A 57,237-nucleotide genomic window follows, 5' to 3' on the forward strand; every position below is an offset into this window, starting at 1 on the left:
ACGACCTTCGGGTTATGAGCCCGACGAGCTACCAAGCTGCTCCACCCCGCGTCCGTAGTCACCATTCAAAGCATGATGAGAGCTTATTAATTTGGAGCGACACACGAGGTTCGAACTCGTGACCTCAACCTTGGCAAGATTGCGCTCTACCAACTGAGCTAGTGTCGCATTGAACGTCTTTCGTCGTTCAGGGCTGCGAATTATAAGAGCATTTTTTTGTGATGCAAGTCCTTATCAATAAAAAAATGATCTTTTTTCCCGTTTGATGAAAAAGCACACAATTTTTCGATATTCTTCTCTCTATCGCAGCCCAAAGTCCTTGTTTTTAACAAGTATTCAACGATCAAATAGTGAAAATAGTTTCACGGTAGTACTTAAGTTCGGCAATCGACTCACGAATGTCATCCAAAGCTAGGTGTGTACCTTGTTTAGAAAAACCATCTAGAACTTCCGGTTTCCAGCGACGAGTCAGTTCTTTAATCGTACTCACATCGACGTAGCGATAGTGGAAGTATTCCTCAAGCTCAGGCATATGCTTGTAGAGGAAACGGCGATCCTGGCCAATACTGTTACCACAAATAGGCGACTTACCTTTCGGCACCCATTTCTCCAAAAACGTGATCGTCTCACGAATGGCGCTCTCTTCATCGTGTTCACTCGCTTGAACGCGTGCCACCAGCCCGCTTGCGGTATGAGTATTTGTGCACCAATCGTCCATTTTCGCGAGTTCGGTTTCTGGTTGATGGATGGCAATAACCGGTCCTTCAGCCAAGATATTCAATTCGCTATCGGTCACAATGCTCGCGATCTCGATGATTTTGTGTGTCTCAGGATCCAGTCCAGTCATCTCTAGATCGACCCAGATCAAATTGTCATCGCTGAAAGACATAACGCCCTCGTCTATTTGTTTTCTGTTAAAAGAGGTACTATACCGAAATTAAATTCAGTAACCAAAATGGTTTGATGCGATTCGCATCAATGAAATATCGTGGCGAAAAAGAAAAAACTGACCAAAGGTCAAGTGCGTCGTGTACGCAGCAACCAAAAGAAGAAACTGGCAAAAGAAGAAACCATCCAATGGGATGAGACCATGCTTGGCGGTGTTAAGCAGGGGCTAGTGATCACTCGATTCGGCCAGCATGCAGATATCGAGGACTTGGAAACCAAAGAAATCCACCGCTGTAACCTGCGCCGTGGTATTGAATCCTTGGTGTCTGGCGACCGCGTAAAATGGCGAATTGGTCTAGAGTCAATGCATGGCATATCCGGTGTTGTTGAAGTGGTAGAGCCCAGAACATCGATGCTAACGCGCCCTGATTATTACGACGGCCTAAAGCCTGTTGCCGCTAACGTGGATCAAATGGTGATTGTCTCTGCAGTTGTACCAGAGCTTTCGCTGAATATTATCGATCGCTACCTGATCGCCTCAGAAACACTGCAAATTGCGCCATTAGTCGTACTTAACAAGATCGACCTAATACCAGAAGAGGAGCGCGAAGCCTTCTATCAGCTACTCGATGTGTACAAAAACATCGGTTACAAGGTGCTTTTAGTCAGTAAAGAGTCGGGCGAAGGCATTGCAGAGCTAGAGTCCTACCTTAAAGATAAGATCAATATCTTCGTTGGACAGTCTGGCGTGGGTAAATCCAGCTTAGTGAACGCATTGATGCCAGAACTTGACGTAGAGGAAGGTGCTGTTTCTGAAAACTCAGGTTTGGGTCAACATACCACGACCGCTGCAAGACTGTATCACTTCCCATCGGGTGGCGATCTGATTGACTCGCCGGGAGTGCGTGAATTCGGCCTTTGGCACTTAGAGCCAAGCGAAGTCACGGAAGCGTTTGTTGAGTTCAAGCCCTACCTTGGCGGCTGTAAGTTCCGTGATTGCAAGCACTTAGACGACCCAGGCTGCATTCTGCGTGAAGCCGTGGAAGAAGGAAAAATTGATCAGGTTCGATTTGATAACTACCACCGCATTATCGAAAGCATGGGCGAAGGCAAAGCCAACCGTCAATACTCACGCAGCAAAAAAGCCGACCTGTAATTCTTAGAGCGTTTTGTCACTCTGAGAGAGTCGGACGGATTTAACAGTCTGTCCGTCTGCTTGTCACAATTTGCTGACATTTGAAGCGATTTCCATTAGTATCTCGCGCCCTGAAGTAATATCAATCAATTAACGTTGGAATTTTAGACAATGGATAAGATTAAAGTTGGACTGCAATACTGGATACCTCAACATGGCCTAACACGCCTAGTAGGTAAACTGGCATCAGCAAAAGCAGGCGGTCTGACAACAGCGATCATTCGTTGGTTTATCAAGCAATATAACGTCAACATGGACGAAGCGCTGCACAGCGACCCAAAACACTTCAAAACGTTTAACGAGTTTTTCGTTCGTGAGTTAAAGCCGGGTATGCGCCCTATCGCCGAGGGCGAGTCTGTTATCGCTCACCCAGCGGATGCGTGCGTCAGCCAATTTGGCCCTATCACTGACGGTAAGCTTATCCAAGCGAAAAACCATGACTACACCGCTCAAGAACTGCTAGGTGGCAGCCCAGAGCTTGCGGCCGAGTTTGCTGAAGGTGAATTTGCGACTTTGTACCTATCACCACGTGACTACCATCGTGTTCACATGCCATGTGATGGTACACTGCGCCAGATGATTTACGTACCGGGTGACCTATTCTCGGTAAACCCACTGACGGCTGAGAATGTTCCAAACCTATTCGCTCGTAACGAGCGTGTGGTTTGTATCTTCGATACCGAGTTTGGTCCGATGGCACAAGTGCTTGTAGGTGCAACCATTGTTGGTGCTATTGAGCTAGTATGGGCAGGTACCGTGACGCCACCGCGTGGTAACACTGTATACACTTGGGATTACCCTGCAGAAGGCGATAAGGCCATCATCCTTAAGAAGGGTGAAGAGATGGGTCGCTTTAAGCTAGGCTCAACGGTTATCAACCTGTTTGCTAAAGACAGCATTCGTTTTGATGACAGCATGGAAAACAATGCGTCAACGGTAATGGGTACGCCTTTCGCGCATGCCCTAGGCCTTGAAACTGAAGCTTCTGAGACTGAAACCGACTCGAATAGCTAATCAACTTAGCAAGCTTAATTATTGAGAACGGCGCAACGGCGCCGTTTTTTATTGCCTGTAGCACATCCACCAGCAGCATCACGTCATGATTACCGCCTCAATTCTTGACGCAAAACAAAACACGTTCCAAATCTTCCCTCGACTTTTCAAAACTTTAACGCCTGTCCAAGACCGAACGGCGTTTATATTTTAACCTATGCGGCAGTCTCACTTTTAACCCAGGTGCCGCCCCATGCCAAAAATGAATAGCGGGACACTAATCAGGCTGCTTATCTGCTTTTTAGTGCCCTTTGGCGTCTTGATGATGCCGATTGATTGGATACCCATCGACGATCTCACGCTGATCCAGCACCGTTTGTTGGCCATTTTCCTGCTCGCTGCCTTACTTTGGGTGCTGGAACCCGTACCAGTGTTTGCTACGTCGATATTGATTATTGCCCTTGAGCTGGTGATGATTTCAGACAAAGGGTTGCATCTGTTCCGTACGCCACCAGCAGGCCATGATATCGGTGAACTATTGGTGTATACCGACATCTTCAGCGCCTTTTCCTCGCCTATCATCATTCTATTTATGGGCGGGTTTGCATTGGCAATTGCCGCTTCTAAGTATGAGCTTGATAACAACTTAGCTCGAGTCCTGCTACGCCCTTTTGGCAACCAACCTCGCTTTATCATGCTTGGCCTGATGTTGATTACAGCTGTGTTCTCGATGTTTATGTCCAATACCGCCACCACAGTAATGATGCTGGCGCTGCTTGGCCCCATTGTGGCATCAGCACCAAAGGGAGACTTAGGTATTAAAGCCTTAGTGCTATGTATTCCTATCGCTGCCAATACGGGTGGTATCGCGACTCCTATTGGTACCCCACCCAATGCGATTGCTCTGCAATACCTAACCGGTGAGAACAGCATCGACTTTCTACAGTGGATGATGATGGGCCTACCGTTTGTGATTATTCAGCTCACCATCGCTTGGTTTCTGCTGCAAAAGCTCTTCCCTTCTTCAGAAGACAAAATGGTGCTCAAGCTTGAAGGGAAATTCCAGCGTAACTGGCGCGCTATGGTAGTGTATGCCACCTTCGCAGCAACTATCTTGTTATGGATGACCACCAAACTGCACGGCATGAACACCTATGTGGTCTCAATCATCCCACTGGCGGTGTTCACTCTAACCGGCATCATGGGTAAAGAAGAGCTCAAACTGATCAACTGGGATGTGTTGTGGCTGGTTGCCGGTGGTATTGCCATTGGTATCGGTCTTGATAAAACTGGGCTCGCTGAAGCACTGGCTCATGCCATTGACTACGAGTCTTTGTCTCCGGTCGCAGTCGTCATTACTCTGTCGATTGTCTGTTGGTTGATGGCCAACTTTATGTCCAATACCGCAACCGCTAACCTGCTCATGCCCATTGCCGCCGCTATTGGTGCCTCGATGGAGAGTTTGGCCGCCATAGGTGGCTTACAAGGCCTATTGGTTGTCGTCGCGTTCTCAGCCTCTCTCGGTATGATTCTGCCCGTCTCTACCCCGCCCAATTCATTGGCCTACTCTACTGGGCTTATTGAGAGCAAAGACATGGCAAAAACCGGTCTTATCATCGGTATTATTGGCCTAATAATCGTCTACGCGGCGATGCTGATCTTTACCTAGCCCCCGAAGTGGAATCCTCTTGCCAAGGTGAGAGGATTTCAATTGCACTTTCCAAGACCTCATAGTAAAACCTAGTTAAATCATCGAATAATCAATGGTGCTCGCATCGCAGCACTGAGCAAGGACTAGGGATAGCAATGGGATTTGAATGGCTGGCACTGATCGCTGCCTTTTTGTGGGCGGTTTCAAGCATTATCTCGGTGAAGCCAGCCAAACATTTGGGCTCATTTTCTTATAGTCGATGGCGAATGGGCTGCACCGCCTTAATGCTTTCATCAATGGCGGCCATCACGGGCGGCTGGGCAAGCGTTGAGTCCGTGCATATCACGCCAATGATGCTCTCGGGTTTAATCGGCATCTTTATCGGGGATACCGCACTGTTCGCATGCTTAAATCGAATGGGGCCAAGACAGGCAGGACTGCTATTCTCTTGTCACGCGGTATTCTCTGCCGTACTAGGCTATTTTCTTTTCTCAGAGACCATGTCACCCATCGAACTTCTAGGGTCTGCATTGGTTTTCTCTGGCGTTGCTACCGCCATTTTCTTTGGCCGTAGAGGCTCAAACAACAGTAAAACGAGTGAACTTGAAACCATCAAAGGTAATGTTTGGTTTGGGGTTAGTTTGGGGATCACCGCTGCACTGTGCCAGGCACTAGGCGGCATTATTGCTAAGCCAGTGATGCAAACCAGTATCGACCCTGTCGCGGCCTCTGCAATTCGTATGATCACCGCATTTGTTGCTCATAGCCTGTTCTTATTTACCGGCGCTAGACACGCGAAGAGCTTGAACCCGATTAACTGGTCCATTTTTTGTATTACCGCGCTCAATGGCTTTCTCGCCATGGCCGTCGGTATGACGTTGATTCTGTTTGCGCTGCAGACAGGCAATGTGGGCATGGTTGCGCTACTCTCATCAACCACGCCGATTATGGTATTGCCACTACTATGGATTTACACCAAGCAAAGACCCAATAAGTACGCCTGGCTTGGTGCCGCGTTGGCTGTCATCGGCACCAGTATTTTGGTGAGTTAGGCTCTAGGGAAAGTGAAAGCGACAACCTCATCGATATGAGTTGCGCCCAGCGCGAGCATAATGAGTCTGTCGATGCCCAACGCTACTCCAGCGCAAGCGGGCAAACCCGCTCTTAACGCCTCGATCAAATGATGATCAATCGGCTGAGGTGCAAGGCCCATCTGCAACCGCTTTTGATTGTCCTCTTCAAAGCGTGCTAATTGCTCTTCCGGGTTGTCCAGTTCATGAAACCCGTTCGCTAACTCAATGCCTTTGAAATAGACTTCAAAGCGATCAGCAACACGCTCATCTTCTGGATTCACTTTAGCAAGCGCGGCTTGTGAGGCTGGAAAATCGTAAACAAAGGCAGGCGCGTCTTTCCCAATTTGAGTCTCAACGCCCATGCTAAACAGCAACTGTAGTAGCGTATCGCGATCTTGCTCTTTATCAGCAATATCACTCAAACCTAGCGGTGCTGCAGCTTCTCGTAGCGAAGACATCTCTGCACTCAAAGGGCAAATGCCGAGGTGCGTGATAAACGCCTGCTGATAAGTCATACGTTCAGCATGACCGCAACCAAGTACCATCATCAGTAACTCGTCCATCTCATCCATCAACTGATGGTGATCAAACCCAACGCGATACCACTCAAGCATGGTGAACTCTGGGTTGTGATGGCGACCGCTCTCTTCATTACGAAATGCTTTGTTTATCTGATAGATAGACCCACTACCAGCCGCTAACAGTCGCTTCATATGAAATTCGGGACTGGTCATAAAATAAAGCTGGCGACCATCGGCATACCCAGGGCCGACAAATTCCGTCTTAAAGGTATGCAAATGCACATCGGTCACCGTGGCATGACTCATCGCCGGTGTGTCGACTTCCATTACCTCTCTTGTCATAAAGAAGCTGCGAATTGACTGAATCAGCTCGGCGCGCTTTTTGAGTAACGCCATAGATGCTGTGGGCTGCCACTGGTTGGTAATCATTATCAAACTCATTAGTTAATGTTATTAATTATTGTAAGTGCGGACTCAAAAGTTCTCAATCACAAGTGATATTAATCACACATCATAGAAATACTATGCCTCGTCATGCATTACCGGAGCAAAAACCTAACTCAGTCAATTTTTTTGCCACGCTGCTTATCTAAACTGATTGCCTTAATAAAAAAAGCTTTCAAGCCTTTAACTATAACTCGCGAGCAAAACTCGCTCTCACACACTGGAGGATAACTGTGAAAACAATTACCACAGATATCGCAGTCATCGGCGCAGGCGGCGCTGGTCTTCGTACTGCCATTGCAGCAGCAGAAGCTAACCCAGAAATGGAAGTAGCTCTGATCTCTAAAGTCTACCCTATGCGTTCACATACCGTGGCAGCTGAAGGTGGTTCTGCGGCTGTAATTAAGGATGAAGATAGCCTAGATAACCACTTCAACGATACCGTTGGCGGTGGTGACTGGCTTTGTGAACAGGATGTTGTTGAATATTTCGTTGAAAATGCCACACGTGAAATGATCCAGATGGAACAATGGGGTTGTCCATGGAGCCGTAAAGAAAACGGTGAAGTGAACGTCCGTCGTTTCGGTGGTATGAAGGTAGAACGCACATGGTTTGCGGCGGATAAAACCGGCTTCCATATGCTACATACTCTGTTCCAAACGTCGATGAAGTACGATCAAATCAAACGATTTGATGAGTACTTTGTGGTTGACCTACTTGTGGTTGAAGGCGAGGTTCAGGGCCTGATTGCTATTCATATGTCTGAAGGTGAGCTTGTCACTATCAAGGCAAAATCAGTTGTCTTAGCCACTGGCGGTGCGGGCCGTGTTTATCACTGTAATACTAACGGCGGCATCGTGACTGGCGACGGCATGGCGATGGCATATCGTCACGGCGTTCCACTGCGTGATATGGAGTTTGTTCAGTACCACCCAACAGGTCTGCCTGGTACCGGGATTCTAATGACCGAAGGTTGTCGTGGTGAAGGCGGTATCATCGTCAACAAGAACGGCTACCGTTACCTACAAGACTATGGCATGGGCCCTGAAACACCGGTTGGTGAGCCGAAAAACAAATACATGGAACTCGGTCCTCGTGACAAAGTTTCTCAAGCATTCTGGCATGAGCAGCAAAAAGGCAACACCATCAAGCACCCACTGGGCGATGTGGTTCACCTTGATCTTCGCCACCTTGGTGAAGAGTACCTGCAAGAACGTCTTCCATTTATCTGTGAGCTCGCAAAAGCGTACGTCAACGTTGACCCTGCAAAAGAGCCAATCCCAATTCGTCCAACCGTGCACTACACCATGGGTGGTATTGAAACCAACGGTACTTGTGAAACTCGTATCCAAGGTCTATTCGCTGTGGGTGAGTGTGCGTCGGTCGGCCTCCACGGTGCGAACCGTCTAGGTTCTAACTCGCTCGCTGAGTTTGTCGTCTTCGGCCGTGTTGCCGGTGAGCAAGCGGTTGAGCGCGCTAAAGCGTTCAAGGGCTGGGATGACAGCGCTATTGAAGAGCAAGTGAAGGCAGTAGAAGCACGCATTGCCGCACTAATGAATCAAGAGGGCGATGAAAACTGGGCAGAAATCCGCACTGAAATGGGTCACACCATGGAAGCGGGCTGTGGTATCTACCGCCAAGAAGATCTGATGCAAGCGACGCTTGAGAAGATTGCCGAGCTGAAACAGCGCTATAAGAAAATTAGTATCAAAGACAAAGGTAAAGTGTTCAACACTGACCTGCTGTACGCCATTGAAGTGGGTTACGGCCTAGAAGTCGCTGAAGCTATGGTTCACTCTGCAATCTTGCGTAAAGAGTCTCGTGGTGCACACCAACGTCTAGATGATGGTTGTACTGAGCGTGATGATGAGAACTACCTAAAACACTCGCTAGCCTTCTTTAACGAAGACAATGCACCAAGTATTGACTATAGCAACGTTACCATCACTAAGTCGCAGCCTAAGGCACGTCTATACGGTGAAGCGGCTGAAAAAGCGGCAGCAGAAGAAGCGGCGAAGCAAGCCAACAAAGATCAAAATGCGGAGGAGCAAGCATAATGTCAGCAAACCGTATTCAGAAAGTGGAAATCCTGCGCTACGACCCAGAGAAAGACGTAGAACCGTATTTCCAAACCTTTGAAGTACCGTTCGATGAGACCATGTCTGTACTCGATGCGATTGGTTACATCAAAGACCACCTAGACAAAGACCTATCTTATCGTTGGTCTTGCCGCATGGCGATTTGTGGCTCTTGCGGCATCATGGTCAACGGCGTGCCAAAATTGGCATGTAAGAGCTTCCTCCGTGATCACCAAAATGGTCTAAAGATTGAGCCACTTGCGAACTTCCCAATCGAGAAAGACTTGATTGTAGACATGACGCCGTTTATCGAGCGCCTAGAAGCCATCAAGCCATACATCATTGGTAACGATCGCAAGCCAGAAGATGGCACCAACATCCAAACACCTGAGCAAATGGCGAAGTACAAGCAGTTTGCTGGTTGTATCAACTGTGGTCTTTGCTACGCGGCATGTCCTCAGTTCGGTCTTAACCCTGAATTCATCGGTCCTGCTGCACTGACACTGGCGCATCGTTATAACCTCGACAGCCGTGATAATGGTGCGGCTGAACGTATGAAGATGATCAACGGCGAGAACGGTGCTTGGGGTTGTACGTTTGTAGGCTACTGCTCTGAAGTGTGTCCGAAGAACGTTGACCCAGCAGCAGCGGTAAACCAAGGCAAAGTGGCGTCTTCACAAGACTTCGTTATTGCCATGCTAAAACCACAGGAGGCATAAGATGAGCAACAGAAAACCTTATGTTCGTGAAATGAAGCGAACTTGGTGGAAAGATCACCCATTTTACCGCTTCTACATGCTGCGTGAAGCAACGGTACTGCCTCTGATCCTATTCACACTCTTCCTGACATTTGGTCTAGGTTCGCTAGTGAAAGGTCCAGAAGCTTGGCAAGGCTGGCTGGACTTTATGGCTAACCCAATTGTTATCGCGATCAACATCGTAGCGCTTGCGGGAAGCCTATTCCACGCTCAAACCTTCTTCAGCATGATGCCACAAGTTATGCCAATCAAACTGAAAGGCAAGCCAGTCGAGAAGAAGACCATTGTCCTAGCACAGTGGGCGGCGGTTGCAGCTATTTCACTAGTTGTTCTCATCATTGTATAAGGAGTGAATCGTGATTAATCAAAACCCAAAACGCTCTGACGAACCCGTATGGTGGGGACTGTTTGGTGCCGGTGGAACATGGTTTGCCATGATCACCCCTGTCACTGTACTTGTGCTGGGCATCCTAGTGCCAATGGGCATTATCAGCCCAGAGGCGATGAGCTATGAGCGAGTGGCAGAATTCGCGACTAGCATCATCGGCGCGCTATTTATTATCGCTACCCTAGCACTGCCAATGTGGCATGCAATGCACCGCCTACACCACGGCATGCATGACCTCAAATTCCATGCAGGTGTGGTTGGTAAGATTGTTTGCTACTTCTTCGCAGCGCTAATCAGTGCACTGTCGGTTATCTTCATTTTTATGATCTAATCGCTTTTAGTGACACGAAGACTAAAAAGGTCGCCATTTGGCGACCTTTCAAATTCTTCACTTTAAGCTGATTACTTAACGCGACCTACGTATTCCGCAGTACGAGTATCAACTTTGATCACTTCACCAATCTGGATAAATAGCGGTACACGTACCACAGCGCCAGTTGTTAGTGTTGCAGGCTTACCACCAGTACCTTGTGTATCACCTTTCAGACCTGGATCCGTTTCTGTTACTTCTAGCTCAACAAAGTTAGGCGGAGTTACAGTAATTGGGTTACCATTCCAAAGAGTAATCATACAAGTGTTGTTTTCTACCAACCATTTCGCGTTATCGCCAACCGCTTTAACGTCTGCAGCGATCTGTTCGAATGTTTCGCTGTTCATAAAGTGGTAGAATTCACCATCTGTGTATAGGTAATCTAGGTCGATATCCATCACGTCAGCAACTTCAACAGTTTCGCCAGACTTGAAGGTTTTCTCTAGAACTTTACCAGACAGTAGCTTACGAATTTTAACGCGGTTGAACGCTTGACCTTTACCTGGCTTCACGTATTCATTTTCTAGAATTACGCAAGGCTCGTTGTCCAGCATTAGTTTAAGACCGCCTTTAAATTCATTGGTGCTAACAGTAGCCATTGTATCCTCTTAGTGTTCTTCGAGTTAAATTTAATGTCGCCTATCATAACCCGAAATCTTGTTTCTGTTGAGCAAAACTGGCTCAAACAGCTATCGAATGCGATCTCAGACCCTTACAAACTGCTTGAGCAGTTAGAAATTGAGGCGACCCCCTGGGAAAACGGACTTAAGGCAAGACGTTTGTTTCCCATGCGTGTTCCTCAAAGCTTTGTCGATCGTATGGAAAAAGGCAACCCGTACGATCCTTTGCTAAGACAGGTGCTACCTCTTAGCCAAGAATTTGAAGTCCACGATGGCTACTCCGAAGATCCACTCGAAGAGCAAGATAACGCGGTACCTGGCCTACTACACAAATACCACAATCGTGCTTTGATGATTGTAAAAGGTGGCTGTGCAGTGAACTGTCGCTACTGCTTTCGCCGCCATTTTCCGTACGACGAGAACAAAGGTAGCAAAGGCAACTGGCAATTGGCGCTCGACTACATCGCTGACAAACCGGAAATTGATGAGCTCATCTTATCTGGCGGCGATCCATTGATGGCCAAAGATAGTGAACTTAGTTGGCTAATTGAACGTGCTGAACAGATCCCACATCTTAAAACGCTTCGAATTCATTCTCGCCTTCCGGTCGTGATACCGGCGCGAATTACGGAGCAGCTTTGCCTCTTGCTAGCAAACACTCGTCTCAATACTGTGCTGGTCACTCATATCAACCATGCCAACGAGATAGATAATGAGCTCAAGCTAGCGATGACGCGTATTAAAGCTAGCGGTACGACACTTCTCAATCAAGGCGTACTGCTCAAAGGAGTCAACGATAGCGTGGAGGCTCAGTTCGAGCTTAGCCACGCGCTGTTTGGCGCAGGAATTCTGCCGTATTACCTGCATGTACTCGATAAAGTGCAAGGTGCAGCGCATTTCTACATCAGTGATGAACAAGCGAAAGCAATCATCCAAGGTCTGATTGCTCGTGTCTCAGGGTACCTTGTGCCTAAGCTCACGCGAGAAGAAGGCGGCAAGGCGAGCAAAACGCCACTTGATTTGCATCTCGAGTAATTTTTTCCGTCTCGACAAAATGATTTTGTTCGATCAGGCGGTCTTTTAGTCAGATACTGCGCTTTTTAGGAGGCAATGTGGAACTGACACAACTACTCGATATGGGACCATTCTCATGGCAAGCTTTGGGAGCCTGTGTTCTCAACGGTGCCCTGGTAGGTCTTGAACGACAAACTCGTGGTAAGCCAGTAGGCATTCGCACCGCTATCTTAATCGTCTCTGGTACTTACCTGTTTATGTCCATGGCAGTATCGCTCTCCCCTAACACGCTAGATCAAGCGCGTGTACTCGGTCAAATCATTACTGGAGTGGGCTTTTTGGGCGCAGGGGTGATGATGACTCAAGATGGTAAAATCCATGGGGTAACGTCTGCAGCGGTGATCTGGGTGTTGGCCGGTCTCGGCATGATGATAGGGCTGGGACATCACAAAGAATCAGTGATCCTAACGGTGTTGGCGCTAACGGTACTACTTGGCGTCGATAAGATTGAAAGCAGTTTTAAGAGCTTACGACGTGGCGTTCACCAAACTATGCAGAATCGCAACCGAATGAGAAAGTAAAAAGCCCTGCTTGTGCAGGGCTTTATCGATTTTTAGCACTCTAAACTAGAGTCAAAATTACTTCGCAAAGTTGATGATTGGGAAGCACTTAAGGAAGCCGTTGTCTGCACAGTTGATCAGACCAATCTGTACACCATCGATAGTGTTAGTCTTGTTGAAAAGACCAAACTGGAAGTTAGACTTGTTTGAGAAGCTCGCAATACCAATGTCTGCCATTGTGTAGCCTTCAGAGTAGTTCACCGCACTCCAGTTGAGACCTTTCACATCGTTAGTCACGTTCACTGCCGCAAGGTTCACACCCGTCGTTTTACCTGTGTTCCAGTTGAAGATACCTAGAGAAGCACCTTTCATTTCTTGAGTCACTTTAGAAGCACCAAAGAACAGACCGAAGTTCACACCCGTTGTACGCTGAGTTTCAGACATCCCTAGTAGAGAGAAATCCACACCTTTCACTTCGTTCACTTGACCGTGAAGAACCGCTAGACGTACGCCACCTACTGCATTTGCATCAGGTGCGTTGAAACCGTTTAGTGATGAGAACATCACTGGAGTGCTTTCAGCAAGCGCCAATGGTGATGCCATTGCTGCTGCCACTGCTAGTACTGCTACTGCTTTTTTCATAATAGTCTCCACTGACTTTTTTTGTTATCAACTGATAATTGTAGGTGATGCTAGTGACGCTGACCATATGTTTTATCAGGATTTTGTCATATCCTGCAACACTCTCACGAAGTATTGGTTAATTATGAAGCAAGCACAAAAAAGCCGAAGGTTTCCCTTCGGCTTTGTCAGAATCCACTGATGGATTACATCATACCAGGCATGCCACCCATACCGCCCATATCAGGCATTGCAGGCGCGTCTTTCTGAGGTGCGTCGGTCACCATCGCTTCTGTTGTGATCATCAAACCTGCAACCGATGCTGCGAACTGAAGTGCAGAGCGAGTTACTTTAGTTGGATCTAGAATACCCATAGCGATCATGTCGCCGTACTCACCTGTTGCTGCGTTGTAGCCGTAGCTGCCTTCGCCCGCTTTCACGTTGTTAGCAACGACAGACTCTTCGTCACCTGCGTTTGCAGTGATTTGACGAATTGGTGCTTCCATTGCGCGAAGTGCAACGCGGATACCCACATTTTGCTCTTCGTTCGAACCTTCAAGACCCGCCACTTTCGACGCTGCGCGGATTAGTGCAACACCACCGCCCGCTACTACGCCTTCTTCAACCGCTGCGCGAGTTGCGTGTAGTGCATCTTCAACGCGGTCTTTCTTCTCTTTCATTTCAACTTCAGTTGCTGCGCCAACTTTGATTACCGCAACACCGCCAGCTAGCTTAGCTACGCGCTCTTGAAGTTTCTCTTTATCGTAATCAGACGTCGCGTCTTCGATTTGTTGACGAATTTGAGCAACACGGCCTTGAATCATCGCTTCTTCACCCACGCCATCGATGATAGTCGTGTTTTCTTTAGTGATAGAAACGCGCTTCGCTTGACCTAGGTCTTCTAGCGTTACTTTTTCAAGGTCTAGGCCCACTTCTTCAGAGATCACAGTACCCGCAGTTAGGACAGCGATATCTTGAAGCATAGACTTACGACGGTCACCGAAACCAGGCGCTTTAACAGCAGCCACTTTCACGATGCCGCGCATGTTGTTCACAACTAGCGTTGCTAGTGCTTCACCTTCTACGTCTTCTGCAATGATAAGCAGTGGACGAGACGCTTTAGCAACCGCTTCTAGAGTAGGAAGTAGCTCACGGATGTTCGATACTTTCTTGTCGATAAGTAGGATGAATGGGCTTTCTAGATCAACAGAACCCGCTTCTTGGTTGTTGATGAAGTAAGGCGATAGGTAACCGCGGTCAAACTGCATACCTTCAACCACGTCTAACTCGTCTTGTAGAGCCTGACCTTCTTCAACCGTGATAACACCGTCACGGCCTACTTTTTCCATCGCTTCAGCAATGATGTTACCTACGCTCTCATCAGAGTTTGCAGAGATAGTACCAACCTGAGCGATAGCTTTAGTGTCTTCACAAGGAACAGACAGCGCTTTTAGCTCTTCAACTGCAGCGATAACAGCTTTGTCGATGCCGCGCTTAAGATCCATTGGGTTCATGCCAGCAGCAACCGCTTTTAGGCCTTCGTTTACGATAGCTTGCGCTAGAACTGTTGCTGTTGTTGTACCGTCACCAGCAGCATCATTCGCTTGAGATGCTACTTCTTTAACCATTTGTGCGCCCATGTTTTGGAACTTGTCTTCAAGTTCGATTTCGCGCGCCACAGATACACCATCTTTAGTGATAGTTGGTGCACCGAAAGATTTGTCTAGAACTACGTTACGGCCTTTAGGACCTAGTGTTACTTTTACTGCATCCGCTAGAACATTTACACCTTCTAGCATTTTAACTCGTGCGTCGTTACCAAACTTAACGTCTTTAGCAGCCATTGTTATTTCCTTATCTAAATTCAGTGGATAGCTTGTTTAGAGTAAAAAATTACTCAACGTCTACTTAATTATTCAACGATAGCCATGATGTCGTTTTCAGACATGATCAGAACTTCTTTACCGTCGATCTTTTCTGTCTTAGTGCCGTAGCCTTCAGCAAAGATCACCGTATCACCTACTTTCACGTCTAGCGGCTGTACAGTGCCGTTTTCTAGGATGCGGCCTTTGCCCACAGCCAAAACTGTACCACGTGTTGATTTTTCTGCCGCAGAACCAGTTAAAACGATGCCACCAGCAGATTTAGATTCAACTTCTTGGCGCTCAACGATAACTCGGTCGTGTAGAGGACGGATATTCATCGGTCGATTCTCCTGATTATTTTCCATTTAGCTTATTAGGTTGCCTTCAAGGCCTTGTGTTGAATATGTTGGGGGCATTTCTGGCGATCCCAAGGGGAAGATGCCAAAAAATTGTGACAAAAATAACGAAATTTAAGATTGGGTTGCGAAAGCTGAGCTGCTGCGAGTCGGTTGTCGCACCAACTAGCGAATTCCTGTATTCTAAGCGCCTGTTCACCCAGCTTAGAATGCCATGCAAGACAAACACGGCCTGCTGTCCGCGCCGATATCCACTGTGCTTCGAAATATGACCGTGCCTATGGTCTTTGGCATGGTGGCAATACTGGCATTCAACCTTGTCGACACCTTCTTTATTTCGCTCCTTGGTACTGAGGCCCTCGCTGCCATCAGTTTTACTTTCCCTGTGACCTTTGGTGTTAACTGCATCACCATGGGTATTGGTATGGGATTGTCCACCAATATCGGACGCTTGCTTGGTCAGGGCAATACACAGCACGCGGCGCGTTTCTCAACACATGGCTTGTTACTTGCCGTGGTTTTGGTCATGTTGGCTTCCATCTTAGGTCTTTACACCATTGAACCACTATTCAAACTACTGGGTGCCAGCGACGACATTATCCCGCAGATCCGAGAGTACATGGTGATTTGGTACTTCACTGTGCCACTGTTGGTGATACCTATGGCAGGCAACAGTGCCATTCGAGCCACCGGCGATACCAAAACGCCAGCTAAGATCATGATGCTGTCTGGCTTTATTAATGGCCTGCTCGACCCATTGCTGATTTTTGGTATCGGTCCGTTTCCTGAGCTCGGCATTCAAGGTGCAGCGATTGCGAGTGGTATCGCTTGGCTAGGTGCGCTAACTGGTTCGCTGTATGTACTCACCAAACGAGAAAAGCTGCTCGGCCAGCTCAAACCTTCTCAGCTATGGCAAGATTGGATTGCTATCCTACGTATTGGCACACCTTCAGGGCTTTCCACCGCCATGTCTCCCATCTCTGGGGCCATCTTAATGAAGATGCTCTCAGTGCACGGTACCGCCGCCGTAGCCGCCTATGGTGCAGCGCAACGTGTAGAATCGATTTTGATCTTAGTGTTGATTTCTTTAAGCTCAGCATTAACGCCATTTATGTCGCAAAACTTCGGTGCCAAGCAGCCAGAGCGCAGCTTTGCTGGGCTATTCCTCAGCATGCGATTTTCGCTGCTGTTTCAATTGCTGGTCTTTGTGATGATGGTACCGCTCAGCATCCCTATTTCAGCGCTATTCTCTCAAGAGCAAGCAGTTCGAGACATCCTTTGGCACTATCTTCTCGTGGTGCCTTTTAGCTATGGTTTTCAAGGTATTATCATGATGTTAGGCAGTGGCATGAATGCGTTACATGAGCCTAGCAAAGCGTTTATTTGGAGTGCGATGAGGCTGTTTGTGTTTACTCTGCCTGCTGCGGCATTGGGAAGCTTGTGGTTTAGTGTGGAAGGGATGTTTATTGGCGTAGCTCTGGGTAATGTCATCGGCGGTGTTCTCGCCTACCTGTATGCACTGTCGGTCAGACGCAAGCACCTTCCTACTGCGACAAGATAAACCACAAAATAGACGCAAAAGAAAAGCCAAGGCACTGCCTTGGCTTTTTAGTATTCGTTGGACGCTTGTCTAACCGTATAAGCGCTAGATACCATCACCGCCCATAAAGGTCTGTGACTTGCCATTAAACTGCTGGTCCATATCCAGCGATGGCATATCGGTTTTCGGCTTACCTACGATTTTCGCGGGCACGCCCGCTGCCGTGGTATGCGGAGGCACAGGCTGGAGCACCACAGAACAAGAACCAATCTTGGCACCTTTACCCACTTCGATATTACCGAGGATCTTAGCACCCGCACCAATCATAACGCCTTCACGGATCTTCGGATGTCGGTCGCCGCACTCTTTACCGGTACCGCCAAGTGTTACGTTCTGTAGGATAGAGACATCATTCTCCACTACAGCCGTTTCACCAATTACGATGCCTGTCGCATGGTCGAGCATGATGCCTTTACCGATGCGAGCCGCCGGGTGAATATCCACCTGACATGCGACTGAAATTTGGTTTTGCAGGTACGTTGCCAACGCATTACGGCCTTGCGACCAAAGCCAGTTGGCAACACGATACCCTTGCAGAGCGTGATAGCCCTTTAAGTACAGTAATGGCATTGAATACAGAGAGACCGCAGGATCTCGATTCACCGTAGCACAAATGTCACACGCTGCAGCATCGGTAATGGTCGGGTCAGCGTTAAACGCTTGCTCCACCACTTCACGCACTGCCATAGCAGGCATAGAGGCCGTCTTTAGCTTATTGGCAAGGATATAGCTCAGCGCTGCACCAAAGCTTTCGTGGTTAATAATGGTGGCATGATAGAAGCTCGCCAGCATCGGCTCTTGTTCAGCCTGCTCACGGGCTTCTCTGACAATGCACTCCCAGACATTTTGTTTTTCACAGTGTTTCATTTTGGATCCTACGATGGATAGTCATTTATCCGTCAAGCGATTATTGCTGCTCGGCTTTCTTGTCCCTTGCAAGGAGGTCTTGCGCGGCTAAACGCGCATCTTTCCCTTGATACAATACTTGATAGATTTGGTCAACAATTGGCATCTCCACACCCATGCGCTGCGACAGTAGCCACACCTCTTTGGTGTTGCGATAGCCCTCTACCACCTGACCGATTTCAGTTTGCGCCGTATCGACATCTTTACCTTCACCCAAAGCAAGGCCAAAACGGCGGTTACGCGATTGGTTGTCAGTACAAGTCAGTACCAAATCACCCAACCCCGCCATACCCATAAAGGTATCTTGCTTCGCACCTAGTGCTGCGCCAAGACGGGTCATTTCCGCAAGGCCACGAGTGATCAGAGCCGTACGGGCATTGGCACCAAAGCCGATGCCATCAGACATACCAGCGCCAATGGCGATAACATTCTTCACTGCACCACCAAGCTGCATGCCAGTAAAGTCATCGTTGGCATACACACGGAAGGTTTTGCTGCAGTGGATCTTCTCTTGTAGATCCGCCACAAACTGCGCATCTGGAGAGGCAACGGCAATCGCTGTTGGCAGACCAGCCGCCAGCTCTTTAGCAAACGTTGGACCGGACAATACCGCTAGCGGATACTCTTCACCAATAATGTCGTGAGCGACATCTTTAAGCAGACGACCCGTTTCAGGTTCTAATCCTTTGGTTGCCCAGCAAATACGGCTGTCATCTCGCAAGTGTGGTTTGACACTGTTCAGAACGATACCAAATACATGGCTTGGTACCACGACCAGCAAATCTCGGCTGGCTTGTACCGCTTTGTTGAGGTCGGATTCAACAATTAGAGACTCCGGAAAATCAATGCCCGGTAGGAACTCGTGGTTAGCACGATCCCCTTCTAGCTTCGCCATGTGCTCTGGTTCGTGTCCCCAAATCACGACATTCGCGCCGTTTCTCGCAAGCGAAATCGCCAAAGAAGTACCGTAAGAGCCTGCGCCCAATACAGTCATTGCGATTTCTTTTCCATATGCGTTATTCATAACACCACCCAATTTGTCGGTATGATTGTGTTTCGTTGTTATACCCAAGTGACCCTAACAGTGTAGCCACTCAAGACGACTTGGGTATAAGTTACTGTATGCCAATAAAAAATGCACATCGCGATGCGCTGTGCATTTTCAAAACATCCACTCTTTCTCGCAGAATCACTCTGCAAGCGAGATTAAGCTTCCGCTTGACCTTCTTGCTGAGCTTGCTGCTGTAGGTAGTTCATGAACAATGCGTCAAAGTTAACTGGCGCTAGGTTCAGTTGTGGGAACGTACCTTTCATCGTTAGGCTTGAGATAGTTTCACGAGCGTACGGGAATAGGATGTTCGGGCAGAATGCACCTAGGCAGTGTGCAAGTTGGCCCGCTTCCATTTGCTCAGCAGTGAAGATACCACCTTGTTGTACTTCACATAGGAATGCAGTCTCTTCTGCGTTTTTCACAGTCACTGTCAGGCGAAGAACAACTTCGTATACGCCTTGACCTAGTTCACGGCTTTGAGTGTCAAGATCTAGCTTAACATCTGGGTTCCAATCTTTCTGGAACATATCTGGCGAGTTTGGCGCCTCAAATGATACGTCTTTTAGAAAGATGCGTTGGATTGAGAAGTTCTGTTGTGCTTCTTGTGGAGCTGCTTCAGCCATGATGATTTCCTTAAATACGTCTAAATTTGTCAAAACGTTAATGAGTTTTCTTGCAGACTAGCCGAGCCGATGTTTGATGACTAGGCGAGCCTTGAATTCCGTGGCATTTATCACATCCCTTAGTCATAACTGCCGCGAAATTACTCAAAATTCGGTGTTACTTCTTGCCTTTGATCAGCGGAAGGTTTGCTTCGCTCCAAGCCACTAGACCATTTTTCAGCAAGTAAACTTTTTCAAACCCTGCTTTTGCAAGCAAGTTCGCGCTCTCTTGCGCCGTTTGACCAGTCTTACATACCACAATGATTGGGTCTGATTTGTGGTTTTCAAGGCTACCGAAAGAACCCGCTTTGATATCAGATGGCAAAACGTGAAGTGCGTCAGTAATATGACCACGCTTGAATTCGTCTTTTGAACGAATGTCTACCACGATGCCGTTCTCGCGGTTCATCATGTGAGTCACTTGTGCTGCAGACACTTCTTTGTATGCGGCATTCGCTGATTTAAAGATGTTAGCGATCAGAGCAACAAATAGTGCAACCCACACTAGCGCCATGATCATGTTCTGTTGGAAAAATTCTAAATACTCTTGCATCACTTGTGCTCTTAGATAGTTGAACATTAAATCAGTCGAGGAGTATAGCGGCTTAGCCTCGCCGTGGCGAGAGGGGAAAATGTTTCGAGCAGAGAATTGAGATCCTTCTCCTCGCCTTGTTTCACGACAACATGCCCAACGCTATCACAGAGATAGAAAAAACCGATTAGTCAAAGCGACTGAACAAGGCGTATTAATAGAGATAAAGCCGAGGAATCTAGCGAAAATAGCGTCTATGATTACCTCACACGGAGCATAAATAGACGAATTTGCTAAATAAAACTGTAACCCAGCAACGGTAATCACAAACATTATTTGATCTGCCACTACAGTTATGGGTAAAAAGTGTAGTAAAATTACGCTAATTTGTTTTCTGTAAAGTTACTATCGATTTGACGAGGTTATAAGTATGTCAGCTAAGAAGCCAATGGCTCTAGTGATTCTTGACGGTTGGGGTTACCGTGAAGACAACGCAAGCAACGCAATCAACAACGCAAAAACTCCAGTAATGGATGGCTTGTGGGCAAACAACCCACGTACCCTTATTTCGGCTTCTGGTATGGACGTAGGTCTACCAGACGGTCAAATGGGTAACTCAGAAGTAGGTCACACCAACATCGGCGCTGGTCGTGTGGTATATCAAGACCTAACTCGCATCACTAAATCAATCGCTGACGGTGAGTTCGCTCAGAACGAAGCGCTTGTTGCTGCTATCGACAAAGCTGTTGCTGCAGGTAAAGCGGTTCACCTAATGGGTCTTATGTCTCCAGGTGGTGTTCACTCTCACGAGGACCACATCTACGCAGCTGTGAAAATGGCAGCAGAGCGTGGCGCTGAGAAAATCTACCTACACTGCTTCCTTGACGGCCGTGATACACCGCCTCGCAGCGCTGAAGGTTCACTAAAGCGTTTCGACGAGCTATTTGCTGAGCTTGGCAAAGGCCGCGTAGCGTCTCTAATCGGTCGTTACTACGCAATGGATCGTGATAACAACTGGGATCGCGTACAAGTTGCTTACGACCTACTGACTCAAGGCAAAGCTGAGTTCACTTACGACAATGCAGTAGCAGGTCTTGAAGCAGCATACGCTCGTGAAGAGAACGATGAGTTCGTTAAAGCAACGGCTATTAAAGCAGAAGGTCAAGAAGACGCAGCGATCCAAGATGGTGACGCCGTTATCTTCATGAACTACCGTGCTGACCGTGCACGTCAAATCACTCGTACGTTCGTACCTGAGTTTGATGGCTTTGAGCGCGCAGTATTCCCAGCAATCGACTTCGTCATGCTAACGCAATATGCAGCTGACATCCCACTATCGATCGCTTTCCCACCAGCATCTCTTGAGAACACATACGGTGAGTGGCTATCTAAAGAAGGTAAAACTCAGCTACGTATCTCTGAAACAGAGAAATACGCACACGTCACTTTCTTCTTCAACGGTGGTGTTGAGAACGAATTTGACGGCGAAGAGCGTCAGCTCGTTGCTTCTCCAAAGGTAGCAACTTACGACCTACAGCCAGAAATGAGCTCTGAAGAGCTAACTGAGAAGATGGTTGCGGCTATCAAGTCTGGTAAGTATGACACTATCATCTGTAACTATCCAAACGCAGACATGGTTGGTCACACAGGTGTTTACGAAGCAGCTGAGCAAGCTATCGAAGCTCTTGATGCAAGCGTTGGCCAAGTGGTTGAAGCGATCAAAGAGGTTGGCGGTCAAATGCTAATCACGGCTGACCACGGTAACGCAGAGATGATGGTAGACCCAGTGACTGGCGGTACGCACACAGCTCACACTAACCTACCAGTACCTCTAATCTACATCGGTGACAAAGCGGTTGAGTTCAAAGAAGGCGGTAAACTGTCTGACTTAGCGCCAACGATGCTTGCAATGACTGACATGGAAATCCCAGCAGAAATGACTGGTGAGATTCTTGTTAAGTAATCACTCTTGCTGAGATGATTCAAACGCCGATGCCTTTGCATCGGCGTTTTTGTTTATAACTTTTTTATTTTGCGCTTTTTTTGCGTGAAAAGTGCCATGTATGGATATAATGGCAACATCGCCTGAAGGCACACATTTGGGTCTGTCTTAGTGAACTATCAATCAGTTATGGTTACTATGTCCCAGTATATTGAGCAAACTCTGTCGCTGCGTTTAGTGGAATTAGGATGAAACCAAACAAATTTAGGCTTTTTACCTCTCATACATCAGTACTGCCCCGCTTGTCGGCACTGGTGATGTGTTTAGGGCTGGCGCTGCCTAGCGCGCATAGTTTTGCCAACCAAAATGAACTCACTGGCGTTAAAAGTGAAATTAATCGACAACAAAAGTCGCTCTCTGCGCAGCAAAAAGAGCTCGATAACCTGCAAAAGTCGCTGCGTGAGCAAGAGATTGGCATTTCTAATGTCGAGAAAGAGATAAAAGCCACAACGCAAGCGCTCACTCAAGCCAACAAAAACCTCGATGGCTTCCATAAACAAGTGGAAGCGCTGACCAAGCAGAAAAAGCAGCAGCAAGAGATCCTGGCTCAACTAGTACAAACTTATTACGTCACCAAGCAGAATAATTCCGCCTCTGGCGTGCTGAGCACAGACCCAGATCAAGACCGTATTAGTCAGTATTATCAGTACCTCGCTAAAGCGCGTGCGCAAACTTTAGAAGAGCTTGCGGACACTGAGCTAAAGCTAGCCGAAAGCGAGCGAGCCCTCGAGCTTGAGCGCAATCAGATTGCCCAATTACTTGAGCAGCAGAAAGCGAAGCGCGATGCGCTGGCGAAAAATCGCAGCAGTCGACAAAGCACGGTGTCGAAGATCCGCCGCAGTATTTCCAGTGATAAAAACTATCTCGCCGAACTGCAACGCAACGAAACTCGCCTTAAAGCGGAAATCGCCAAAGCAGCTAAGCGCAATCAAGTTCCGATGGATGGCCTTGGTCGTCAGAAAGGACGTTTGCCGTGGCCAGTTAAAGGCAAAGTGCTGCACAACTTCGGCACCAAGCAAACGGGACAAGTCAATTGGAAGGGAATGGTCATTGCAGCCAACTATGGCACATCGGTGAAATCCGTTTATTCCGGCACTGTGGTGTTTGCTGATTATCTCCGTGGCTACGGACTAGTCGTATTGCTTGACCATGGTAAAGGCGACATGACCCTGTACGGCTACAACCAAACTCTACTGAAAAAAGAAGGCGATAAAGTCGCGGCCGGCGAAACCATTGCCCTAGCCGGAGATACTGGTGGTCAAGACACCTCGTCACTCTACTTTGAGATCCGCCGCAACAGTAAAGTGCAAAACCCAAAAAGCTGGCTAAAACGCTAATCGCATACCGCTACTCATGATGAGTAGCGCGCCTTTGTCACTTCAATAAGCCTGGCTAGCTCGCTCTCTGGCAAACCGTTGATTCCGCCTGCTGCTTCTCGCCCGCCACCGGTCGTAAACTGACTGCAGATCTCGCCCGCCCCTTGCTTATTGTTCAGTGGGGCTCTAACCGAGACGGTATAGCAAGCTTCATCATGAGCTTCTGATCTCGGCACCAAAGAGATATGCGCTTGATCAGGGGATTCATTAGCAAGTCGGTTAATCCAAGTACCCGACATTCGTCTCGCAGCAGCACTATCTGGAAGTAACACCACTTTCAGTCGCGTGGACTCATGACGAACCTGCGCCGCACTCAACGCTTTCTCATCTTGTTCAAATGCCGCTTTCAGCAAGTGATAAGGCGAGTTGGGATCACTTAAACAGTCAAAAGGATCATGGTAGGCCAAAAGCTTCTGATAAAGGCCAACTGGGTCAAAATGTAAATCTTCTAAGCTCTCACCATAGCCATTGTAATTAACCAAGGTGCCCAGCTCTTTAAGTGCCTCGCGCTGCTCGCGGCTAAGCCCTAGGTCAGAGGCCAAGCTCTCAGCGCTCGCGAGCATATTGTCACCATACGCGGCCGCAATGGCCCAAAGCCTGAACTGCCCTTGCAACAGTTGGTCGACAATCAGCGCAGTACAGGTGTTGGCATCGAGGTCGATATGGGCATCAAGATGAGGACTATCCGGAATCGCTGAGGCTTTGTGGTGATCGATATAGGTAATAGGGACATGATGTTCCAAAAGCTTATCAAGCGCTGCTTGGTTCTTATCCATGGAGATATCCAGCACCGTCACTGAGCTCGCTTGCTCAACAGGTACACGCTGAAGTAAGGCAATATCACGCTTGATGCCCGAGATGAGTATCGCAGATTTGGGCTGCGCTAAACGCAATTGCAGTAGGGCTAATATGCCATCGGCATCGCCATTAAATACGTCATAATGCACAGTCACACTCATCCTTTCCTCGTCCCTGAAACCACAAACCCTACTAATAAAGTAGGGTTTGTAACAATACGAATTGGCTATATATCATGCCGTTAACGAGATTAACTAGTGGTCGAGCCCATCATACGCACGCCGTCTTCAAGAAGCGTTAACTGCTCCTTACCTCTTGAGGTTGCCAGTGGTTTCACCACATGGATCATCTGCAGCATGCCTTGCTGAATGACTTCTTCCGTAATCTTGGTACGTGGTGACATCGCCGACTGATAGCTTAGCCAACCGACCGCCATCATGTGCAATGTCGTCACTAAAGACTTCAGCTCTTTCTCATTTAGCGTCAGTAACTCCAACTCAACAAAAGCACGTAAGATATTAATCAGATTACCTTGTAGGCGCTCTTGTACTTCAATGTACTCTTCGTGCAGCTTTGGGTCGCGCTGGAGAATTTCCGGCAAATTAGCGTAGAAGAAACGGTACTTCCACATCAGCGTAAAAATGGAGTCTAGGTAATGCTTTAGTAGCGCCAAGCTCTCTTGCTGACCTTGTACCGGAGTAAATCGCTCAATAAGCTCTTGCGAATAGAGGGCAAAAATCTCACGAACGATCTCTTGTTTGTTTCGGAAATGATAGTAGAGATTGCCTGGGCTGATCTCAATGTGCGCCGCAATATGGTTGGTTGTCACGTTGCGCTCGCCATCTGAATTGAACAAGTCGAGGGCGGCGTAGACGATTTTGTCACGTGTTTTCATTCTAACTTTTCCTTTCCCTAGTTAGACTTAGTATACGTCTTGAACTAGTACACGAAAAGTTAATAGATTGTGAGATTCACTGGTTAGACCAACGGACACAAAAAAAGCACTCAATTTGAGTGCTTTTCAGTCATGCATATTGGCTAAGTAGACAATTACTCTACTTCGTCCATTTTACCTAGTAGGTTGCGAATGCGCTCTTGCCATTGGCTGTGCTCACGTTGCATCTGCTCAGACTTTTGCTCAAGTTCTTCACGGCTGCTGCGTAGTTCTTCAGCTTGCGATGCAAGTTGTGCTTTCTCTTCTTTCAATTCCTCAACTTCCATCTGAAGAAGAGCGATTGTGTCCACTGCAGTTTGAATTTTTGCTTCTAGTTGTTCCAGTACTTCAAAAGACATCTCGGCCTACCCTTGTTTAATCCTGTGAAATGAAAATGCTTCATCCTATAGTGCCCCATTCTACTCAGCCTAGAGAAGATAGACACGCTCTATATTGCAGATTTTTCACTATTCGGTCAAAAAAGCGCCGCAAACTCACCCAAGCTTTACCTACCAAGCACAACAGAGCAAAGTTTTGTTTGTCACGATGCTCAATCATTCAAGATTTTAGCGACAAGATCGCGTCCGAACAGAGAAAAAGGCAAACGTTTCCCTTTTGATATGCTAGAATTCGCGCCGTAAATCATTTGTCAATTTTCATTAGATTGGAGTCAGTATGAAGCGCGATTTAGCAATGGCTTTTTCACGAGTTACCGAAGGTGCCGCCCTAGCAGGCTATAAGTGGCTAGGCCGAGGCGACAAAAATGCTGCCGATGGTGCAGCGGTGGAGGTCATGCGCAGCCTACTGAACAAGACCGATATCGAAGGCGAAATCGTTATTGGTGAGGGTGAAATCGATGACGCACCTATGCTGTTCATCGGTGAACAAGTGGGTATTGGCGGTGATGCTGTCGACATCGCTGTTGATCCTATCGAAGGAACTCGCATGACGGCGATGGGCCAATCCAATGCTCTTGCAGTGCTTGCCGCCGGTGAAAAAGGCAGCTTTTTGAAAGCGCCAGACATGTACATGGAAAAACTCGTGGTGGGGCCTGGCGCGAAAGGCGTGATTGATCTTAATAAACCACTGACTGAAAACCTAAAAAACATCGCAGCTGCACTAGGTAAAACCCTAGATACGCTGGTAGTGACAACACTTGCTAAGCCACGACACGACGCCGTCATTGCAGAGATGCAAGCGATGGGGGTTCGCGTTTTCGCTGTGCCAGATGGTGATGTTGCCGCTTCTATCCTAACATGTATGCCAGATAGCGAAGTGGATGTGATGTACTGTATTGGCGGCGCGCCAGAGGGTGTAGTCTCTGCTGCGGTTATCCGCGCACTTGATGGTGACATGAACGGCCGACTACTGCCACGTCACGTTGTTAAAGGTGATATAGAAGAAAACCGCACCGCTGGCCAAGGTGAACTCGCGCGCTGTGCTGAAATGGGTGTTGAAGCAAACGTCGTGCTGCGTATGGAAGATATGGCTCGTAGCGACAACGTCGTTTTCTCAGCGACCGGCATTACCAAAGGTGACCTACTTGAAGGCATTACTCGTCAAGGCAACATCGCAACGACTGAAACCTTGCTGATCCGTGGACGCTGCCGCACGATTCGTCGCATCAAGTCTACGCACTATTTAGAGCGTAAAGATCCAGAAATCCGCGACATCATCCTATAAGTCAATAAAGCTTCGTCAAAGGCGCTGATGGTTATCAGCGCTTTTTTTATATCTATGCAAGTCGATACTGCTGGAATGCTAATCTCAGATTGTAAATCATTTGCTTTATTAACCTTATCCGCCATAATACCCCGACTATCTTTACCTCAGGCTGAACAAACGAACGGATTCACTGATGAAAGCCACCGACCACATCGTAAACATCATAAAACGTGAAGGCGCTGTCACTGCAAAACTCATTGCTGAGCGTTTAAGTATTACCACTATGGGGGCTAGGCAGCACCTACAAAGCCTTGAAGAAGATGGTTTTTTAAAGTTTGAGGATGTCAAAGTCAAAGTCGGCCGCCCAAATAGGCATTGGTCATTGACCGCTAAAGGACACGCCCGTTTCTCTGATCGTCACAGCGATCTGACGATTCAATTTATCGATGCGATTGAGACAGTGTTCGGCTCAGAAGGATTAGATAAAGTCGCCAAAGAGCGCGAGCAAAACACCCTCAGTACCTATCGACAGCACTTTGAAACACTAACTGATTTACCTAGCAAGGTTCACAAGCTAGCTGAGCTAAGAGAAAAAGATGGCTACATGGCAGAGTGTGAAGCAAGTGGGGATGGCTATATCCTAATAGAAAATCACTGTCCTATTTGCATCGCAGCAACGCGTTGCGAAGCACTGTGCCAATCAGAACTCAATGTATTTCAAAAGCTTGTTGGTGAAAACATCTCCGTTGAACGCGATGAACACATCGTCAAAGGTGAAAGACGCTGCGTCTACACCTTTCAGCCAAAAGGCTGATCCCCTGTCTCACTACTGAGACAACCAACGCTTTTTATTTTGTCTTCTGTCATTAGCTCCTAGGCTAACTATACACCCCCACCTCAGGAGCGGGTTAGGTAGTACCGTTAATTAGCATAGGAATGCAGACATGGCAGAGTCGATTTCACTCCCTTCATTTGAAGAACTGGCAGCGATGGCCAAAGACAACCCAGAGCAACTTAGCCAGCTTCGACATCAGTTGTGTGAGCAGTTCATTGCTGGTTGCTCCAGTGATATGCAGCCGAGACTGCACGCCCAACAGTCTCACATTGAACGGGTACTGCAACGCGCCAAAAACCCGATACATGCCAATGTGCTTTTAAGAGAAGAGTTACACAAACAGATCGTCAAATTTGCCGATGCGTTGCAGGGAAACATGCAAACACCTCAATCCAATGCAGAGGTCGTTCCTTTTGAACGTGGGCAGGAATGGCGTTGACCGAGTGACACAGTCTTAAGGCACAAAGACAAAAAGGGAAGCCAATGCTTCCCTTTCACCACTCAGAACCGCTTATTTCTCGGGCTCATCACCATATTGGTTTTGACCATCAGTGCCCTTGAGGAAACCACACTCCACCAAGATCCAAGCACCACACGCCAATGCAGCCAATGAAATCACACTTTGCACCAATGAAGGTTGAGCCGCTGTGGCGGGGTCAAGCGTTGGTAAACTCATGCGCCCAAATACGAGCGGTACATTTAATAGCAGCCACCAGCTTGATTTATTGCGGTCGTGCCAACGCTTAGCTGTGATCGCAAAATCAGGGATCAGCAGTACCACCAAGAGTACCGGCAATAAAAAGTGCACTACGTTTGGCAGTAAATAGTTCAACCCCTGAGCGCACACCATGATGGTTAAGTAATAACAGACATTCCACATCCAGAACGTCTTACGACCAATACGGCCATGAAAAGAAAACAGTAACGACTTTAACGACATCAAATCACTCTCATATTAATTAGTAACCTTTTGAAAGCAGGCTTTGTCCATATCGCGGATATTCACCGTCAAACTCTTAATATGGCTCGCCTGCTCTCTAAGTACTTCCATCAGCTTACGCGACAACTCGCGCTTTTGCTCATCCGTTCGTCCAGACAACAGCTCAAAACTGATATGCACAAAATCTTTGCTATCCCCGTACTCGCCGATCAACCAGTTATGGCTGCGCAGTGAACGGGACTTCACCGAGTCAGCATCAAACAGCCCACAGTTGAGTGTTACACGGTGCAAGTCTTCCAGTAGCCCCTGTACATTCAACCTTTCGTCGGCTGTATTCGAATATTCTAAAACCAGATTCGGCATACGACTTCCCTTTTTTTGGCCAATAGCCGACAAGGTATAGCAAGCCGCGAGTAAAATGCCGAGAAGTATTCTATTATTCTGTTTACTGGATCACTTGGGCACGCCATTCTGAGCTCTCTAAACGGGACAATTGTTAGGATAAGATACCAAAGCGATAAAGAAATGACCCCAATCATGATCTACGTGAATTAATCTGTTATATTCTTTCGTAATCACGTTTATTTTTTACATTCGTTTATTACAAACACTGATTTTGGAGAAAATCTCATGCGTCAACCTGTAGTTATGGGTAACTGGAAACTCAACGGCAGCAAAGCAATGGTAACTGAGCTGTTAACTGGTCTAAACGCTGAACTTGAAGGCGTAACTGGTGTAGACGTGGCGGTAGCTCCACCAGCACTTTACATCGACCTAGCTGAGCGTGTTATCGCAGAAGGCGGCAACAAGATCATCCTTGGTGCACAAAACACTGACCTAAACAACAGCGGTGCTTTCACTGGCGACATGTCTCCAGAAATGCTGAAAGATTTTGGTGCAACTCACATCATCATCGGTCACTCTGAGCGTCGTGAATACCACAACGAATCAGACGAGTTCATCGCTAAGAAATTCGCATTCCTAAAAGAGAACGGCCTGAAGCCAGTTTTCTGTATCGGTGAATCTGAAGCTCAAAACGAAGCTGGCGAAACTGAAGCAGTATGTGCACGCCAAATCAACGCAGTGATCGACGCTTACGGTGTTGAAGCACTAAACGACGCAATTATCGCATACGAGCCAATCTGGGCTATCGGTACTGGTAAAGCAGCAACTGCAGACGACGCACAGCGTATCCACGCTTCTATCCGTGCTCTAATCGCAGCAAAAGACGAAGCAGTCGCTGAGCAAGTAATCATCCAGTACGGTGGTTCTGTTAAGCCAGAGAACGCAGAAGCTTACTTCTCACAGCCAGACATCGACGGTGCTCTAGTTGGTGGCGCATCTCTAGACGCTAAGAGCTTCGCAGCAATCGCTAAAGCAGCGGCAGCAGCAAAAGCTAAGTAATCGAACCGATTACCAAAAGCCGGCTCCATTGAGCCGGCTTTTTTGTTTCTATGTGTCCGTCACTTTACTGCGGACAAACAAAAACCGCTGCCAAGGCAGCGGTTTTTCTATGCTCGAGAGAAGGCCGAATTAGAACAGCTCTTCCGCTACTTTGAATAGGTCAGTGCGCACTGGACGCTTCATGTTTTCGATAGCATCGATGATATCATGGTGAACCAGTTGCTCTTTCTGGATGCCCACACAACGGCCACCGTGACCTTCTAGAAGTAGGTGAACCGCGTAGTTACCCATGCGAGATGCTAGAACACGGTCGAAAGCTGTCGGACGACCACCACGCTGGATGTGGCCCAGTACTGTCGCGCGAGTTTCACGGCCAGTACCTTCTTCAATCTCTTTCGCTAGCTCGTTCGCATCCATCATTAGCTCAGTAAGCGCGATGATCGCGTGCTTCTTACCTTTCGCAATGCCATCTTGTATGTTGCTGATTAGCTGCTCTTTATTCAGACCTGTCTCTGGAGTAATGATGTACTCACAGCCGCCTGCAATTGCTGACATTAAGGTTAGGTCACCACAGTGACGACCCATGATCTCAACGATAGAGATACGTTGGTGAGAAGATGACGTGTCACGTAGACGGTCAATCGCATCGATAACAGTGTTTAGTGCCGTTAGGTAACCGATTGTGTAATCAGTGCCAGCAATATCGTTATCGATAGTGCCTGGAAGACCGATACATGGGTAACCCATTTCAGTTAGCTTCTTCGCACCCATGTAAGAACCGTCACCACCAACAACAACTAGAGCGTCGATGCCGTGCTTTTTCAGGTTCTCAATGGCTTTCTCACGAACTTCCACCTCTTTAAATTCTGGGAAGCGTGCAGAGCCAAGGAATGTACCGCCACGGTTGATCACATCAGAAACGCTTGAACGGTCAAGAGGCTTGATGCGGTCTTCGTACAGACCAAGATAGCCGTCGTATACGCCGTACACTTCCAAACCCTCTGACAGAGCAGTACGTACCACGCCGCGTACCGCAGCATTCATACCCGGTGCGTCACCACCACTTGTCAAAACACCAATTTTCTTAATCATGCTCACCCTCGATTTGGCAATCTAATTTTAAATTTTAAGTATGGCGCCTTCGGCGGCGACATACGGAAATCTTGTTATCGTTACACTGGACTCAGCGTGTTCCCCAAAACATCACTGACGTAACTTTATTACTTATGTAAGAGTATTACAGTTTATACTGGCTCGTACGTTGATTCACATCAGAATCGCACTTTTTTATCACGCGCATTGATAATAGACAATGGAATTTAACATTGCCATTACGGCGAGGCCTCCTCCCACGGCGTGTCACCGTCTACGCCCAGCCAGCTAAAAGTCTTGCTGCTTTTGCTCAGCTTCTTCATGAAGCACCACAGAATACGGGTCTTGGTGAATGATCACGTCAGCGCCTGGAAACGCCTTAATCACCTCTTCTTCCGCTTTGTCAGCAATGCGATGCGCCTCGATGAGTGGCAAATGATCATCTAACTCTAAGTGTAACTGAATGAAACGAACCGGACCTGACATGCGCGTTCTTAGCTGATGCACACCAATCACCCCTTCCACGTCATTACACACTTGGCGAATCACGACGAGCTCTTCTTCCGGCAATTGACGATCCAGTAGCGACTGTACCGATTCATAAGCCATTTTTATCGCGCTGACTAAGATAAACACACCAATACCAATCGCAAACACCGAGTCCGCTTGCCCAACGCCATACCAACTCAGTCCAAGAGCGACCATGATCGCCACGTTCATATATAAGTCGGTTTGATAATGCAGTGAATCCGCAGCAATGGCTTGGCTGCCCGTTTTACGAACCACATGTTTTTGAAACGCGACCAAGCCCGACGTCACAATTAAGGCGAAAAGGCTGACATAAATACCCAATTCAGGCGATTGGAGATCATGCGGTCTGAAGAAACGATCGATACCATTAAGAATGAGAAAACAAGCAGAGCCGGTGATGAACATCGATTGTGCCAGCGCGGCTAACGACTCGGCCTTACCATGACCAAAAGTATGTTCTTTATCAGCAGGTTGAAGTGAGTATCGAACAACCATCAAGTTGATCAATGATGCGGCAATATCAAGCAGTGAGTCGATCAAAGAGGCCAGTAAGCTCACCGAGCCTGTGACCCACCAAGTGATCACTTTCGCTATTAATAGGATGGTTGCTACCGTGGTCGCCGCCCATGCAGCCGTGGTAACCAGTTTCGCGTAATTGTCCTTCATGCGCTGTGTGTCTGTTCCTTAAAGATATTTCTAAACACAAAGCAAGTATACCGATAAATGATGACAAAAATAGAAAAAGCGACCAAAAATGGTCGCTTAATATTCGCTAAAGCTATCATAAAAGCTAGAAAGCTAGCTTCACAATACGCTAGATATGCCGATTACTCAGAAGCACGTTTTTCTGCACGCTTCTCCATTTTCGACCAGCATTTTTCCATGCGATCTTGAGACAGCTCTTTAAACTTCTCTTTCTGCTCTGGCGTTAAGATACTCATCATTTCATGTTGCTTCTCAAGCATCTTCACGCGGCGCTCCGCTTGCTTCTCAACCATTTGCGTTGCCAATGCGTTCGCCGAATCTGCATCAAACGTGTCGGCTAATACTAGATCTTGCATTTGCTGCTGGCGTGCTTGCATTTCTGCTTTCTTAGCCGTGAAATCGCCATCAAACTTTTGTTTCATTTGCGCTTTGTTCGATTCACGTAGCTGCTTCATCTGCTCTTTTTGTGCATCAGTCAGGTCTAGTTCGCGGAACATGCGTTTGCCATCAAAACCGCCACACATGCCTTCACCACCTTTACCGTGATGACCACCTTTACCACCGCCGTAAGCGAGTGCACTAGCAGAACCTAGCGCGAGTGGAAGAACAGTTGCAGCGATAACCCATTTCTTTGAAAATTTCATAATCTTTACCCTTATGTGATTCATGCCATGGCTGCCACTGCAGCGCTTGAGTATAGAATAGAAGCTGAGGCGTAAAGCAACGTACAGTGAGCGTAAAGAATCGTAAAGATCGCTTTTTTGAGCCACGAACGCTTTATTATTACAGGGCACAACAATACCGAGGTAGATCATGGCACACATTCTTCTTATCGATGACGACACCGAGCTAACCAGCCTTCTCAAAGACATCTTAAGCTATGAAGGCTTTGAGGTTTCAGAGGCCAATGATGGCTTTGCTGGCTTAGAGGCCATGAGCGAGGCCATTGATTTAGTATTGATGGATGTGATGATGCCGCGCCTCAATGGTATGGATACGCTTAAGAAGCTACGCGAAAACTGGGATACCCCAGTATTGATGCTTACGGCAAAGGGAGAAGAGATAGACCGAGTGATTGGTCTTGAGCTTGGCGCCGATGACTATCTACCTAAGCCATTTAGCGATCGAGAGCTACTCGCGCGCATCAAGGCCATATTAAGGCGCACCAGTAACAAATCAGAAACGAGCTCATCCGATGGAATACGTTTTGATGACATTCAGGTATTCCCAGCCAAACAAGAAGCAACGTGCCAAAACCAAACACTCGACCTGACCACCACCGAATTTGCACTGCTGCATTATTTCGTCCAGCACCCAGGAGAAACGCTAACTAAAGAAGCCCTGAGTCTTGAAGTACTCGGCAAGCGCCTGTCTGCATTCGACCGAGCGGTGGATATGCACGTCTCTAACTTACGTAAAAAACTGCCAGAAAAGAGCGATGGTAAGCCAAGAATCAAAACCTTGCGCGGTCGTGGCTACTTACTGGTGAAGGAGTAAGTATGAAACTGCCAAAAATCAGCAGCCTCTACGGCCGAATTTTTGCGATCTTTTGGTTTACCATGTTGCTGGTACTGATTGCGGTACTGGCACTACCCCACCTCGATCCTCGTGTGGCGAGAGAAGTCTCCACCGAGACACTTGGTCAGATAAAAGCATCTCGCGACAGAATTGAGCGTCAGTTTGCCAACGAGCCAAGTATTGGTCGTATTATTTATAAGCTTGATCAGTCCGATCGCATGCACAATAAAGACCGCAAGACAAAAGGACCAAGCTTCTTCATTGTCGACAAAGCCGGCAACATCTTAAGCACTCAGAAACATGTCGACTTTAAAGAGCGTATACTGAAAAACTTCATTACCTCGGTTGATACGTTCGACAAGCCGATGCAAAAGCTCTACGGCCGTTACATGCTGGTTGGCCCTGTGTCGATTAGCTTAGCCAAGCAAGAGTATGACCTTTATATCGGTATCCGCTGGAACCAACCCCCGCCGTTTTTACTCAGAATGTTTGATAAACCATTCCAACTATTGTTAGTGGTGATGGCCGTCAGCACACCGTTTCTGCTTTGGCTAGCATGGGCACTGAGCCAACCAGCTCGCCGTCTTGAGCGCGCCGCCAAACGTGTGGCTAAAGGAGAGTTCAATCCAGATCCGACCCTCGAAACTGGCACGACAGAGTTTAAGCAAGCAGGACAAAGCTTTAATCAAATGGTACTGGCGGTAAATCAAATGATTTCCGGTCAACAAAGGCTGTTGTCAGACATCTCCCACGAGCTGCGTTCACCACTGACAAGGCTTCGCATGGCGACAGGTCTCGCGACCCGTAAACAAGGTGAGAGTGCAGAGCTGACCCGCATAGACACGGAAGCCCAGCGTCTTGAGCAAATGATTGCCGAGCTTTTGGAGCTGTCTCGCATGAACACCGACAACCATGTCACCCGGGAAAGTCAGCCAGCAAGTAGCCTTTGGGAGGAGATCTTCAGTGATGCTCAGTTTGAAGCCGAGCAAGTAGGCAAAACTTTGCACTTCTCAACGATTCCTGAGCTCTCTATCGTTGGCAACCCTAAGCTGCTCATGAGTGCAATTGAAAATATCGTACGTAATGCGATCCGCTATGGTAAATCCGAGATCAATATCGCGCTGTATCAACACGATGACATGCTGCACATTATTGTCGAAGATGATGGTCCCGGAGTACCCGATGATGAGCTTGACGATATCTTTAGACCATTTTATCGCGTCTCCACCGCTCGCGATCGCGATTCTGGTGGCACCGGTTTAGGACTGGCAATCACACAAAATGCCATCATTCAGCATCGCGGCCAAATCATAGCATCACGCAGTGAGCTAGGCGGTCTGAAAATGCACGTAGAGCTGCCACTATAAATCAGGCAACGAAGCGATATTGATTCTACACTCTTTGTGGTAGCCTTCCGGCTCATGCTCAACACAATAAGAGAATCAAGCAGATGAAGATCTTCAGCAATTTCGAAAGTGGCAACATTGACGTTGTCAGCATTGAGAATAAAGACGATATCCAGCTAAAGATACAAAACGACCATCAGTCTGAGTTTTATCAGTGGTTTCATTTCCGCCTAGAAACTCAGGCTGAACAATCCCACACCATCAAGATCCTTGATTTGGCTAAATCAGCCTATCCAGAAGGTTGGAAAGGCTATGATGTGGTCGCGTCTTACGACCGCGAAGAATGGTTCCGTATTCCATCTGAGTTCGATGGCGACACACTGAGCTTCAACGTGCTACCTGAGCGCGGCTCCATGTATTTCGCTTACTTTGCACCGTACTCTTATGACCGCCACCTCGATCTTTTGCACATGGCGCAAACTGAGCACCACTGCACTCTCGAAACCCTAGGCCACACGTTAGACAACAACGATATGTCACTGCTCACTTTTGGCGAGCCAGAAGAAGGTAAAAAGAACATTTGGGTGATTGCTCGTCAGCATCCAGGCGAGACCATGGCAGAATGGTTTATGGAAGGTCTGATCCAGCGCCTTGTCGATGAAACCGACACTACTGCGCAAGCGCTGCTAGAAAAAGCCGTGCTCTACGTAGTACCAAACATGAATCCAGATGGCGCAAACCGCGGTCACCTGCGCACTAACGCGGTGGGTGTAAACCTAAACCGTGAGTGGCAAACACCTTCTATGGAAAAAAGCCCTGAGGTATTCCTAGTACGTGAGAAGATGCTTCAGACAGGCGTCGACATGTTCTTGGACATTCATGGTGATGAAGCGATCCCATACAACTTTGCTGCTGGCTCTGAAGGCATTCCTTCTTATGATGAGAGACACGCCGGTCTTGAGAATGCGTTCAAACAAGCGCTACTCACCATTACTCCTGAGTTCCAAGATGACTATGGCTACGACAAAGACGAGCCAGGTAAGGCAAATCTAACCGTCGGCTCAAACTGGGTTGCTGAGCAGTTCCGCTGCTTGTCATACACCATTGAGATGCCATTTAAGGACAACAACAACTATCCAGATCCTTTGTATGGTTGGTCGCCTGAGCGCAGTATTAAGTTTGGTCATGACATGGTGGCGGCGACGCTGGCAGTGACGGATAAGCTTTAATCTCGAAAGACACGCAATTAGAGTGTCTCGTCATTCCACTAGCCGCGCGCCTGCGCGCACAGGAATCTACTTGAGGCTTGGTGCACGCTTTAGGTAGATCCCCGCCTGCGCGGGGATGACGTTTTTTTAGCTCTTCAGGTATACTCATTCCATTATTTAGTATGAGTCGACAACCAATATGTTTGATATCGCCCTCTACGAGCCAGAAATTGCTCCAAACACCGGAAACATCATCCGTCTTTGTGCCAACTGCGGTGCAAACCTACACCTTATTGAACCGCTTGGTTTTGATTTAGAAGAGAAGAAAGTACGCCGTGCAGGTCTCGACTATCACGATCTTGCGCGTGTAAAACGCCACAAAGACTACGCGGCGTTTCTTGCTTACTTAGAAGAAAACAATCCGAACTATCGCTTGTTTGCTTGCACCACAAAAACCACCGGCCAGCATACCGATGCGAAGTACCAGCAAGGTGATGTGTTGTTGTTTGGCCCAGAAACTCGTGGCTTACCTGCCGAAGTAATTGAAAGCCTTCCAATGGAGCAACGTATTCGCATACCTATGATGCCAGATGCGCGCAGTCTAAATCTATCCAATGCAGTGGCGATTATTGCCTATGAGGCGTGGAGACAGTTTGGTTTTGAAGGGGCGGTTTAAGCCCTTTTTTAACGAGAGCGTTACCCGAGCCTGAATTTCAGGCAATAAAAAACCCAGCCGAAGCTGGGTTTTCAATACTTACAAGCAGAAACTTATCAATTACTTGATTTTAGCTTCTTTGTACATAACGTGTTGGCGAACAACTGGATCAAACTTTTTGATCTCAAATTTGCCTGGCATGTTACGCTTGTTCTTGTCAGTTGTGTAGAAGTGACCAGTACCTGCAGAAGATACTAGACGAATTTTCTCACGAATGCCTTTAGCCATTGCTTAATTCCTCTTATACGTTCTCGCCACGAGCGCGAATATCAACAAGAACAGCATCGATGCCTTTCTTATCAATAATACGCATACCCTTAGCGGTTAGACGTAGTTTAACAAAGCGTTTTTCGCTTTCTACCCAGAAACGATGAGTTTGTAGGTTCGGCAGAAAACGACGCTTGGTAGCATTTCGTGCGTGTGAACGGTTGTTACCCGTTACAGGACGCTTACCAGTTACTTGGCATACTCGGGACATGAATGTCTTCTCCAAATCGTTTCAGCTCGATATCAACCTTGGTGGCCGAACCTCAATTATAAGAGGCCATAACCATTATGGAATACCCATACAAGGCTATCAAAGGTCGCGCATTATACTAACTTGACATGCATTGCTCAAGACCCGAACAGATCCTTTTTTAAGGATTTGCTGATCTTTTTCACTTTGAGCTGATGTTGGTTGATAATTTAGTGCGCGAATCATAGCAGAAAATCACCAAAACAAAAGCTCTGTATCACAGTTATTACAATAAAAAACGCTTTCTACTGTTTAACAGGCTAAATCCAGCCTCTTTCGGCAAACGAAACCACTTCTCCATCGCCAATCACAAAATGGTCGAGCACACGAATATCGACCAGTCCAAGTGCATCACTCAATCTTCTGGTGATCCTTCTGTCGGCCTGACTCGGCTCAGCAATCCCCGATGGATGGTTATGCGCCAGTATTAGCGCCGCCGAATTATGCTCTAACGCACGCTTAACCACTTCTCTTGGGTATACAGAGGCCGCGTCTATGGTACCTTCAAACATCACCTCATCAGCAATCACTCGATTTTGGTTATCCAAAAACAATATATAGAAGGCTTCGCGTTGGCGATCGCGCAGTATCGACATCAAGTAGTGCTTGGTGTGCTCAGGGCTATTTAAGCTATCACCACGCTGCAAGATCTCCGATAGATAGCGCTGACTCATTTCCAATACCGCTTGAAGCTGCACGTACTTGGCGACACCAAGCCCTTTATGCCGACAAAACTCTTCATTGGTAGCAGAAAACAGCGATCGCAACGAGCCAAACTCAACAAGCAGGTCATCGGCAAGCTGAATTACGTTCTTGCCTTTAATCCCAGTTCGTAAAAATATCGCCAGCAATTCAGCATCGGAAAGCGCGTGACTGCCGCGGCTAAGTAACTTTTCTCGCGGCATGGAGTCTTTGGGGAGCTGATGTAATGTCATTGCTATATAGAGGGGAAATTAAACATTAGGGCAGTTATGACGCATAACATCAAAAGTTACAGTGAACAGGTGATAGGCTGCGAGCCTAAAAGTGACTTTATGTAACTGTTCAGTTTGTTAGTGAGGGCTTGTTGCAAAGGTGGGAAAATCTTGTGCCAGTGGTACGACAGTAGCGGCCGAGCAAGGCTTTTGCTATCTTAGCCGCAGAAAATTGTAAGGAGCAAGCTATGCAAACTTTAGCGGGTAAGAAAATACTGCTTGGTATTAGCGGTGGCATCGCCGCCTATAAATGTGCCGAGCTAACCAGACGCCTAATCGAGCGTGGTGCCGAGGTTCAAGTCGTGATGACTAAAGCGGCAAAAGAATTTATCACACCACTGACGATGCAAGCCGTTTCGGGAAGACCGGTATCAGATAGCTTGCTCGACCCTGCCGCAGAAGCCTCAATGGGACATATTGAACTAGCGAAATGGGCAGACTTAGTTCTGCTTGCGCCCGCTACTGCCGATCTCATCGGTCGTATGGCGGCCGGAATGGGTAACGACTTATTGACAACGCTTGTGCTCGCCACAGACGCCCCTATAGCGGTGTCACCGGCGATGAATCAGCAGATGTACCGCAATGTCGCCACCCAAGAGAACATCGCGACGCTTTCCCGTCGTGGCATGATGATTTGGGGACCAGCAGCTGGTGAGCAAGCTTGTGGTGATGTTGGTCCAGGTCGCATGCTCGAGCCGATGCAGTTGGTTGAGCGCTGTGAACAGTTCTTTGGTCCTAAGCCCTTGGTAGGAAAGTCTGTGGTGATTACCGCAGGCCCAACACGTGAAGCGATTGATCCTGTGCGCTACATCTCCAATCACAGCTCAGGCAAAATGGGCTTTGCGCTTGCAGAAGCAGCGCGCCAAATGGGGGCCGATGTCACCTTGATTGCGGGTCCCGTTGCGCTACCTACACCAGCAGGTGTTAAGCGCATCGATGTCACTAACGCGCAGCAGATGCATCAATCTGCATTGGACGCTGCTGTCTCACATGACATCTTTATTGGCTGTGCAGCGGTAGCCGATTACCGTCCAGTCGATGTCGCGACACAAAAAATCAAAAAGACCGCAGACAACGATGATATGCAGATAGCGATGGTGAAAAACCCAGACATTATCGCCGATGTCGCCTCACTCAGCACGTCTCGTCCATTTACCGTTGGCTTTGCGGCAGAAACCCAAGATGTAGAAACTTACGCATTGGATAAGCTTTCTCGTAAGAATCTGGATATGATTTGTGCAAATGATGTCTCTGTTGCCGGTCAAGGCTTTAACAGCGATTCAAATGCGATTACCGTGTACTGGCAAGGCGGACAGCAGGCGCTAGGTAGCGCAAAGAAAATCGAGCTAGGCCGCGCTATTCTCGAGTGTATCAGTGCTAAGCTCATCAACACATAGCTCGCAACATAAAGCCAGCTAACGCTAGGTACGTAAAGGCTGCGTGGTGCAAACACTGCGCCGCCTCACTCCCTCTGCTCGCCCACCTTGCAAGATAGATTGTTACACACTTCAACCATTTAGCACGTTGAACTGTGTGGATAAAACGCGCTTAGGTACACTAACAGATTCACTTATGGGCGTTATCGTGCTGATTTCGGCATGCAGTAATCAAAAGGAATAGGATTTATGTCCGCTACGAGAAAGTCGAACCGAAAAGAGGAGATCCTTCAGGCTCTTGCTCAGATGCTAGAGTCCAACGAAGGGACATCTCGCATCACGACCGCAAAACTTGCCAAGCAAGTCGGTGTGTCTGAAGCGGCACTCTATCGTCATTTTCCGAGCAAAGCACGTATGTTTGAAGGACTGATTGAGTTCATCGAAGAGTCGCTCATGTCTCGCATCAACCGCATCTTAGATGAAGAAAAAGACACCCTGACTCGCATTCGTCTGGTGCTGCAATTGATTTTGGCGTTTTCTGAGCGCAATCCAGGTTTGAGTCGCATTCTCTCTGGTCATGCTCTAATGTTTGAGAATGAACGATTACGTGAGCGAATTAATCAGCTGTATGAAAGAATTGAGACATCTCTGCGTCAAATTTTGCGCGAGCGCAAAATTCGTGAAGGCAAAAGCTTTCCTGTCGATGAGAAGATCCTCGCCGCACAGCTACTCGGTCAAGTAGAAGGCAGTTTGAACCGCTTTGTTCGTTCTGATTTTAAATACACCCCTACGTCCACCTTTGACGAGTACTGGGCGCTGCTAAAACTACAACTGCAATAACGCTAATGAAAACTGACAAAAAACCGGACTTCAGCTTATCACTGCTGCATCCCAAACACTGGGGCGTGTGGATAGGCTTTGGCCTGTTGGCACTGATCGTCAACCTGCTACCTTACGCGCTGCTATATAAACTCGGTCGTGGCCTTGGCAAATTCGCTATGCGCTTTGGCGGCAAGCGTGCACAAATCGCACGTCGTAACCTAGAGTTGGCATTTCCAGAAAAAAGCCCACAAGAGATCGACGCCTTTGTGGAAGAGAACTTCAAGAACTCTGGCATGGCGCTGATCGAAACGGGCATTACTTGGTTTTGGCCAACCTGGCGCTTCAAGCGCATTCTGGTAGAGAAAGACATCAGCGCACTTAAGCAGCACGAAGCCAACAATAAAGGCGTACTGCTGTGCTGTGTGCACGCACTTAACCTTGAGATCACCGCACGCGCTTTTGCTGTGTTAGGGCTTGCAGGATATGGCGCCTATCGTCCACACAGTAATCCTGCTTACGAGTTCATCCAGTACCGCGGCCGTACTCGCAACGGCAACAAACTGATTTATCGTACCGATTTAAAATCGATGATCCGCGTCATGCGCCAAGGTCACCGTTTGTTCTACCTTCCAGATCAAGATTATGGCCACAACAAGTCTGTATTTGTGCCTTTCTTTGCTGTAGAAGAAACCTGTACCACCACGGGTACCAGTATTTTGGCTTACACCAGTAAGTGTGCGATCGTTCCGGGTTCTGGTTTTAGAAATGCTGATGGTAAGTATGAAATCATGGCTGACATCTCCATTGAAAACGAATATCCCAAAAAAGACGAAGTCGCCGCAGCAGCACTAATGAATCACTACGTAGAGAAGATCATTTTGCGTGCGCCAGAACAATGGCTGTGGATGCACAAGCGATTCAAGTCGGTTCCTGACGAAACCAAAACTAACTCTCGCTATCTGTAACGAGTAGGCATTATGAGCAATCAAGAACATATCGATAAAAACCTCTATGATCCTCGTTTCCAGTGGGCATTTTTACACCCAAAACACTGGGGCACTTGGCTTGGCATCCTACTGGCTGTATTCCTAGCCTTTGTTCCCGCTAAGCCTCGCGATCGTTTCGCGCGCTATATTTCTGGGATCATTGTCGGTAAAAATGGTCGCGTCGTCAGACGTACTCGCCTAAATCTAGAAAAGTGCTTTCCGGAGAAGTCAGAGCAAGAGATCCAACACATCGTTGAAGAGACCTTTGCCAAGGCAGGTCAATACCTACTGGGTTACTCTGAGTTTTTAGTGCGCTCAACCAAACACAACCAAAATCGCGGTGTGATGATTGGTGAAGAAAACCTAATGCCGCTGCTAGATGCTGGCGAAAATGTCATCATCTTGGCGCCGCACGCGTGGGCAGTGGACTACCCTGCGGTCATGCTAGCGGCTCAAGGCCACAAAGTGGCGACCATCATGAAGCCACAAAACAACCCCATCGGTGATTGGCTGATGCACGTCCAGCGCATGCAGTATGGTGGGCGCATCTTTGCTCGCAGCGCCGGCGTGAAGCCGTTTGTTCGCTCTATCAAGGATGGTTACATCGGGTACTGGCTGCCGGATGAAGATCACGGCCCACAAAACTCCGTGTTTGTGCCCTTCTTTGCTGCAGAAAAAGCAACCCTAAAAGGGTTTGGCAAAATGTCTCGCCTGTCTCGTGCCAAAGTCGTGCCCGTGCTGCCTGCCTACAATGATCAAACCAGCAAGTACGAAGTACACATTCTGCCAGCCATCGACAACTTCCCGACTGGAGATGAAGAACAAGACGCTCGCGCGATGAACGCCGCAATTGAAGAGCTGTTGCGTGACAAGCCTGAGCAGTACATGTGGAACTTATATCTGCTAGAAACTCAGCGCGATGGTAAACGTATTTACGACAACATCTAGCGCTGGTTGAGTGTTATCGTCCGTTATCCCAAGAGGGATAACAACCATGAAAAAATCGCTTGCCTCGGCAAGCGCTTTTTTATTCTCAACCACTCAGTACCACTACTTCTGGCACACATCGCAAAAGAAGGTGTTTCGCTGACCTATCTTCATCTCTTTGATCGGCTCGCCGCAGCTATGGCAAGGTTGTTTAGCTCGCCCATATACGTGTAGCTCCTGGGCAAAATAGCCTGGCTTACCGTCCGTTTGCGAAAAATCTTTTAGCGTAGTTCCACCTTGAGCAATAGCTTGTGCTAGCACCTGCTTGATTTCCGTCACCAGAGTTTGCCATTGATTCAGCGTCACTTTATAAGTCGGTGTTGTCGGAAGAATGCCAGCACTAAAAAGTGACTCACAAGCGTAGATGTTCCCCACCCCGACCACGTTAGCGTTATTCATAATGAAGGTTTTAATTGCGACCCGTTTATTCTTCGCGCGCGAGAGCATCCATTCCGCATTGAACTCGTCCGTAAGAGGTTCTGGGCCACAGTTATCCAAAAGCTCATGGGACTCACCTGGAGCGCACCACAACCAAGCCCCAAAGCGGCGTGGGTCGTTGTAACGCATGACCTTACCGTTACTAAGCACCAAGTCAACATGGTCATGCTTTTCAGCTGGCGGCGGGTTTTCCAGTACACGCAGACTGCCCGACATCCCCAAGTGGACAATGGCAGTGCCTTTCGGCGTGTCTAACAACAAATACTTAGCTCGTCTGCGTATTGCGGTTATGGGCTCACCATGTAAACCGTGGATTTCTTCAGGGATCCACCAGCGCAACTGACGCTGGCGCACGATGATCTCTTGAATGGTTTGTTCTAATAAATGCGGGCTAATCCCAAGGCGAGAAACTTCAACTTCTGGTAATTCTGGCATGATGTCTACGCTTAACTGGTCATTGACTGAGTGGACAATAAATAGATGCGGTTATCTCGCACCCTGTGGCAGTAGTTCACTACCTTCAAAGCTTACCGCTACCCATAGGCCATCGTAGGTGTTGAGCAGCCAAAACTGCTCCAACGGGTAAGCGGTAATACGCTGCGGCTCTTCAACCTCGTGATACCAAACCTCGATCGTCATCGGATGCTCAAACGCAGGCTTAAGCTTCTGATAGGTGTCATCATCAACGGGCGTGCCCTGCATCACTTTCCAGCGTGATACGACGCCTTCAGCATCTTGATTCCATTTATTAGGAATCGCGCGCCAGGTATCACCCTGCAGGTAAAACTGGATACCAGCGTAGTTGATTTCTATTGGATCAGCACTTGGATCAAGCACCAAACCTTCACTCGCCTGTGCTGCAGGCTCCAGCATATATTGCTTGATCAGAGTCGGCGCGGCCATCATCAGCATAAAAAAAGCAATGCCAATGATAAGCACATTGTTCCAGCTTCGTCGTGAAAGCTTGATGCGGTTAAATATCATTAGTTCAGCTTGTTACGGTCGTCATCGTCTTTACGTTCAAACTCACCTTCAAAGGTGTTGCCATCGCGCTGATGGTCGCGATGGGAATCAAACGGTCCTTGCTGGAAGTCACCTTGATGGAAACCGCCTTGATGGAATCCTCCAGAAACGCTCTTCACTACCACTTTACTCATAAGATATTTGGCAATAGCCGCGCGCGGTGCTGGCAGCAATACCAGCATACCCATCGCATCCGTCATAAAGCCCGGGGTAAGGAGCAGCACACCTGAGACCGCCAACATAACCCCTTCAACAATTTGTTGCGCTGGCATTTCACCTTGCTGCAGCTTCGACTGCACTGACATCAGGGTTTGCAAGCCTTGACTACGCACTAGTGAGGCTCCCACTACCGCCGTCAATAGCACTAGGCCTATAGTAGGCCATAAGCCCAAAAAGCCGCCGACTTGGATAAATAGCCCAATCTCAATGATTGGAACAAAAATAAATAGCAATAACAGTATCGGAAACACACGCTCCTCCTTGGTTTGCTGTCAGTTTACGCCTACCCTTTACTAAACCACAAATAAATTACTCGGATTCAACCGCTAAGCGCACAAAATGAGTTTTTCAAAATATAAATCGACTCAGTTAATGATGCGAATTTTATGAGGGAAATCTCATCTCACGAGGACTTTGCTAGCCTTTGCAATAATTAAGTGAAAAAGGTGATCTGGCTACTATTTTTATGTGCCACTTTGAGTAATATGTACCCCATAAGTCAGGACGTAATAACTAGCCAATTATTCTGGCGAATGGATTCTTAAAACAGATTTGGCAAAATAACTGTCATTAACGCAGAATTATTCTCTAAGGATCCAAAATATGGCGACAACTATTCTTGAGCAAACAGTTGCGACTCAAGCCACTCGTATTGAAGAAGATCTATTAGGCCAACGTCATGTCCCGGCCGATGCTTACTACGGCATCCACACGCTACGCGCTATCGAAAACTTTAATATCTCCAATGTGACCATTTCTGATGTACCCGATTTTGTTCGCGGTATGGTCATGACCAAGAAAGCCGCTGCGCTCGCCAACAAAGAGCTTGGCGTGATTCCAAAAGACATCGCTCAATTTATTATCCAAGCTTGTGACGTGATCCTTGAAACAGGCAAGTGTATGGATCAGTTTCCATCGGATGTGTTCCAAGGCGGTGCCGGCACTTCTGTGAACATGAACACCAACGAAGTGATCGCTAACGTGGCACTGGAACTGATGGGCAAAGAGAAAGGCCAATATGAGTTCATTAACCCAAATGACCATGTTAACAAGAGCCAATCAACAAACTGTGCTTACCCGACAGGTTTTCGTATCGCGGTCTACAACAGCGTACAAAAGCTCATCGATGCGATTGAATATCTAAAAGGTTCGTTCGAAGCGAAGAGCCAAGAGTTCTCTACTATTTTGAAAATGGGTCGTACTCAGCTTCAAGATGCGGTACCAATGACAGTTGGCCAAGAGTTCCACGCCTGGGCGGTAACGCTGAACGAAGAGATTCGTGCTCTTGAGTACACGTCAAAGCTATTACTAGAAGTGAATATCGGCGCAACAGCCATCGGTACTGGCCTAAACGCAGCTCAAGGCTACCAAGAGCTTGCCGTTAAACACCTATCTGAAGTGACAGGTCTTGAGTGTGTACCAGCAGAAGACCTTATCGAAGCGACCTCTGACTGCGGCGCATATGTAATGACTCACGGTGCACTTAAGCGTCTGGCGGTGAAACTGTCTAAGATTTGTAATGACTTACGTCTGCTTTCTTCTGGTCCTCGCGCGGGCCTTAACGAGCTTAATCTGCCTGAACTGCAAGCTGGCTCTTCTATCATGCCAGCGAAGGTGAACCCAGTGGTTCCTGAAGTGGTGAACCAAGTGTGCTTTAAAGTGCTTGGTAACGACAACACCGTCTCCTTCGCAGCAGAAGGTGGCCAGCTTCAGCTTAACGTTATGGAGCCAGTCATTGCACAAAGCATGTTTGAATCTCTGGATATCCTGAAAAATGCGTGCATCAACCTGCGCGACAAGTGCATTGATGGCATTAGCGTTAATAAAGAAGTGTGTGAAAGCTACGTTTACAACTCAATTGGTATCGTCACTTATCTCAACCCTTACATCGGTCATCATGAAGGCGACATCGTAGGTAAGATCTGTGCAGAGACCGGTAAGAGCGTAAAAGAGGTAGTACTTGAGCGCGGCCTTCTATCTGAAGAAGAGCTAGATGACATTTTCTCAGTAGACAATCTGATGAAACCTCAGTATAAAGCCAAACGCTACGAGTAATGACGCCTAAAGGCTCCCCCAGTATGGGGGGGCCTTTTTAGTACCTATTTCTCATTGGTAAAACTTATTCCCTAATATTATCTACAACGTCCGCTTGTCATCGTATTTGATAACGGACACTCGAAACAAGGATTGACTATGGTTGCTATAGAGCTTGCCGTCGTACTGCTGTTTATTTATTTAGGCGCACGTATTGGCGGTATTGGAATCGGTCTGGCTGGCGGTGCTGGTGTCATTGCCCTCTCACTGGTACTCGGTGTACCAACAAGCCAAGCTTACATCCCGGTGGATGTGATCTTAATTATTATGTCGGTAATCACTGCGATTGCTGCGATGCAAGTAGCTGGTGGTATGGACTGGCTGGTGCAAATTGCTGAAGACTTCCTTCGCAAACATCCAGAAAGAATCACCTTTTATGCTCCCATTGTAACTTTCTTGATGACACTTATGGCGGGTACGGGTCACACCGCGTTCTCAACGCTACCGGTTATCGCTGAAGTGGCGAAAGGCCAAGGGGTTCGTCCATCACGTCCACTGTCGATTGCCGTTGTTGCTTCTCAAATCGCGATCACGGCTTCTCCTATCTCTGCCGCGGTTGTTGCTTTTGCGGCAATGCTAGCGCCAATGGGGGTCGATTATCTAACACTGCTTGCTGTGTGTATTCCAACCACTTTTATCGCCTGTATGGTTGGTGCCTTTGTCGCTAACTTCATGGGCAGCGAGCTAAAAGACGACCCTGTGTACCAAGAGCGTTTAGCTCAAGGTCTTATCAAGCTAAGTGACGCGAAAGAGCGCAACATTCTGCCGACAGCAAAAACGGCGACCTACATTTTCTTAGGCGCGATTGCGTTTGTGGTCTGCTACGCAGCGGCGATTTCTGGCTCTATCGGCCTGATTGAAGATCCTGCGCTTGGCCGTAACGAGGCAATCATGACCGTAATGTTGGCAGCAGCGGCAGCGATCACGCTCGTGACCAAAATCGATGCATCTAAAATTCCGTCTGCGGCTACGTTCCGCTCAGGTATGACGGCGTGTGTCTGCGTACTTGGCGTAGCATGGCTTGGCTCAACGTTTGTGAACGCGCACGTTGACGGCATTAAAGAGCTAGCGGGCGCGCTACTGGAAGACTACCCATGGATGCTAGCGATGGTTCTGTTCTTTGCCTCAATGCTGCTTTACTCACAAGGTGCAACAACCGTTGCTCTAATGCCAGCAGCGCTAGCAATTGGTGTAGCGCCACTAACAGCGGTTGCTTCATTTGCTGCAGTCAGTGCTCTGTTTGTGCTGCCAACCTACCCAACCCTGCTTGCTGCGGTTGAAATGGATGACACTGGCTCAACACGCATCGGCAGCTATGTGTTCAACCACCCGTTCTTTATTCCGGGTGTGACCACTATCGCAACAGCCGTTGCGCTTGGTTTTGCATTTGGCGGTCTACTGATCGGCTAATCGCCAGCAAATGGATTGCAAAAAGAATTGAGAGCTGCGTTGTATCGCGGCTCTTTTTTTATCTTCGATGAAACATTTCTCGCTATCTTCCTGTCTTAACATCATATAACCTCATTATATTGTTAAACCTTGGTTGCATAGCGTTCATGACTCGACTACTTTCTCAATTTTTGCTGCTTTCCCTAACCACATTGGCGTTGCCTAGCTGGGCTCTATTTGGAGACAGCAACAACGGTAATGCCTTTGCCCCTAGTGGCACGAATACCTTTGTTCCCGTTGATCAAGCATTTCCAATGAACGCCTATCAGCAGGGCGATCGAGTCTATATTGACTGGCAAGTCAAACCTGACTATTACCTCTATCAAGATCGATTAAACTTCAGTGGTGAAAATGTCTCCCTGGGTAATATTGAGCTGCAACAAGGTGAACCGTACACTGATGAGTTTTTTGGGGATGTGACGATTTACACTCAGCCGCTGTTTGTTGAAGTGCCATTAAGCCAATATCAAGCCGGCGCGAAACTAATTGTGCAATATCAAGGCTGCGCCAAAGCAGGGTTTTGCTACCCACCAGAAACGCGCGTTATCGACATTACGCCATTTAGCTTTAATGCCGTTTCCGATACCGCTACTGACGCCCAACCGGCAGCGACAACTGCCGCAGACAACAGCAAACCTGCTACGGCACCACAGTCAACAACGACTGGCACAGCGCCCTCTAGCAGCAATAACGACTTAACCGACAAACTCGCGCAAAACTGGTGGACGCCGGCACTATTTTTACTGCTCGGTATTGGCCTCGCTTTCACGCCTTGTGTATTACCAATGTATCCGATCCTTACTAGTATCGTACTGGGCGGCGGTAAGCGCAGTCATAAACAAGCGCTGCTGTTATCTATGGTCTATGTGCAAGGCATGGCGCTTACCTACACCTTGCTTGGCCTTGTCGTGGCTTCAGCGGGGATGCAATTTCAAGCCGCGATGCAGCACCCATATGTGCTTATTGGCTTGAGTGTCCTGTTTGTAGCACTGGCACTGTCAATGTTTGGACTCTATACCATACAGCTACCAAGCAGCGTACAAACTTGGCTCAATAACCTCAGCAATCAACAAAAAGGTGGCAACCTGTTAGGCGTATTTGCCATGGGGGCGATATCTGGCCTAGTGTGCTCGCCTTGTACGACAGCTCCATTATCCGGCGCCCTGCTGTACGTGGCACAAAGTGGCGACTTGCTGACTGGCGGTGTAGCGCTGTATGCGTTGGCGCTTGGTATGGGTATCCCATTGATTGCCGCTGCGGTCTTTGGCAACAAGCTACTACCAAAAGCGGGAAATTGGATGGAACGAGTAAAAATCCTGTTTGGATTTGTACTACTCGCAGCGCCTATTTTCTTACTTGAGCGTTTACTGCCAGAATTTTGGAGTAGCGTACTATGGTCTGGGTTGGGTATTGCTGCCTTTAGCTGGCTGTATCATCAAAAAAATGCACTACCATTTGGTGGCTGGAAGCAAAGCTGTGTGGGGATCATTGCGATTTTAGGTCTGTTCGCTTCAGCGCAGCCACTACTCAATCACTGGCTTGGTGCACCTGCCAGTAACGAGTCAGAGATCAGCGTTAGCTTTACTCGAGTTAATAACCTTGCCGAGCTTAATGCAGAACTAAACAAAGCCAAACTTGCCGGTAAACCAGTAATGCTCGATTTCTATGCCGATTGGTGTGTCGCGTGTAAAGAGTTCGAAAAGTACACCTTCCATGATGTCAATGTCGAACCAGTGCTGGCTAACTTTGTCTTGCTGCAAGCGGATGTCACGCGCAATCAAGTACAGGATATAGAAATGCTCAAAGCAATGGATGTGCTGGGCTTGCCGACTATTGAGTTTTGGGATGCCAATGGTACGGAGCTTCCAAGTGCGCGTTTAACCGGTTTTGTTGGCGCTGAAGATTTTCTAGAGCATTTAAACCAATACGCCCTACTCAGTGAATAACCGATAAGGTTTTGCGTCCGCGTTCAGTAAAAAGTCGATTCTGCTCAGAGTTTTGTATTGATTCATTTGTCCAAACTCGACGCAGAATCAATAATGACGTTAACACTTTTGCAAAATAATTGAGACGCTATGGAACCGAGCTATACCATCATTATTGCTGATGATCATCCACTGTTTAGGAACGCGCTGTTTCAGTCTGTTCACATGGCGATCAGTGGTGCAAACCTGCTGGAAGCGGACTCCTTGGAATCTTTGCTTAGTCTTCTTGAGAAAAGCGAAGAGCCGGATCTGATATTGCTCGACCTTAAAATGCCGGGGGCCAATGGCATGTCCGGTCTTATCCATCTGCGTGCTGATTATCCTGATATTCCTATTGTGGTTATTTCCGCCAGTGAAGAGCCAAGTATCGTGTCACAGGTCAAGATGCATGGTGCGTTTGGTTTTATTCCAAAATCCAGTGATATGCGCGCCCTTATTGGCGCCCTAAACAAAGTGCTTGAAGGCGAAGCTTATTTCCCCGCAGAACTACTCATTGATAACAGCGAAAGCAATGACCTAGCGGAGAAAATCTCAACGCTGACACCACAGCAATACAAGGTGCTCGGCATGCTCTCCGACGGCCTTCTCAATAAACAAATTGCTTATGATCTCAATGTGTCAGAAGCGACCATCAAAGCGCACATGACCGCGATATTTAGAAAGCTAGGCGTTAAAAACCGAACCCAAGCCGTGATCCTATTACAACAAATGGAATCAGAAGGTTAGCTTTAAATTCACCGACAGTTTATGCCCCAGCTGCTATTATGTAACTGGGCATGAATAGGTTTATTAAAACATTGATACCAGCCACAATACGTTAAATAATAGCGCCGCCAGTTGTTACCGCCTTGGTTATCAATATTAACAGTGAGGCTATCCGTCACTGGTTCATGTTATCCCTCTGTTTCACCAAACTCTGGGAGGTTCGCTTTGCTCAGTATTCTCGTTACTCAATTCGTCGTGCTTTGGGCTGTCATTGATCCTATTGGCTCGGTCCCCGTTTATCTTTCTCAAACCCAGCACCTTGACGTTAAACATCGTCGTATCGTCGCTCTAAAAGCGATCGCGATAGCCTTTGGTGTGTTGCTGTTTTTCCTTGTCGCCGGTCAGTTACTGCTTGAAGCGATGCAGATCCCTCTACCTGCATTCCAAGCCGCGGGCGGATTGGTTCTTCTACTTTTCGCACTGACAATGATATTTGGTGAAAGCAAACCAGAAGAAGAAACCAAACTGAGCCAAGAAGTAAGCCGAGATCAACTCGCCGATCTCGCCGTCTATCCACTGGCGATCCCATCTATTGCTTCGCCGGGTGCCATGATGGCTATTGTGCTTCTCACTGACAATCATCGACACTCTATTATGGATCAGGGACTCACAGCGCTAGTAATGCTTGCCGTGCTCCTGATCACTTTGCTACTTCTGCTCGGCGCTACCACGATTCAGAAGTGGATCGGCAATGTAGGTGCCGCCATCATCAGCCGAGTGATGGGATTGATCCTCGCTGCGGTTGCCGTGAGCAACTTATTGCAAGGTATCAAAGACTTTTATATCTAAATTTATCGATAGACGTTAGACCTTTGGCTAATTTAACATCAGATTAACATCACAGTTTTATTCCCCCTTAAACTTAAGCGCTTGTTTTTATGGCGCTTTTCTTATTCTTGCAGTCGACTAAAGTTGCACTGAGTTCTTGTCATCAGCCTGCTACCTTAATAAACGTAACAATACGTTAACGCAAACATGACAAAGGAGAAGGCCATGGCGTTCGAATCATCAGAACAAGCTCAAGCCTATTGGAAGGAAAATCTAGGAATCATGGGTTCCCTACTCGCTGTATGGTTTATTGTCTCATACGGCGCGGGAATTCTATTTGTTGACGCGCTTAATGCCATCCAGTTTGGAGGGTTCAAATTGGGCTTCTGGTTCGCACAGCAAGGATCGATATACACCTTTGTTGCGCTGATTTTCGTCTACGTCGCTCGCATGAACGCGCTCGACAAAAAGTACAATGTACAAGAAGACTAAGAGGCGCAAACAATGGATATTCAAACTTGGACGTTTATTCTGGTCGGTATCACCTTTGCGTTGTATATCGGTATCGCAATCTGGGCTCGCGCTGGTTCTACTAGTGAGTTTTATGTCGCAGGCGGCGGCGTACACCCGGTAGCAAACGGTATGGCGACCGCAGCAGACTGGATGTCGGCAGCGTCGTTTATTTCGATGGCAGGTATCATCTCATTCATCGGTTACGATGGTGCGGTATACTTAATGGGTTGGACTGGCGGTTACGTACTCCTTGCACTTTGCTTAGCCCCTTATTTACGTAAGTTCGGTAAGTTCACCGTGCCAGATTTCATTGGCGATCGTTACTACTCTAAGACAGCACGTATGGTTGCGGTATTCTGTGCCATTTTTGTCTCGTTCACTTATGTGGCCGGTCAGATGCGTGGTGTAGGCGTGGTATTCTCTCGCTTCCTAGAAGTCGATATTAACCTTGGTATCGTCATCGGTATGGCCATTGTATTCTTCTACGCGGTTATGGGTGGTATGAAAGGGATTACCTACACTCAGGTAGCGCAATACTGTGTTCTTATCTTCGCTTTCCTAGTACCCGCTGTATTTACATCTCTGATGATGACAGGCTCAGTCTTCCCACAAGTTGGCTTTGGTTCTACCGTTACCGGTTCAGAAACTTACCTGCTTGATAAACTTGATGGGCTCACTGAGGAATTAGGTTTCACCGCCTATACCGATGGGTCGAAGAGTATGGTTGACGTGTTCTTTATCTGTGCAGCACTGATGGTAGGTACAGCCGGCCTTCCGCACGTAATCATTCGCTTCTTCACCGTTCCACGCGTAAAAGATGCACGCATCTCAGCAGGTTGGGCACTGGTCTTTATCTCTCTACTTTACACAACTGCTCCAGCAGTAGCTGCGTTTGCTCGCGTTAACATGATTGACACCATTAATGGTCCAGACATGAAAGGCGTTCAAGCGACAGAAGCACCAAGCTGGTATAAGAACTGGGAAAGCACAGGTCTTGTTGGCTGGGAAGATAAGAACGGCGATGGTCGTATGTTCTACTCAGGTGACGAACGTAACGAAATGAAGATCAACCGCGATATCATCGTACTGGCTTCACCGGAGCTGGCTCAACTTCCAAACTGGGTAGTGGCACTACTTGCAGCGGGTGGTTTGGCAGCGGCACTATCAACGGCAGCGGGTCTATTATTGGTTATCTCGACGGCGGTCTCCCATGACCTGCTTAAGAAAGGCTTTAAACCCGATATGACGGACAAACAGGAGCTCATGTATGCACGGATAGGCGCGGCAGCGGCGGTTATCGGTGCGGGTTACCTAGGTATTAACCCACCAGGCTTCGTGGCTCAGGTTGTTGCCTTCGCCTTCGGTCTGGCTGCTGCATCCTTCTTCCCAGCGATTATCTTGGGCATCTTCTACAAGAAGATGAACAAAGAAGGCGCTATCGCCGGTATGCTTTCAGGTATTCTGTTCACAGCGGCTTACATCATCTACTTCAAGTTTGTAAACCCTGCGGCAAATACACCGGACAACTGGCTATTTGGTATCAGCCCAGAGGGCATCGGTACACTAGGTATGTGTCTAAACTTCACAGTTTCTATTGTGGTTAACAAGTTTACGGCTGAAGTACCACAAGACGTGCAAGAAATGGTTGAGTCTATTCGCTACCCGAAAGGTGCTGGCGCGGCACACGACCACTAATATTGCCAATACTTAATATTGCCAATACTTAAATAGAAAAAGCCGCTGCATATGCAGCGGCTTTGTTTCGTGCTAGCGAAAATAAAAATTAGTCGTAACGTGCAAAACGATACTCAACATCGACAAAGCCTTGGTACATTGGTGCGCCGTCAGTAGAAGCAACCGTCTTAACTTTCACATCAGCGTCGTAAATTTCTACACTGTTATGCTTCAAGCTCTTGTGCGGTGTACGCAAAATGTACACGAGCTCATGAGATGGAGTGCTAGACAGCGTCTCCATGATTTGATTGCCTTCAGCAATGGCTTCCGCTTCTGTCGCGTATACAGCTGTGTGTACACCGCCGTTACCGTAAATGTTATCAAACTGCGCGTACGATACCGCTGGAACCATCGCGAATACTGCTGCAAGAGATAATAGTTTTTTCATAATGACACCTCATAAATAGCACCCTAAAGTGCTTAACAATCAGGTGAACGCACCACAACCTAACGCTCAACCAACTCCTTCGTTACTACGAAGACCTACCTAAAAAGAATTAAAAGCAATAAAAACAAAACCAAAAATCATAATGATTTTTATTCTAGTTAAATACCGCATTTCGTCGCATTTACTACTTCACTGATACTCAATACGACCCGACATAGGTCACATAAATTTCAAAAAAAATGTCGACTTAAGTACTAGAACCCTAAAAACCTATGGTTAACAAACACCTAAATACGCCAAATTAATTGATTTAAGTCTCAATAAAAATGTAACGATATGAAACTCGCTTTCCTTATGAATAAGAATAGTTGGAAATTCGTAAAGCGTCTGTCAAGTAAGGTAAAGATACTGTGACATTACGTAAAGACATCAGAGGCGCAGCAGTTATCACCACGAGCAATAAACATGGCAATAAAGGCACACCTCTTGAGTGCAGAAGGGTTATGATTGATTGAGAATCGCACGCAGCTTGAGCGGCTTAACAGGTTTAGCAATGAAGGCAAAGCCATTAGACTTGATGCCTTCAAGCATGGACTCGGTGCGATCAGCACTGATGATCACCCCTTTAAATGAGTCACCTACCCGCAATCTAAACTGTTGAAGCACTTCCAGTCCTGTACGACCATTATCAAGTCTGTAATCCGAGAGAATCACGTCTGGCTCCCAGCCTTGGTCTAGGTGCTTAAGACTGCCAACCAAATCAAGCGCGGTACGCACATCACAGCCCCAACGAGCCAGTAAGGTTTCCATTCCAACTAGAATATCTGGCTCATTATCGACGCAAAGCACTTTCAGATGCTTCAGTCCGGCATCACTGGTTGCTGTCACTTTCACCGGCTCCGCTGCGACTTCGCTTGCTAGGTCGAGCGTAATCGAAAATACACTGCCGCGATCTGGCCACGAGCGCATAGAGATTTGATGATTGAGCACACGGGCGATCCCTCGAGAGATTGCGAGGCCAAGCCCCAACCCTCGGTCAGCTCGCGCTTGATCAACACGGGTGAACTCATTAAAGATCTCTTTTTGCTTGTCTTCCGGAATACCAATGCCGTCATCCCATACATCGATCCGCACCCGACCATTGATACGCCTTGCACCAAGCAACACTTTGCCCTCAGGGTTGTAACGAAATGCATTGGTCAAAAAGTTCTGCAATACACGGCGCAGCAACTTAGGATCGGATTTAACGATAAGCGAGCTAGAAACCACGGAAAAATCTATCTGCTTGCCTTTCGAGATAGCACTGAACTCCGCTTGTAGCGTCTCAAATACCTCAGAGAGATGGAAGCCACGAACGTTGGTCTGCAGCTTACCTGATTCCAAGCGTGAGATATCGAGCAGATCGCCAATGAGCTCTTCCGCGGCACCAAGGGCACTTTCAATATGGCCTGATAGTTTTCGCCCTTCCTCATCCTTGCTGACTTCTGACAATGAGGAAGCAAACAAGCGAGCAGCGTTGAGTGGCTGCATCAAATCATGGCTCACCGCAGCCAAAAAGCGCATTTTCGATTGTGATTCCGACTCCGAACGACGCGTTGCCAATACCAAACGTTGGTTAAGCTGCTCAAGCTCATGTGTTCGCTCCACTACACGCTCTTCCAACCGTTCATTGGCATCACGTAACGCCGTTTCTGCCTCTCTAAACACGGTAATGTCAGTAAAACTCATCACAAAACCGCCACCAGGCATTGGGTTGCCTTGCACTTCAATCACACTGCCATCCGCTCGAACGCGCGATGAGGTATGCGGGGATCCTTGTTCAAGGTAAAAGATACGCTTTCGTACGTGTTCATTCGGGTCGCCCGGACCACATAGACCTTGTTCAGCGTTGTGACGAATCACATCCGCAATGGGTCGCCCAACTTGGATAAGTCCAGAAGGAAAGCTAAACAACTCCAAATATCGACGGTTCCAAGCCACCAGTCGCAGTTGTTTATCCACTACGGCAATGCCTTGACCAATATGCTCAATCGCTCCCTGTAGTAGGCCACGGCTAAAGTGGTAAAGCTCCGAGGCCTCATCGACAATGGTCGCCACTTCTTCCAGCTGCATATTGCGCCCCTGCAGCGCCGAAGTCAGTACCAACTTCGCGGACGATGCACCAAAGACCCCAGCGAGGACACGCTCGGTATGCCTGATAAGCTCAGCAGAGGCTTGCTGGTTCGGCAGTGGCTGATTGTCTTGCTGTTTCCAGTAATGTCTAAATGCGCTGCGCACCCGCGTGCGGCCTACAAAACGTGAGGCAAGCATTTCCAGCTCAGCCACCGTAACTCGACTTTGATACAGGCTGAGGTTTTCACTTTCAGGTAGCGGTGTACCCACAAATGACGCCGACTGCAGACGCTCGGTCAGACTAGAACGCGTCGCCAGTGAAATAACCACAAAACAAAGCGCGTTCAATACCACAGAGATCAGCATTCCCCAGTCGGAACTCGCTATACCCCAGGAAATCAGCATTTCAGGCGGGGTGATGATACGCAGTAGTAAGTTGGTACTCGCATCTCCCGCTAGAAGGCCGGTTTCACTCATCAAGGTGATTAACCAAATGGCGAAACCGACAAACAGCCCCACATAAACGCCCTTGCGATTACCTGAGCGCCAATACATACCGCCAATCAACGCTGGTGCGAACTGGGTGATCGCAGAAAAAGAGAGAAAACCAATCGCGGACAACGAGTGAATGGTATCTAGCGCCTGATAAAATAGCCAGGCACCAAACAACAGCACACAGATCAGGGCACGACGAATGATTAACAGCAGCCCAGATAGATGTCGATGAGAACGATGTGCCAGCTTGATACGGCGCAGTAGCAATGGCATCACTAGGTCATTGGACATCATGATGGCCAGAGCAATAGTCGACACAATCACCATGCCACTCGCCGCCGAAGTGCCCCCCAAAAACGCCAGCAAAGCAATGTGGT

The 57,237-nt window shown here is 47.8% G+C and carries 58 protein-coding genes and 1 tRNA gene (1 of these 59 only partly in view); 32 read left to right on the forward strand and 27 right to left on the reverse strand.

The genetic code is table 11. The features are described 5' to 3' along the window. Positions 1–92: 92 nt before the first annotated feature. A tRNA-Gly gene (locus tag ACJB0T_RS10995) sits at positions 93–168 on the reverse strand. Between the two features lie 175 nt (positions 169–343). Next, complete coding sequence (gene orn, locus ACJB0T_RS11000) at positions 344–889, reverse strand: oligoribonuclease (protein ID WP_479288596.1); 546 nt, start codon at positions 887–889, stop codon at positions 344–346. A 99-nt stretch (positions 890–988) separates the two neighbouring features. On the opposite strand from orn, the gene rsgA reads away from it, so the two are divergent. The 4 genes from rsgA (at position 989) to ACJB0T_RS11020 (ending at position 5,779) form a co-directional block, all read left to right on the forward strand. Beyond that, entirely contained in the window at positions 989–2,044 is a 1,056-nt protein-coding gene (gene rsgA, locus ACJB0T_RS11005; RefSeq protein ID WP_479288594.1) for a small ribosomal subunit biogenesis GTPase RsgA, read from the forward strand. Between the two features lie 150 nt (positions 2,045–2,194). After that, entirely contained in the window at positions 2,195–3,097 is a 903-nt protein-coding gene (asd, locus tag ACJB0T_RS11010; protein WP_479288593.1) for an archaetidylserine decarboxylase, read from the forward strand. Positions 3,098–3,329: 232 nt separating this feature from the next. Continuing rightward, entirely contained in the window at positions 3,330–4,745 is a 1,416-nt protein-coding gene (locus ACJB0T_RS11015) for an SLC13 family permease (protein ID WP_479288591.1), read from the forward strand. 137 nt (positions 4,746–4,882) lie between these two features. After that, a complete protein-coding gene (locus tag ACJB0T_RS11020; protein WP_479288589.1) occupies positions 4,883–5,779 on the forward strand; it encodes a DMT family transporter in 897 nt (298 codons plus the stop codon). Here ACJB0T_RS11020 and epmA read toward each other — a convergent pair. Next, on the reverse strand, positions 5,776–6,750 hold the full coding sequence (gene epmA, locus ACJB0T_RS11025; RefSeq protein ID WP_479288587.1) for an elongation factor P--(R)-beta-lysine ligase: 975 nt from the start codon (positions 6,748–6,750) through the stop codon (positions 5,776–5,778). The two genes, ACJB0T_RS11020 and epmA, sit on opposite strands and share 4 nt — an antisense overlap. Before the next feature lie 248 nt (positions 6,751–6,998). On the opposite strand from epmA, the gene frdA reads away from it, so the two are divergent. From frdA to frdD, 4 genes are read left to right on the forward strand one after another with little or no spacing between them, the layout of a single operon-like run. Further along, the gene (gene frdA, locus ACJB0T_RS11030; protein WP_479288585.1) at positions 6,999–8,822 is read left to right on the forward strand and encodes a fumarate reductase (quinol) flavoprotein subunit; all 1,824 of its coding nucleotides are present in this window, start codon (positions 6,999–7,001) and stop codon (positions 8,820–8,822) included. Beyond that, positions 8,822–9,562: a succinate dehydrogenase/fumarate reductase iron-sulfur subunit gene (locus ACJB0T_RS11035; protein ID WP_479288583.1), complete on the forward strand. Its 741-nt coding sequence runs from the start codon at positions 8,822–8,824 to the stop codon at positions 9,560–9,562. The genes frdA and ACJB0T_RS11035 overlap by 1 nt, the downstream gene beginning before the upstream one ends. Before the next feature lies 1 nt (position 9,563). Next, on the forward strand, positions 9,564–9,947 hold the full coding sequence (frdC, locus tag ACJB0T_RS11040) for a fumarate reductase subunit FrdC (RefSeq protein ID WP_479288581.1): 384 nt from the start codon (positions 9,564–9,566) through the stop codon (positions 9,945–9,947). Between the two features lie 10 nt (positions 9,948–9,957). Continuing rightward, positions 9,958–10,320, forward strand: coding sequence for a fumarate reductase subunit FrdD (gene frdD, locus ACJB0T_RS11045; RefSeq protein ID WP_479288579.1), 363 nt, complete (start codon positions 9,958–9,960; stop codon positions 10,318–10,320). A gap of 71 nt (positions 10,321–10,391) precedes the next feature. Here frdD and efp read toward each other — a convergent pair whose 3' ends face one another. After that, entirely contained in the window at positions 10,392–10,958 is a 567-nt protein-coding gene (efp, locus tag ACJB0T_RS11050) for an elongation factor P (RefSeq protein ID WP_042478865.1), read from the reverse strand. Between the two features lie 33 nt (positions 10,959–10,991). Between efp and epmB the strand changes: the two genes are divergently transcribed. Beyond that, positions 10,992–12,014 carry an EF-P beta-lysylation protein EpmB gene (gene epmB, locus ACJB0T_RS11055; RefSeq protein WP_479288578.1) on the forward strand — a complete coding sequence of 341 codons (1,023 nt, stop codon included), beginning with the start codon at positions 10,992–10,994 and terminating at the stop codon, positions 12,012–12,014. A 101-nt stretch (positions 12,015–12,115) separates the two neighbouring features. Continuing rightward, positions 12,116–12,574: an MgtC/SapB family protein gene (locus tag ACJB0T_RS11060; RefSeq protein WP_042478882.1), complete on the forward strand. Its 459-nt coding sequence runs from the start codon at positions 12,116–12,118 to the stop codon at positions 12,572–12,574. 57 nt (positions 12,575–12,631) lie between these two features. On the opposite strand, the gene ACJB0T_RS11065 is transcribed toward ACJB0T_RS11060, so the two are convergent. The 3 genes from ACJB0T_RS11065 to ACJB0T_RS11075 form a co-directional block, all read right to left on the reverse strand. After that, complete coding sequence (locus tag ACJB0T_RS11065; protein ID WP_479288576.1) at positions 12,632–13,195, reverse strand: VC2662 family protein; 564 nt, start codon at positions 13,193–13,195, stop codon at positions 12,632–12,634. 185 nt (positions 13,196–13,380) lie between these two features. Continuing rightward, a complete protein-coding gene (groL, locus tag ACJB0T_RS11070; protein WP_479288575.1) occupies positions 13,381–15,018 on the reverse strand; it encodes a chaperonin GroEL in 1,638 nt (545 codons plus the stop codon). A gap of 68 nt (positions 15,019–15,086) precedes the next feature. Beyond that, entirely contained in the window at positions 15,087–15,377 is a 291-nt protein-coding gene (locus ACJB0T_RS11075) for a co-chaperone GroES (RefSeq protein WP_031493033.1), read from the reverse strand. 232 nt (positions 15,378–15,609) lie between these two features. Between ACJB0T_RS11075 and ACJB0T_RS11080 the strand changes: the two genes are divergently transcribed. Continuing rightward, the gene (locus tag ACJB0T_RS11080) at positions 15,610–16,956 is read left to right on the forward strand and encodes an MATE family efflux transporter (RefSeq protein ID WP_479288573.1); all 1,347 of its coding nucleotides are present in this window, start codon (positions 15,610–15,612) and stop codon (positions 16,954–16,956) included. Between the two features lie 84 nt (positions 16,957–17,040). On the opposite strand, the gene cysE is transcribed toward ACJB0T_RS11080, so the two are convergent. From cysE to ACJB0T_RS11100, 4 genes are all read right to left on the reverse strand, one after another. Continuing rightward, positions 17,041–17,862: a serine O-acetyltransferase gene (gene cysE, locus ACJB0T_RS11085; protein WP_112462392.1), complete on the reverse strand. Its 822-nt coding sequence runs from the start codon at positions 17,860–17,862 to the stop codon at positions 17,041–17,043. Between the two features lie 40 nt (positions 17,863–17,902). After that, complete coding sequence (gene gpsA / locus ACJB0T_RS11090) at positions 17,903–18,925, reverse strand: NAD(P)H-dependent glycerol-3-phosphate dehydrogenase (protein WP_479288572.1); 1,023 nt, start codon at positions 18,923–18,925, stop codon at positions 17,903–17,905. Between the two features lie 182 nt (positions 18,926–19,107). After that, positions 19,108–19,575, reverse strand: a complete 468-nt coding sequence (gene secB / locus ACJB0T_RS11095) for a protein-export chaperone SecB (RefSeq protein ID WP_042478856.1) — start codon at positions 19,573–19,575, stop codon at positions 19,108–19,110. A gap of 157 nt (positions 19,576–19,732) precedes the next feature. Next, positions 19,733–20,167: a rhodanese-like domain-containing protein gene (locus tag ACJB0T_RS11100; protein ID WP_042502229.1), complete on the reverse strand. Its 435-nt coding sequence runs from the start codon at positions 20,165–20,167 to the stop codon at positions 19,733–19,735. A 409-nt stretch (positions 20,168–20,576) separates the two neighbouring features. On the opposite strand from ACJB0T_RS11100, the gene gpmM reads away from it, so the two are divergent. Both gpmM and ACJB0T_RS11110 read left to right on the forward strand, forming a co-directional pair. Then, positions 20,577–22,109, forward strand: a complete 1,533-nt coding sequence (gpmM, locus tag ACJB0T_RS11105) for a 2,3-bisphosphoglycerate-independent phosphoglycerate mutase (RefSeq protein ID WP_479288570.1) — start codon at positions 20,577–20,579, stop codon at positions 22,107–22,109. Between the two features lie 227 nt (positions 22,110–22,336). After that, the gene (locus ACJB0T_RS11110) at positions 22,337–23,485 is read left to right on the forward strand and encodes a murein hydrolase activator EnvC family protein (RefSeq protein ID WP_479288568.1); all 1,149 of its coding nucleotides are present in this window, start codon (positions 22,337–22,339) and stop codon (positions 23,483–23,485) included. A 14-nt stretch (positions 23,486–23,499) separates the two neighbouring features. Here ACJB0T_RS11110 and ACJB0T_RS11115 read toward each other — a convergent pair whose 3' ends face one another. The 3 genes from ACJB0T_RS11115 to zapB form a co-directional block, all read right to left on the reverse strand. Then, positions 23,500–24,471 carry a DHH family phosphoesterase gene (locus ACJB0T_RS11115; RefSeq protein WP_479292164.1) on the reverse strand — a complete coding sequence of 324 codons (972 nt, stop codon included), beginning with the start codon at positions 24,469–24,471 and terminating at the stop codon, positions 23,500–23,502. 101 nt (positions 24,472–24,572) lie between these two features. Then, positions 24,573–25,217 (reverse strand): TetR/AcrR family transcriptional regulator, encoded by a 645-nt coding sequence (locus ACJB0T_RS11120; RefSeq protein WP_446649087.1) that lies wholly within the window; start codon positions 25,215–25,217, stop codon positions 24,573–24,575. 155 nt (positions 25,218–25,372) lie between these two features. Continuing rightward, a complete protein-coding gene (gene zapB, locus ACJB0T_RS11125; protein ID WP_042502227.1) occupies positions 25,373–25,615 on the reverse strand; it encodes a cell division protein ZapB in 243 nt (80 codons plus the stop codon). 316 nt (positions 25,616–25,931) lie between these two features. Here zapB and glpX point away from each other — a divergent pair, with 316 nt between their 5' ends. The 3 genes from glpX (at position 25,932) to ACJB0T_RS11140 (ending at position 28,195) form a co-directional block, all read left to right on the forward strand. Beyond that, positions 25,932–26,939: a class II fructose-bisphosphatase gene (glpX, locus tag ACJB0T_RS11130; protein ID WP_479288565.1), complete on the forward strand. Its 1,008-nt coding sequence runs from the start codon at positions 25,932–25,934 to the stop codon at positions 26,937–26,939. A gap of 175 nt (positions 26,940–27,114) precedes the next feature. Beyond that, a complete protein-coding gene (locus ACJB0T_RS11135; protein ID WP_479288563.1) occupies positions 27,115–27,735 on the forward strand; it encodes a helix-turn-helix transcriptional regulator in 621 nt (206 codons plus the stop codon). 130 nt (positions 27,736–27,865) lie between these two features. Beyond that, on the forward strand, positions 27,866–28,195 hold the full coding sequence (locus ACJB0T_RS11140) for a DUF3135 domain-containing protein (protein ID WP_479288561.1): 330 nt from the start codon (positions 27,866–27,868) through the stop codon (positions 28,193–28,195). A gap of 72 nt (positions 28,196–28,267) precedes the next feature. Here ACJB0T_RS11140 and ACJB0T_RS11145 read toward each other — a convergent pair whose 3' ends face one another. Both ACJB0T_RS11145 and ACJB0T_RS11150 read right to left on the reverse strand, forming a co-directional pair. Next, positions 28,268–28,696 (reverse strand): DUF805 domain-containing protein, encoded by a 429-nt coding sequence (locus ACJB0T_RS11145; protein ID WP_479288559.1) that lies wholly within the window; start codon positions 28,694–28,696, stop codon positions 28,268–28,270. 15 nt (positions 28,697–28,711) lie between these two features. Beyond that, positions 28,712–29,059, reverse strand: a complete 348-nt coding sequence (locus ACJB0T_RS11150; RefSeq protein ID WP_479288558.1) for a 5-carboxymethyl-2-hydroxymuconate Delta-isomerase — start codon at positions 29,057–29,059, stop codon at positions 28,712–28,714. Positions 29,060–29,326: 267 nt separating this feature from the next. Here ACJB0T_RS11150 and tpiA point away from each other — a divergent pair, with 267 nt between their 5' ends. Beyond that, positions 29,327–30,100, forward strand: a complete 774-nt coding sequence (tpiA, locus tag ACJB0T_RS11155) for a triose-phosphate isomerase (protein WP_353497307.1) — start codon at positions 29,327–29,329, stop codon at positions 30,098–30,100. Positions 30,101–30,229: 129 nt separating this feature from the next. On the opposite strand, the gene pfkA is transcribed toward tpiA, so the two are convergent. The 3 genes from pfkA to ACJB0T_RS11170 all read right to left on the reverse strand — a co-directional run bounded on the left by pfkA (position 30,230) and on the right by ACJB0T_RS11170 (position 33,072). Next, positions 30,230–31,192, reverse strand: a complete 963-nt coding sequence (pfkA, locus tag ACJB0T_RS11160; RefSeq protein ID WP_479288556.1) for a 6-phosphofructokinase — start codon at positions 31,190–31,192, stop codon at positions 30,230–30,232. 288 nt (positions 31,193–31,480) lie between these two features. Then, positions 31,481–32,389 (reverse strand): CDF family cation-efflux transporter FieF, encoded by a 909-nt coding sequence (fieF, locus tag ACJB0T_RS11165; protein WP_479288554.1) that lies wholly within the window; start codon positions 32,387–32,389, stop codon positions 31,481–31,483. A 161-nt stretch (positions 32,390–32,550) separates the two neighbouring features. Further along, positions 32,551–33,072, reverse strand: a complete 522-nt coding sequence (locus tag ACJB0T_RS11170) for a CpxP family protein (protein ID WP_479288552.1) — start codon at positions 33,070–33,072, stop codon at positions 32,551–32,553. Positions 33,073–33,241: 169 nt separating this feature from the next. On the opposite strand from ACJB0T_RS11170, the gene ACJB0T_RS11175 reads away from it, so the two are divergent. The 4 genes from ACJB0T_RS11175 to trmL all read left to right on the forward strand — a co-directional run bounded on the left by ACJB0T_RS11175 (position 33,242) and on the right by trmL (position 37,176). Beyond that, positions 33,242–33,925: a response regulator gene (locus ACJB0T_RS11175; RefSeq protein ID WP_479288550.1), complete on the forward strand. Its 684-nt coding sequence runs from the start codon at positions 33,242–33,244 to the stop codon at positions 33,923–33,925. Positions 33,926–33,927: 2 nt separating this feature from the next. After that, the gene (gene cpxA, locus ACJB0T_RS11180; RefSeq protein ID WP_479288547.1) at positions 33,928–35,313 is read left to right on the forward strand and encodes an envelope stress sensor histidine kinase CpxA; all 1,386 of its coding nucleotides are present in this window, start codon (positions 33,928–33,930) and stop codon (positions 35,311–35,313) included. Positions 35,314–35,396: 83 nt separating this feature from the next. Continuing rightward, entirely contained in the window at positions 35,397–36,521 is a 1,125-nt protein-coding gene (locus tag ACJB0T_RS11185; protein WP_479288545.1) for a M14 family metallopeptidase, read from the forward strand. A gap of 178 nt (positions 36,522–36,699) precedes the next feature. Continuing rightward, complete coding sequence (gene trmL / locus ACJB0T_RS11190; protein WP_479288543.1) at positions 36,700–37,176, forward strand: tRNA (uridine(34)/cytosine(34)/5-carboxymethylaminomethyluridine(34)-2'-O)-methyltransferase TrmL; 477 nt, start codon at positions 36,700–36,702, stop codon at positions 37,174–37,176. A 99-nt stretch (positions 37,177–37,275) separates the two neighbouring features. On the opposite strand, the gene rpmG is transcribed toward trmL, so the two are convergent. From rpmG to radC, 3 genes are all read right to left on the reverse strand, one after another. Beyond that, positions 37,276–37,443, reverse strand: a complete 168-nt coding sequence (gene rpmG / locus ACJB0T_RS11195; protein ID WP_002535344.1) for a 50S ribosomal protein L33 — start codon at positions 37,441–37,443, stop codon at positions 37,276–37,278. Between the two features lie 13 nt (positions 37,444–37,456). Further along, a complete protein-coding gene (rpmB, locus tag ACJB0T_RS11200) occupies positions 37,457–37,693 on the reverse strand; it encodes a 50S ribosomal protein L28 (RefSeq protein ID WP_004728407.1) in 237 nt (78 codons plus the stop codon). 299 nt (positions 37,694–37,992) lie between these two features. Next, entirely contained in the window at positions 37,993–38,667 is a 675-nt protein-coding gene (gene radC / locus ACJB0T_RS11205; protein ID WP_479288541.1) for a RadC family protein, read from the reverse strand. Positions 38,668–38,894: 227 nt separating this feature from the next. Here radC and coaBC point away from each other — a divergent pair, with 227 nt between their 5' ends. From coaBC to lpxM, 4 genes are all read left to right on the forward strand, one after another. Beyond that, on the forward strand, positions 38,895–40,103 hold the full coding sequence (coaBC, locus tag ACJB0T_RS11210) for a bifunctional phosphopantothenoylcysteine decarboxylase/phosphopantothenate--cysteine ligase CoaBC (protein WP_479288539.1): 1,209 nt from the start codon (positions 38,895–38,897) through the stop codon (positions 40,101–40,103). Between the two features lie 228 nt (positions 40,104–40,331). Continuing rightward, on the forward strand, positions 40,332–40,922 hold the full coding sequence (slmA, locus tag ACJB0T_RS11215) for a nucleoid occlusion factor SlmA (protein ID WP_479288537.1): 591 nt from the start codon (positions 40,332–40,334) through the stop codon (positions 40,920–40,922). Positions 40,923–40,927: 5 nt separating this feature from the next. Beyond that, complete coding sequence (locus tag ACJB0T_RS11220; protein ID WP_479288535.1) at positions 40,928–41,869, forward strand: Kdo(2)-lipid IV(A) acyltransferase; 942 nt, start codon at positions 40,928–40,930, stop codon at positions 41,867–41,869. 12 nt (positions 41,870–41,881) lie between these two features. Further along, the gene (lpxM, locus tag ACJB0T_RS11225; protein WP_479288533.1) at positions 41,882–42,838 is read left to right on the forward strand and encodes a lauroyl-Kdo(2)-lipid IV(A) myristoyltransferase; all 957 of its coding nucleotides are present in this window, start codon (positions 41,882–41,884) and stop codon (positions 42,836–42,838) included. A 102-nt stretch (positions 42,839–42,940) separates the two neighbouring features. Here lpxM and mutM read toward each other — a convergent pair whose 3' ends face one another. Genes mutM through ACJB0T_RS11240 form a run of 3 tightly spaced genes read right to left on the reverse strand, consistent with a single transcriptional unit; the run spans position 42,941 to position 44,808 of the window. Beyond that, the gene (gene mutM / locus ACJB0T_RS11230) at positions 42,941–43,750 is read right to left on the reverse strand and encodes a bifunctional DNA-formamidopyrimidine glycosylase/DNA-(apurinic or apyrimidinic site) lyase (RefSeq protein WP_479288531.1); all 810 of its coding nucleotides are present in this window, start codon (positions 43,748–43,750) and stop codon (positions 42,941–42,943) included. A 51-nt stretch (positions 43,751–43,801) separates the two neighbouring features. Beyond that, positions 43,802–44,299, reverse strand: coding sequence for a hypothetical protein (locus tag ACJB0T_RS11235; protein WP_479288529.1), 498 nt, complete (start codon positions 44,297–44,299; stop codon positions 43,802–43,804). Then, positions 44,299–44,808, reverse strand: coding sequence for an FxsA family protein (locus tag ACJB0T_RS11240; RefSeq protein WP_479288528.1), 510 nt, complete (start codon positions 44,806–44,808; stop codon positions 44,299–44,301). The genes ACJB0T_RS11235 and ACJB0T_RS11240 overlap by 1 nt, the downstream gene beginning before the upstream one ends. Positions 44,809–45,160: 352 nt before the next feature. Between ACJB0T_RS11240 and aspA the strand changes: the two genes are divergently transcribed. From aspA to ACJB0T_RS11275, 7 genes are all read left to right on the forward strand, one after another. Then, complete coding sequence (aspA, locus tag ACJB0T_RS11245; protein ID WP_479288526.1) at positions 45,161–46,612, forward strand: aspartate ammonia-lyase; 1,452 nt, start codon at positions 45,161–45,163, stop codon at positions 46,610–46,612. Positions 46,613–46,750: 138 nt separating this feature from the next. Continuing rightward, a complete protein-coding gene (locus ACJB0T_RS11250; RefSeq protein ID WP_479288524.1) occupies positions 46,751–48,061 on the forward strand; it encodes an anaerobic C4-dicarboxylate transporter in 1,311 nt (436 codons plus the stop codon). A 146-nt stretch (positions 48,062–48,207) separates the two neighbouring features. After that, complete coding sequence (locus ACJB0T_RS11255) at positions 48,208–50,046, forward strand: protein-disulfide reductase DsbD (RefSeq protein ID WP_479288522.1); 1,839 nt, start codon at positions 48,208–48,210, stop codon at positions 50,044–50,046. Between the two features lie 129 nt (positions 50,047–50,175). Continuing rightward, entirely contained in the window at positions 50,176–50,811 is a 636-nt protein-coding gene (locus tag ACJB0T_RS11260) for a response regulator transcription factor (protein WP_479288520.1), read from the forward strand. A 204-nt stretch (positions 50,812–51,015) separates the two neighbouring features. Further along, positions 51,016–51,639: a MarC family protein gene (locus ACJB0T_RS11265; RefSeq protein WP_042502193.1), complete on the forward strand. Its 624-nt coding sequence runs from the start codon at positions 51,016–51,018 to the stop codon at positions 51,637–51,639. A gap of 204 nt (positions 51,640–51,843) precedes the next feature. Beyond that, a complete protein-coding gene (locus tag ACJB0T_RS11270) occupies positions 51,844–52,110 on the forward strand; it encodes a DUF4212 domain-containing protein (protein WP_006075415.1) in 267 nt (88 codons plus the stop codon). A 12-nt stretch (positions 52,111–52,122) separates the two neighbouring features. After that, positions 52,123–53,826, forward strand: coding sequence for a sodium:solute symporter family protein (locus tag ACJB0T_RS11275; RefSeq protein WP_479288517.1), 1,704 nt, complete (start codon positions 52,123–52,125; stop codon positions 53,824–53,826). An 88-nt stretch (positions 53,827–53,914) separates the two neighbouring features. Here ACJB0T_RS11275 and ACJB0T_RS11280 read toward each other — a convergent pair whose 3' ends face one another. Both ACJB0T_RS11280 and ACJB0T_RS11285 read right to left on the reverse strand, forming a co-directional pair. Beyond that, the gene (locus tag ACJB0T_RS11280) at positions 53,915–54,253 is read right to left on the reverse strand and encodes a DUF3316 domain-containing protein (protein WP_112462366.1); all 339 of its coding nucleotides are present in this window, start codon (positions 54,251–54,253) and stop codon (positions 53,915–53,917) included. Between the two features lie 501 nt (positions 54,254–54,754). Continuing rightward, positions 54,755–57,237, reverse strand: partial view of a PAS domain-containing hybrid sensor histidine kinase/response regulator gene (locus tag ACJB0T_RS11285; RefSeq protein WP_479288515.1) — the 3' portion only. It continues 946 nt past the right edge of the window; only the last 2,483 of its 3,429 coding nucleotides appear in the window; its start codon lies beyond the right edge, outside the window — the gene reads right to left on this strand; its stop codon occupies positions 54,755–54,757.

Source organism: Vibrio sp. CB1-5 (assembly GCF_059412285.1).

Bases quoted from the DNA above. Each gene is read 5' to 3' on its own strand.
- orn (WP_479288596.1), bottom strand. From the start codon at position 889: ATGTCTTTCAGCGATGACAATTTGATCTGGGTCGATCTAGAGATGACT.
- asd (WP_479288593.1), top strand. From the start codon at position 2,195: ATGGATAAGATTAAAGTTGGACTGCAATACTGGATACCTCAACATGGC.
- ACJB0T_RS11015 (WP_479288591.1), top strand. From the start codon at position 3,330: ATGCCAAAAATGAATAGCGGGACACTAATCAGGCTGCTTATCTGCTTT.
- ACJB0T_RS11020 (WP_479288589.1), top strand. From the start codon at position 4,883: ATGGGATTTGAATGGCTGGCACTGATCGCTGCCTTTTTGTGGGCGGTT.
- epmA (WP_479288587.1), bottom strand. From the start codon at position 6,750: ATGATTACCAACCAGTGGCAGCCCACAGCATCTATGGCGTTACTCAAA.
- ACJB0T_RS11035 (WP_479288583.1), top strand. From the start codon at position 8,822: ATGTCAGCAAACCGTATTCAGAAAGTGGAAATCCTGCGCTACGACCCA.
- frdC (WP_479288581.1), top strand. From the start codon at position 9,564: ATGAGCAACAGAAAACCTTATGTTCGTGAAATGAAGCGAACTTGGTGG.
- efp (WP_042478865.1), bottom strand. From the start codon at position 10,958: ATGGCTACTGTTAGCACCAATGAATTTAAAGGCGGTCTTAAACTAATG.
- epmB (WP_479288578.1), top strand. From the start codon at position 10,992: ATGTCGCCTATCATAACCCGAAATCTTGTTTCTGTTGAGCAAAACTGG.
- ACJB0T_RS11060 (WP_042478882.1), top strand. From the start codon at position 12,116: ATGGGACCATTCTCATGGCAAGCTTTGGGAGCCTGTGTTCTCAACGGT.
- ACJB0T_RS11065 (WP_479288576.1), bottom strand. From the start codon at position 13,195: ATGAAAAAAGCAGTAGCAGTACTAGCAGTGGCAGCAGCAATGGCATCA.
- groL (WP_479288575.1), bottom strand. From the start codon at position 15,018: ATGGCTGCTAAAGACGTTAAGTTTGGTAACGACGCACGAGTTAAAATG.
- ACJB0T_RS11075 (WP_031493033.1), bottom strand. From the start codon at position 15,377: ATGAATATCCGTCCTCTACACGACCGAGTTATCGTTGAGCGCCAAGAA.
- ACJB0T_RS11080 (WP_479288573.1), top strand. From the start codon at position 15,610: ATGCAAGACAAACACGGCCTGCTGTCCGCGCCGATATCCACTGTGCTT.
- cysE (WP_112462392.1), bottom strand. From the start codon at position 17,862: ATGAAACACTGTGAAAAACAAAATGTCTGGGAGTGCATTGTCAGAGAA.
- gpsA (WP_479288572.1), bottom strand. From the start codon at position 18,925: ATGAATAACGCATATGGAAAAGAAATCGCAATGACTGTATTGGGCGCA.
- secB (WP_042478856.1), bottom strand. From the start codon at position 19,575: ATGGCTGAAGCAGCTCCACAAGAAGCACAACAGAACTTCTCAATCCAA.
- ACJB0T_RS11100 (WP_042502229.1), bottom strand. From the start codon at position 20,167: ATGCAAGAGTATTTAGAATTTTTCCAACAGAACATGATCATGGCGCTA.
- gpmM (WP_479288570.1), top strand. From the start codon at position 20,577: ATGTCAGCTAAGAAGCCAATGGCTCTAGTGATTCTTGACGGTTGGGGT.
- ACJB0T_RS11110 (WP_479288568.1), top strand. From the start codon at position 22,337: ATGAAACCAAACAAATTTAGGCTTTTTACCTCTCATACATCAGTACTG.
- ACJB0T_RS11120 (WP_446649087.1), bottom strand. From the start codon at position 25,217: ATGAAAACACGTGACAAAATCGTCTACGCCGCCCTCGACTTGTTCAAT.
- zapB (WP_042502227.1), bottom strand. From the start codon at position 25,615: ATGTCTTTTGAAGTACTGGAACAACTAGAAGCAAAAATTCAAACTGCA.
- glpX (WP_479288565.1), top strand. From the start codon at position 25,932: ATGAAGCGCGATTTAGCAATGGCTTTTTCACGAGTTACCGAAGGTGCC.
- ACJB0T_RS11135 (WP_479288563.1), top strand. From the start codon at position 27,115: ATGAAAGCCACCGACCACATCGTAAACATCATAAAACGTGAAGGCGCT.
- ACJB0T_RS11140 (WP_479288561.1), top strand. From the start codon at position 27,866: ATGGCAGAGTCGATTTCACTCCCTTCATTTGAAGAACTGGCAGCGATG.
- ACJB0T_RS11145 (WP_479288559.1), bottom strand. From the start codon at position 28,696: ATGTCGTTAAAGTCGTTACTGTTTTCTTTTCATGGCCGTATTGGTCGT.
- ACJB0T_RS11150 (WP_479288558.1), bottom strand. From the start codon at position 29,059: ATGCCGAATCTGGTTTTAGAATATTCGAATACAGCCGACGAAAGGTTG.
- tpiA (WP_353497307.1), top strand. From the start codon at position 29,327: ATGCGTCAACCTGTAGTTATGGGTAACTGGAAACTCAACGGCAGCAAA.
- pfkA (WP_479288556.1), bottom strand. From the start codon at position 31,192: ATGATTAAGAAAATTGGTGTTTTGACAAGTGGTGGTGACGCACCGGGT.
- fieF (WP_479288554.1), bottom strand. From the start codon at position 32,389: ATGAAGGACAATTACGCGAAACTGGTTACCACGGCTGCATGGGCGGCG.
- ACJB0T_RS11170 (WP_479288552.1), bottom strand. From the start codon at position 33,072: ATGAAATTTTCAAAGAAATGGGTTATCGCTGCAACTGTTCTTCCACTC.
- ACJB0T_RS11175 (WP_479288550.1), top strand. From the start codon at position 33,242: ATGGCACACATTCTTCTTATCGATGACGACACCGAGCTAACCAGCCTT.
- cpxA (WP_479288547.1), top strand. From the start codon at position 33,928: ATGAAACTGCCAAAAATCAGCAGCCTCTACGGCCGAATTTTTGCGATC.
- ACJB0T_RS11185 (WP_479288545.1), top strand. From the start codon at position 35,397: ATGAAGATCTTCAGCAATTTCGAAAGTGGCAACATTGACGTTGTCAGC.
- trmL (WP_479288543.1), top strand. From the start codon at position 36,700: ATGTTTGATATCGCCCTCTACGAGCCAGAAATTGCTCCAAACACCGGA.
- rpmG (WP_002535344.1), bottom strand. From the start codon at position 37,443: ATGGCTAAAGGCATTCGTGAGAAAATTCGTCTAGTATCTTCTGCAGGT.
- rpmB (WP_004728407.1), bottom strand. From the start codon at position 37,693: ATGTCCCGAGTATGCCAAGTAACTGGTAAGCGTCCTGTAACGGGTAAC.
- radC (WP_479288541.1), bottom strand. From the start codon at position 38,667: ATGACATTACATCAGCTCCCCAAAGACTCCATGCCGCGAGAAAAGTTA.
- coaBC (WP_479288539.1), top strand. From the start codon at position 38,895: ATGCAAACTTTAGCGGGTAAGAAAATACTGCTTGGTATTAGCGGTGGC.
- slmA (WP_479288537.1), top strand. From the start codon at position 40,332: ATGTCCGCTACGAGAAAGTCGAACCGAAAAGAGGAGATCCTTCAGGCT.
- ACJB0T_RS11220 (WP_479288535.1), top strand. From the start codon at position 40,928: ATGAAAACTGACAAAAAACCGGACTTCAGCTTATCACTGCTGCATCCC.
- lpxM (WP_479288533.1), top strand. From the start codon at position 41,882: ATGAGCAATCAAGAACATATCGATAAAAACCTCTATGATCCTCGTTTC.
- mutM (WP_479288531.1), bottom strand. From the start codon at position 43,750: ATGCCAGAATTACCAGAAGTTGAAGTTTCTCGCCTTGGGATTAGCCCG.
- ACJB0T_RS11235 (WP_479288529.1), bottom strand. From the start codon at position 44,299: ATGATATTTAACCGCATCAAGCTTTCACGACGAAGCTGGAACAATGTG.
- aspA (WP_479288526.1), top strand. From the start codon at position 45,161: ATGGCGACAACTATTCTTGAGCAAACAGTTGCGACTCAAGCCACTCGT.
- ACJB0T_RS11250 (WP_479288524.1), top strand. From the start codon at position 46,751: ATGGTTGCTATAGAGCTTGCCGTCGTACTGCTGTTTATTTATTTAGGC.
- ACJB0T_RS11255 (WP_479288522.1), top strand. From the start codon at position 48,208: ATGACTCGACTACTTTCTCAATTTTTGCTGCTTTCCCTAACCACATTG.
- ACJB0T_RS11260 (WP_479288520.1), top strand. From the start codon at position 50,176: ATGGAACCGAGCTATACCATCATTATTGCTGATGATCATCCACTGTTT.
- ACJB0T_RS11270 (WP_006075415.1), top strand. From the start codon at position 51,844: ATGGCGTTCGAATCATCAGAACAAGCTCAAGCCTATTGGAAGGAAAAT.
- ACJB0T_RS11275 (WP_479288517.1), top strand. From the start codon at position 52,123: ATGGATATTCAAACTTGGACGTTTATTCTGGTCGGTATCACCTTTGCG.
- ACJB0T_RS11280 (WP_112462366.1), bottom strand. From the start codon at position 54,253: ATGAAAAAACTATTATCTCTTGCAGCAGTATTCGCGATGGTTCCAGCG.